Origin of the sequence: Streptomyces omiyaensis, from assembly GCF_014650895.1 — a bacterium.
Lineage (GTDB): Bacteria > Actinomycetota > Actinomycetes > Streptomycetales > Streptomycetaceae > Streptomyces > Streptomyces omiyaensis.
In genome coordinates, this window is the sequence record NZ_BMVV01000037.1 from 1 (window position 1) to 51,787 (window position 51,787).

Genomic DNA, 51,787 nt, shown 5'->3' on the forward strand with positions numbered 1-51,787 from the left:
GGCTCGTCGAGCGGCCGCCCGGCACAGAGCGCGGTCAGCTCCGGCAGGACCTCGGCGGCCCGGCCCAGCGCGAGCGCCGCCTCGAACCGGGCACGGCGGGCGTCCAGGCGGCGGGCGGCCCAGCGGGCGGCCTCGGCGTGCCGGTCGGGCAGGTCGGCGAGGGCCGGTCCGGCCCACAGGGCGAGGGCCTCGTCGAGGAGGGCGGCGGCCCGGCCGGGGTCCCCGGCGGCGAGCGCGGCGGAGCCGTCGGCGGCGAGCGCCTCGAAGCGGAACAGGTCGACGTCCTCGCGGGCGGCGCCGAGGCGGTAGCCGCCCTCTGCGGAGTGGACGCGGTCCCGCCCGAGCGCCTTCCGGAGCCGTCCGACCAGGGCCTGGAGGGCGGCGACGGCGTCGGCGGGCGGCTCGTCGCCGTGCCAGACCTCGTCGACCAGCGCGGGCACGGGCAGGGTCCGGCCGGGCCGCAGGGCGAGGGCGGTGAGCAGGGCGCGGACGCGGGGGCCGCCGACGGGCAGCTCGTGGCCGTCGGCGGTCAGCACGCGGGTCGGACCCAGGAGGCAGTAGCGCACGCCCCCCATTCTCCGTGAGGGGCACGTCGGCGCCGGGAAGCGGGGGGAACCCGGGGGCGGGGCGGTACGTTCTCCCGCACACAGTCCGTACGAGGCCCGGGGGTCCCTGATGAGTTCGGCCGCCGTCCGTCGCGGGGAGCGCCGGATCAGTCCCGTCTTCCTGGCGGTCCTCGCCGTCATGGCGGTCACCGGCTGGGCGGTGTGGACGGGCTTCGCGGCCCTGCCGGGCCTGGCGATCTTCCTGTTCGTCGTCTCGGCGTGGGTCGTCTCGCTCTGTCTGCACGAGTACGCGCACGCCCGCACCGCCCTGCACGCCGGGGACGTCACGGTGGGCGCGAAGGGCTATCTGACCCTGAACCCGTTCGCGTACACCCACGCCGTCCTGAGCGTGGTCCTGCCGGTGCTCTTCGTGATCATGGGCGGGATCGGCCTGCCGGGCGGTGCCGTCTTCATCGAGCAGGGCCGGATCAGGGGGCGGTGGCGGCACAGTCTGGTGTCGGCGGCGGGACCGCTGGCGAACGTGCTCTTCGCGGTGGTGTGCACGGCCCCGTTCTGGCTGGACGCGCTGGACGGGGTGCCGGCCGCCTTCCGGTACGCGCTGGCCTTCCTGGCGTTCCTCCAGGTGACGGCCGCGCTGCTGAACCTGCTGCCGGTGCCGGGTCTCGACGGCTACGGGATCGTCGAGCCCTGGCTGTCGTACGGGCTGAAGCGGAAGATCGCGCCGTACGCGCCGTACGGCTTCTTCGTCGTGATCGCCCTGCTCTTCGTGCCGGCCGTGAACACGGCCTTCTTCGACGCGGTCGACGCGCTGATGCGGTCCCTCGGCGTCGACGGCCTGACCCGCTACTGCGGCTCGGAGCTGTTCCGCTTCTGGCAGGGCGCGCCGGAGTTCTGCCCGGTCTAGCCCTGTGCGGCGGCGGCCTTCTCGACCTTCGCGCGGCGGACGTAGTACCAGGCCATGTTGGAGGAGAGGCCCGCGAGGAGGACCCAGACGACGCCGATGAAGCTGCCGTTGACGAAGGAGATCACGGCCGCGGCGACGGCCAGGGCGCAGACCGCGAGGGCGTAGAGGGCGAGACGGGGCATGGGGGTCGGCTCCTGTCGGATGCGGCGGGGCGGTGCCCGACCAGTGTCCCCCATGCCCCGAAGCGTCCGTTCTCCGGCTCCGCCCCGGGCGCGGCGCCGGCTCAGACGTCGGTGACGCGCAGGCCCGCGTGGGCCTTGTAGCGGCGGTTCACCGAGATCAGGTTGGCGACGAGCGACTCGACCTGGTGGGCGTTGCGCAGCCGGCCGGCGAAGACGCCGCGCATGCCGGGGATGCGGCCGGCGAGCGCCTGGACGATCTCGACGTCGGCGCGCTCCTCGCCGAGGACCATGACGTCGGTGTCGATCTCGGCGATCGAGGTGTCCTTGAGGAGGACGGCGGACAGGTGGTGGAAGGCGGCGGCGACCCGGGAGTCCGGGAGCAGCGCGGCGGCCTGCTCGGCGGCGGAGCCCTCCTCGGGCTTGAGGGCGTAGGCGCCCTTCTTGTCGAAGCCGAGCGGGTTGACGCAGTCGACGACGAGCTTGCCGGCGAGCTCCTCGCGCAGCGATTCCAGGGTCTTGGTGTGGCCGTCCCAGGGGACGGCCACGATGACGACGTCGCTGCGGCGGGCGCACTCGGCGTTGTCGGCGCCCTGGACGCCGTGGCCGATCTCGGCGGCGACGGCCTCGGCGCGGTCGGCGGCGCGGGAGCCGATGATCACCTGCTGGCCGGCGGCGGCGAGGCGGTAGGCGAGGCCGCGGCCCTGGTCGCCGGTGCCGCCGAGGACGCCGACGACGAGTCCGGAGACGTCGGGGAGGTCCCAGGGGTCCTTGGGGGGACGGGGAGGAGTCGAGGAAGTCATGGGGCGACCCTACCCACCGGTTCGGTCCCCGTTCGGGTGGATCGGGGACAAGGGCGCCCGCGCGGACGGCGGCTGGGGCAGGATGCGGCGCCATGGATGCCGTACGGGTCGCCTTGCTGCGGGAAGTGCTCGCCGGGACGGAGTGGCCGGCGGCCGCCCGCCGCTTCGCCGGGACGCTGCGGGCGTCGGTGGTGCCGCAGCGGGGCGGGCTGCTGCTGGTCGGCACCCGGGAGTACGAGCCCTGGCACCTGGCGGCGCACCTGGTGGACGAGGCGGCCTGGTCCGGGCTGCCCGAGCTGGCCCCCACGCTGGTGCGGCACGGGGCGCGGCCGGGCGACCCGGCGCACCTGGCGGTGGGGCTCGGCCGGCTGGAGGCGGCGGGCCGGGGCGCGACGCTGCTCGTCGTGGCGCCGGAGCGGCCGGAGGCGGGGCTGCTCCAGCGGGTCCACGACGCGCGCCGGGCGGGGGCGACGGTCCTCTCCCTGGACGGCGGCGACGCGGAGGTCCACGGGCTGGCGCACGAGGCGCTGGCGGTCGCCGAGGGGACGGGGGTGGACCTGGACACGCTCCAGCACCTGGTGAGCGCGGCGGCGGGCGAGAACGCGCTGCCGGCTCCGCGGGGCCGGCGCTTCCACGACCGCCTCGCCCGGCTGGCCGACCGGCTGACCGCCCCGCCTCCCGCACGCTGGTAGCGGAATCCGGTTGCCTCGGGCGATCATCGGACGGAACATGGCTCCTCGTGTCCTCCTCCGCTCCGCCCACGCTCCGCGCCCGGCTCGCCGCCGTGCTTCCCGACACCGCCCCCTGGCGGTCCTCACGGGACTTCCGGCTCCTGTGGGGACAGGGGCTCGTCACCTTCTTCGCCAGTGCCATGGCGATGGTCGCGCTGCCCCTGCAGATCAAGGAGCTGACGGACTCGCCGCTCGCGGTGGGCGCAATGGGCGCGGTGGAGCTGGTGCCGCTGGTGGTCTTCGGCCTGTACGGCGGGGCGCTGGCGGACGCGGTGGACCGGCGGCGGGTGATCGTGGGGACCGAGGCGGGGCTCGGCCTCCTCGCGCTGCTGCTGCTCCTGAACTCGCTGCTGGAGGAGCCGCTGCTGTGGCCGCTGTACGTGGTCGCCGCGGGCGTCTCCGCGCTGGCCGGGCTCCAGCGGCCCGCGCTGGACTCGCTGATGGCGCGGATCGTGCCGCACGCGCAGCAGACGGCGGCGGCGGCCCTGAACTCGCTGCGCTGGCAGCTGGGCGCGATCGCGGGTCCGTCGCTGGCGGGCCTGGTGGTGGCCTACGCGGGGCACGCGCCGGCGTACGCGGTGACGCTCGCCGGCTTCGCGGTGTCGGTGCTGATGTGCCGCCGCCTCTCCCCCGCGCCGCCCGCGCACGACGCGGAGAAGCCCTCGCTGCGGTCGATCGCGGAGGGCGCGCGGTACGCCTGGTCGCGGCCGGTGCTGCTGGGCACCTACGCGATCGACATGGCCGCGATGTTCTTCGCCTTCCCGAACGCGGTCTTCCCCTTCCTCGCGGACGATCTGGACGCGCCGTGGGCGCTGGGGCTGATGTACGCGGCGGGTTCGGTCGGCTCGCTGGTCCTCGGCCTGACCAGCGGCTGGACGTCGCGGGTCCGGCGGCACGGGCTGCTCGTGGCGGGCGGCGCGGCGGGCTGGGGCCTGGCGATCGCGGGCGCGGGCTGGTTCGGGAACGTGTGGCTGGTGCTGCTGTGCCTGGCCTTCGCGGGCATGGGCGACATGCTGAGCGGGCTCGGGCGCTCGACGATCTGGAACCAGACGATCCCGGAGGAGCTGCGCGGCCGCCTCGCGGGCATCGAGGTGCTCTCCTACAGCGTGGGCCCGCAGCTGGGCCAGGTGCGGGCGGGCGTGATGGCGGGCTGGACCGGCACCCGCAGCGCCGTGTGGGCGGGCGGGGTGGCCTGCGTGGCCTCGGTGGGGCTGCTGTGCCTGGCCCTGCCGAAGCTGATCCGCTACGACTCCGCCACGGACGAGGACGCCCTGCGCCGCAAGGCCCAGCAGGAGGCGGCGGCCGGGACCGCGTGACCCGGGTCCCGGCCGCCCGCCGTCAGTCCCGGCCCTCTTCCGGCCGGGGCCGGTCGTGCCAGCGCGGGTCGGTCTCCCACTCCAGGTTCCGCTCGCGGGCGGTGTCCATGGCGTGGGCGGCCTCCTCACGGGTGGCGTAGGGACCGAACCGGTTCTTCGCCGGGCATTCGGGCCCTTCCTCGACCTTCTTGTGCTCCAGGCAGTAGTACCACTCGCCCGGCTTTCCGGCCGTGCGCTTCTTGAACAGGGCCATGGTCGTCGGCTCCTTCCCTCGGGACCATGCTGCCCCAGACGCGGTCGTTAGACTCGCTGGTATGTCTGGCCAGTCGCTTCTCGTTCCGGGGGAGCTCTCCCCCACCCGCTCCGTCCCGGGCTCGATCCGCCGCCCCGAGTACGTGGGGAAGCCCGCTCCCACCCCGTACACGGGGCCCGAGGTGCAGGATTCCGACACGATCGAACGGATGCGGATCGCCGGCCGCATCGCCGCGCAGGCGATGGAGGAGGCCGCCAAGCACATCGCCCCGGGCGTCACCACCGACGAGCTCGACCGTGTCGCGCACGAGTTCATGTGCGACCACGGCGCCTATCCGTCGACCCTCGGCTACCGGGGCTTCCCCAAGTCGCTGTGCGCCTCGGTCAACGAGGTCATCTGCCACGGCATCCCGGACTCCACGGTGCTGCGCGACGGCGACATCGTGAACCTGGACGTGACGGCGTACATCGGCGGCGTCCACGGCGACAACAACGCCACCTACCTGTGCGGGGACGTCGACGAGGAGTCGCGCCTGCTGGTGGAGCGCACCCGGGAGTCGCTGAACCGCGCGATCAAGGCAGTGAAGCCGGGACGGCAGATCAACATCGTCGGCCGGGTCATCGAGTCGTACGCCAAGCGCTTCGGCTACGGCGTCGTGCGCGACTTCACGGGGCACGGCATCAACTCGTCCTTCCACTCCGGCCTGATCGTCCCGCACTACGACTCGCCCCACCACACCACCGTCATCCAGCCCGGCATGACCTTCACGATCGAGCCGATGCTGACGCTGGGCACCCACGAGTACGACATGTGGGAGGACGGCTGGACCGTGGTGACCAAGGACCGCAGGCGGACCGCCCAGTTCGAGCACACGCTCGTGGTGACGGCGACGGGAGCCGAGATTCTTACGTTGCCCTGACCCTCCACGGGGTACCTCTTTACCGACAGGTCGTCGGGAACCAGTTGACTTAGGTAAACCTAACCTTGCAGAATCGGGTCAGCTGGTTCCCGCCCCATCGGTCCCGGAGGCACGCCTTGGACACGCCCTTCTCCACCCTGATCCGCACCGCCTCGCACGAGCAGCACACCGAGGCGGAGACGTCGTCCTTCATGGGCGACCTGCTCGGCGGGCGGCTCGGCGTGGACGCCTACGCCCGCTACACCGAGCAGCTCTGGTTCGTGTACCGGGCGCTGGAGGAGGGCGCGGAGGCGCTGCGCGAGGACCCGGTCGCCGGGCCGTTCATACGGCCCGAGCTCTTCCGCACGGCCGCCCTGGAGGCGGACCTCGCCCACCTGCGCGGCCCGCAGTGGCGCGCCGGCGCCTCGGCGCTGCCCGCCACGGTGGCGTACGCGGAGCGGGTCGCCGAGTGCGCGCGCACCTGGCCCGCGGGCTACGTCGCCCACCACTACACGCGCTACCTCGGGGACCTGTCGGGCGGTCAGATCATCCGCGACAAGGCCGAGCGGACCTGGGGCTTCGACCGCAAGGGCGACGGCGTCCGCTTCTACGTCTTCGACGCGATCGGGAACCCGGCCGCCTTCAAGCGGACCTACCGGGAGCTCCTCGACGGGGTGAACGCGGACGACCTGGAGAAGCAGCGGATCGTCGACGAGTGCAAGCGGGCCTTCGCCTTCAACAGCGCCGTCTTCCGCGAGCTGGGCGTCGAGTTCCCGCTCAGCGCGTGACCGGGGCCCTCACCGGATGAGGGTCCCCTCCAGGCGGACGCGTCCGCCCAACTCCACGATGCCGTCAGGGCCGGGGGCAGTGAGCAGCTGCGAACCCCGGCCCTGCGTGATGTTCAGGGCCCGGCCCAGCTCGGCGGTGAGCAGCAGGGCCGCCGCGCCGGTGGCCTCGTCCTCGTCGATGCCGTCGCCGCGACCGGGGAAGGCGCGGGCCCGGATCCGCCCGGCGGCCTCCTCCTCCCACGCCCAGGCGTAGATCCACTCGCCCGGCGGCGGCACCTCCAGGGCCTCCACCTCGGCGGCGGAGCCGTACTGGCGCAGGGTGCGCGGCGGCGCCCACTCGGCGCGGGCCTCGATCCAGGTGAACTCGCCGTCGCCGCGCACCCAGACCTCGCCGGCGGGCGGGCGGATCACCTCCAGGTCGAGCAGCCAGGCGGAGCCGACCAGCGGGTGGCCGGCGAAGGGGAGCCGCAGTCCGGGGGTGTAGATGTCGACGACGCCGCGCTCGGGGTCGTCGACGAACACGGTCTCGCTGTAGCCGAGTTCCTTGGCCAGTGCCTGCCGGGACGCCTCGTCGGGGTGGGTGCGCCCGTCCCGTACGACGCCGAGGGCGTTGCCGTGGCGGCCGTCGCCCGCGCAGAAGACCCGCAGGACGTCGATCTCCGTGACGTCGGTGACAGTCGTGTTCATGGCGGAATTCAACCATCCAGGGGCATGCGGCAGGGCCGCACGTCCGTTTCCGGGGTGCGGCCCTGCCTGTCGGGGGGTGGCGGTCTTCGGGGGTGGCGGTCTTCGGGGGTGGCGGTCTTCGGGGGGCGGGCCGGTCAGCCCTCGGCGCCGCCGGTGCGGCGGCGGGCGGCGACGACGACGGCCCCGCCGGCGGCGACGACGAGCGCGGCGGCGCCGGCCAGCAGGCCGGTGGGGGTGGAGGAGCCCGTGGCGGCGAGCGCGCCGGAGCCGCCGACGGTCCCGGCGCCGCCGACCGTGCCGCCGCCGCCGACCGTGCCCGCTCCGGTGGTGCCGGCGCCGGTGGTGCCCGAGCCGCCGGTGCCGCCGGTGCCGGTGGAACCCGTGGAGCCCGTGGTGCCGGTGGGCGGCAGGGTGGCGTCCTTGTCCAGGGCGAGGGAGACGGTCACCGGCTCCAGGGCGAGCCCCGCGTCGTAGAAGGACGCGCCGCCGGGGGCGGCGAAGAGGGCGGCGCCGTCGGCGGTCAGCTTCGCCGGGAGGGCGGCGAGGGTGACGACCCCGTTCTTCGGGGTCCAGTCGGCCTTCGCCAGGTCGAGCTCGGCGAAGCGCACGCCCTTCTTGGTGCCGTCGGCGGTGGTGACGTCGGCGGTGATGCTGCCCCTGGTGCCGTCGGCGGCGAGGTTCACGCCACCGATCCGCCAGTCGATGCCGTGCGCGGCGCAGACGAAGTCGACGCGGCCGGTGAAGGAGGCGGCGAGGGTGCGGGCGTCCGCGTCGAGCTCGGCCTCGTCGACCTGGAAGGCGTACGCGGAGCCGGACCTCGCCGCCCCGGCGGCCGGGGTGACGGTGCCGCCGCAGCGCTCGGCGACGTACACCCGCCAGCGCTCCAGGACGCCCCAGGTGAGCCGGCCCGCGACGACGCCGGGCTCCTCGGCGGGCGCGGTCGTGGTGGAGGTCGGGCTCGGCGCGGTGGTCGTCGGCGCCGGGGTGGTGGGCGCGGTGGTGGTCGGGGCCGTCGTGGGGGTGGTCGGCGCGGTGGTGGGCGGGGTGGTCGGGGGCGTGGTCGGGGACGTGGTCGGCGGGGTGGTCGTCGGCGTGGCGGTGGGCGGGGTGGTGGGCGGCGTCGTCGTCGGGGTCGGGCGGGAGCCGGCCTTCACCGTGAGGGTGGCGGCGTCGAGGGCGTCGCCCTCCTTGTAGAACCCGGCGAACGCGGCGGCGCCCTTCTCGGTGAGCCTGGCCGGTATGTCCTTGAAGACCATCGCGCCGCCGGCGCCCTGGCCGGGGCGGATGCCGGTCATGTCGAGCGCGGCGAAGGAGACGTCGCCGCGGGTGGTGAAGGAGCCGTCCTTCTCCTTGGTGACGACGTCGGCGGTGATCTCGCCGGTCGGGGCGGCGGAGCCGGTGGTCTTGAGCCTGACGTCCGAGATGCGGATGTCGAGGGCGCCGTCGTGGGCCTCGAAGTGGACGCCGCCCTTGAAGGCGGTGGCGGTGGCGTGGCTCGTCGTGTCGTAGGTGCCGGTGCCGTCGGCGAAGGTGAAGACGCCGTTGCCCGCGGCCTGGGTCGCGCCGCCCTCCATCGTCGTCCTGCCCTTGCTGAAGGGCTGCGCGAGGTAGTTGCGGAAGGACTGCTTGATGCCCCAGTCCAGGGTGCCGTCCACGAGGGACACCGGCGGAGCCGGGGTGTCGGCGGCGGCAGCGGGGAGCGCGAGGGTCAGGGCCCCGGCGCTCAGGGCGGCGGCCGTGGTGACGGCGGCGGCCAGAGTGACGGGACGGCGCATACGGGTGGCCATGTCGGGGGTCTCCTAGGCGGGAACGGGGGGCGGGGGGGTGCGGGGGCGCACGAGGGCGTGGGGGACCGGCGCACGGGCGTCCTGCGCGGGCCCGTGCGGGGGGGCTTGGGGAAGGGGGGAGGTCAGTCGGTGGGCTTGGGCGCCTCGACCGGGCCGGCCGGGCCGGCCGGCCCGGTCGCGTCCGCCGGCTGCGGGGTGCGGCGCCGGCGGAGGAGGAGCACGTACGCGGCGGCGGCGACGGCCAGGAGGCCCGCGCCGATCCCGGCGTAGACGCCGACCGGCGTGCCGGAGTCCGAGGAGGCGGCGGCGGTCACCGGCGCGACGGAGGCGGAGGGGCTCGCGGCGGACGGGGTGGCCGTGGGCTCGCTGCCGAGGTCGGGCAGGGCCGGGAGGGCGGCCGCCGCGTCGACGGAGACGGCGAGGGAGACCGGGTCCATCACGGTGCCCGCCCTGTACATCCCGCCGAAGGCGCGGGCGCCGCCCTCGGTGAGGGTGGCGGGCGCCTCGGTCACGACGGCGAGGCCGTTCTTCGGCGCGAGTCCGCGGGCGGGGAAGGTGACGAGGGGGACCTTCTTCTCGGTCTTCCCGGCGCTCGTGACGTCGGCGGCGAGGGTGCCGGTGCCGCCGGCCACCTTCACGGTGACCCCGGCGAGGGTGAGATCGACGTGGGTGCCGGTGAAGCGGACGCTGCCGGCGAAGGCGGCGTCGAGGGTGCCCGCCCCGGGGTCGAAGCGGCCGGTGCCGGAGGGGAAGCGGAAGAGGGCTCCGCCGTCCTGGGCTCCGCCGGCGAGGGTCCACTGCCCCTGCGCGATGGCGCCGGTGACGTACTCGCGGAAGGTGCGGCGGACGCCCCAGTCGACGGCGGCGGTCTTCAGCGCGGCGCCGGCGGTCGCCGTGGGCCTCGGAGCGGCCGTGGCGGGAGCGGTCGTCGGCGGGGCGGTCGTGGGCGGCGCGCTGGACGGGGACTTCGCCGCCGGGGCGGCCCGCACGTCCACGGTGAGGCTGACCGGGTCGAGCGCGGTGCCGGCCGGGTAGTAGCCGGCGAAGGCGGTGGCGCCCTGGGCGGTGAGCGTGGCGGGGACGTTGGCGAGCGAGACGGAGCCGGTGCCGCCGCGCATGTCGATGCCGCCGAGGTTCAGGGTGGCGAGCGGGACCCGGGAGCTGACGGTCTTGCGGCCGCTGCCCTTGGCCTTGCTCGCCATGTCGGCGTAGAGGGTGCCGACGCCGCCCTGGATCCGGATCCGGGGCCTGCTGATGGTGAGGTCGAGCTCGTGCGTGCCGTCGGCCTTGCGGTGTCCGGTGAAGTGGACGCCGCCGCCGAAGGCGGCTTCGAAGGTGCCGGTGGCGGGGTCGTACGAGCCCTGCGCGGAGTGGAAGCGGTACTGGGCGCCGACCGTGGCGGCGCCGCCGGTGAGGCTCCAGCTTCCTTGCGCGACCGGTCCGGTGACGTAGCCCTGGAAGGAGGACTTGATGCCCCAGTCGAGCCGGCCGCCCTGCACCGTGCGGCTCTCCGCGTGCGCGGCGCCGGCCGGGACGAGGGCGGCGAGCAGGGCCGCGAACACGGTCGCGGCGAGCGCGCGGCCGGATCTGGACAGCAGCATGGAGCACCCCTCCGAGGGCTAGCGAGTGAGGTAAGGCTAACCTAAGCTACAGCCAGTCCCGGCCGGAACCCTTGCCACCGAAGCCGGGCGACGAAGCTCCGAAGCGGAACGACAGGACGGTGTCCGGTGCGCAGAACTCGCCTAGCGGGAGCGCTGACAGCAGTAATCGCCCTCGCCCTCACGGCGACCGGATGCGGAGGCGGGGACGGCCCCGAGCCCGCTCGCGGCGCGACGGCGGCCGCCGCACCCGACCGGGTCGAACCGCTCGCCTCCCCGCACTCCCCGCGGCTCCCCGTCACCGTCGCCTCCGCCGACGGCCGGCGGGTGACCGTCGGCTCGGCCGAGCGGATCGTGCCGCTCAGCGGCTCGCTCAGCGAGATCGTCTTCACCCTCGGCCTGGGTGACCGGGTCGTGGCCAAGGACGTCACCGCCACCTTCGAACAGGCCGCGGGGCTCCCGGTGGTGACCCGCGCCCACGACGTCTCCGCCGAGAGCGTCCTCTCCCTGAAGCCGACCCTCGTCCTCGCCGAGTCCACCACCGGCCCCGCCGAGGCGATCGCCCAGATCCGCGACGCGGGCGTCCCGCTCGTCGTCGTCCCGGCCGCCAAGGACCTCGACGACGTCGGCAGCCGCATCGACGGCGTGGCCGCCGCGCTCGGCGTGCCCGCCGCCGGCGAGGAGCTGCGCGAGCGGACCGCCGAACGGCTCGACGCCGTGCGGGAGAAGATCCCCGCCCACGCCGACAGGCCGCGCGTCGCCTTCCTCTACGTGCGCGGTTCGGCAGCCGTCTACCTCCTCGGCGGCGCCGAGTCCGGGGCGAGCTCGCTCCTGGAGGCGGCCGGCGCGGTCGACGCGGGCAAGGAGTCGGGGCTGAAGAAGGACTTCACCCCCATCACCACCGAGGCCCTCGCCCAGGCAGCCCCCGACGCGATCCTCGTCATGACCAAGGGCCTGCGGTCCGTCGGCGGGGTCGACGGACTGGTGAAGATCCCCGGCGTCGCCGAGACCCCGGCCGGAGCCGACCGCCGGGTCGTCTCCGTCGACGACGGCGTCCTCCTCAACTACGGGCCGCGCACCGACCAGGTGCTCGCCTCGCTGGTGGACCAGCTCTACGGGGAGGGGAAGTGACGGCGCTCCGGGAGCGCGCGGCCTCCCCCGAGGGCCCGACGGCCGCCGAGGACCCCGGGAAGGCTCCCGGCCCCGCGCCCCGGCGCGGCCGCACCGCCCTGCTCGCCGGCGGACTGCTCGCCGCCCTGCTGCTGCTCGCCCTGCTGTCCGCCGGCATCGGCGCGTACGGCATCCCGCTCGGCGACGTCCTCGCCTCGGTCCAGCACCGGACCGGCCTCGGCGGGCACGCCCTGGACCGGACCGCCGAGAGCGTGCTGTGGAACATCCGGCTGCCCCGGGTGGTGCTCGCCCTCCTCGTCGGCGCCTCCCTCGGCTGCGCCGGCGCCCTGATGCAGGGCGTCTTCGGCAACCCGCTCGCCGAACCCGGCGTCATCGGCATCTCCTCCGGCGCGGCCGTCGGCGCGGTCGGCGCGATCGTGCTCGGCGCGGGGTTCCTCGGCACCTGGACGGTGACCGTCTTCGCCTTCGCGGGCGGGCTCGTCACGGTGGTCCTCGTCTACGCGATGTCCCGCTCCGGCGGCCGGACGGAGGTCGTCACGCTGATCCTCACCGGCATCGCCGTGACCGCCTTCGCGGGCGCGCTGATCGGGCTCTTCCTCTTCTTCGCGGACAACGCGCAGATCAGCCAGATCACCTTCTGGCAGCTGGGTTCGCTGGCGCAGGCCACCTGGCCGAAGGTGCTCGCGGTGCTGCCGTGCGCGCTGCTCGGCCTGGCCGTCGCCCCGCTGTACGCCCGCCGGCTCGACCTGCTCGCGCTCGGCGAGCGGCCCGCCCGGCACCTGGGCGTGGAGGTGGAGCGGCTGCGGATCGCGCTGATCCTGGTGGTGGCGCTGCTGACGGCGGCGGCGGTCGCCGTCTCCGGCATCGTGACCTTCGTCGGCCTGGTCGTGCCGCACGTGCTGCGGATGGCGAACGGCCCGGGGCACCGCTTCCTGATCCCCGGCAGCGCGCTCGGCGGGGCGGTCGCGCTCACCGCCGGCGACCTGGCGGCCCGCACCCTCGCGGCCCCCGCCGAACTCCCCCTGGGCGTCCTCACCGCCCTCATCGGCAGCCCGTTCTTCTTCTGGCTGCTGCGCAGGACCCGTCGGAAGCAGGGTGGTTGGGCATGAGCGGCGTGAAGGAGCTGTTCCGGAGGCGTACGAGGGAGCTGCCGGCCCCCGTGGAGCCGGGCGGCCTCGCCGCCGAGGCGGACGGGGTGCGCGTGGTGCGGGGGCGGCGGGCCGTCCTCGACGGGGCCCGGATCGGGGTGCGCGCCGGCGAGGTGCTGGCCCTGGTGGGGCCCAACGGCGCCGGGAAGTCGACGCTGCTGTCGGTGCTCGCCGGGGACCTGGCGCCCGCGGCCGGGACGGTGCGGATCGGGGGCCGGGCCGCCGGGGAGTGGAGCGCGCCCGAACTGGCGCTGCGGCGGGCGGTGCTGCCGCAGACCGCCGAGCTCTCCTTCCCCTTCCCGGTCGCGGACGTGGTCCGGATGGGCCGGGCCCCGTGGGCGGGGACCGCGCGGGAGGCGGAGGACGGGGCGGCGGTGGCGGAGGCGATGGCCGCGACCGAGGTCACGGAGTTCGCCGCGCGCCCCTTCTCCGCGCTCTCCGGCGGGGAGCGGGCCCGGGTGGCGCTCGCCCGGGTGCTGGCCCAGCGGACCGGGCTGCTGCTGCTCGACGAGCCGACCGCCGCGCTCGACCTGCGCCACCAGGAACTGGTGCTGCGGGTCTGCCGGGAGCGGGCGGCGGCCGGGGACGCGGTGGTGGTCGTCCTGCACGACCTGGGGCTCGCGGCGGCGCACGCGGACCGGGTGGGGGTCGTGCACGGGGGCGGAGTGGCCGCCGACGGGCCGCCCGCCGAGGTGTTCGGCGAGGAGCTGCTGAGCCGGGTCTACCGGCAGCCGGTGGAGGTCTTCCCGCACCCGCGGACGGGCGTCCCGCAGGTCGTCCCGCACCGGGACCCGATCGCGGCGCACATCGGGTCACATCGCCCCGCTTGACCGGTGCTTGACCCCGGGATGGGGCGGTCGTGGCGGACCCGTGACCGCCCCGTGTCCGTTCCGCCGGACGTGAGAGGCACCTCACTGGACGGACCGTTTCGAGTGAGGTAAGCCTCGGTTGAGTTGGGTCCGCCCCAGCGGCATCCCCGTCCCGTCGCCCCGTCCTGGAGCCTTCATGCGAGCCGTCCGCACCACCGCCGTCACCGCCCTGGCGGGCGCCGCCGTCCTGGCCGCCGTCACCGGCTGCACCGCGAAGAGCGACGCCAAGGCCGGTGACGGGATCACCGTCACCGCCAAGGACGACTCCTGCGAGGTGTCGAGGAAGGAGTTCCCGGCCGGCCACGTCACCCTGGAGGTGGAGAACCGCGGCTCCAAGGTCACCGAGGTCTACGTCCTCCACCCGGACGACCGGATCGTCGCCGAGCGCGAGAACATCGGCCCCGGCACCAGGGCCACGCTCACCGCCGAGATCAAGGCCGGCGCGTACGCGATCGTCTGCAAGCCCGGCATGACCGGCGCCGGCATCCGCCAGGCCGTCACCCTCACCGGCGGGGCCGTCGCCCCGAAGCGCTCCGCCGAGATGGACGCCGCCGTCGCGGCGTACCGCCAGTACGTCCAGGCCCAGGCCGAGGAGACGCTGCCGCGGGCGAAGGCCTTCACCGACGCGGTCCGCGCCGGCGACCTGGAGGCCGCGAAGAAGGCCTACGCCCCCTCCCGCATCGGCTGGGAGCGCACCGAGCCGGTCGCCGAGTCCTTCGGCGACATCGACCCGAAGGTCGACGTCCGCGAGGACGGCCTGGAGGAGGGCCAGGACCCGGCGAAGGACTGGACCGGCTGGCACCGCCTGGAGAAGGCGCTCTGGCAGGACGAGAAGATCACCACCCGCGAGCGGCAGCTCGCCGACCGGCTCGACGCGGACCTCGCGGACTGGGTGAAGCGCGTCGGTACCGCCGAGATCACCCCCACCTCCATGGCCAACGGCGCCAAGGAGCTCCTCGACGAGGTCGCCACCGGCAAGGTCACCGGTGAGGAGGAGCGCTACTCCCACACCGACCTGGTCGACTTCAAGGCCAACGTCGAGGGCGCCCAGAAGTCCTTCGACCTGCTCAAGCCGATCGCCTCGAAGAACGACCCCGCCCTCGTCGGCGAGCTGGACCGGCAGTTCGCCGCGCTGAACGCGCTGCTCGACAAGTACCGCGCCGACAAGACCGGTTACGACTTCACCTCCTACGACAAGGTCGGCAAGGCCGAGCGCAAGGAGCTCTCGGACGGCGTCAACGCGCTGGCCGAGCCGCTCTCCAAGCTCGCCGCCGCGGTCGTCAAGTGACCACCGCCGGCGGCCCGGGCCGCCGCACCGTCCTCGCCGCCGGCGGCGGCCTCGCCCTCGGCGCCGCCGTCGCCGGCGGCGCCGCGGCACTGGCGCGCGGCGGCGACGCGACGGCGCCCGTCGCGGACGGCGGCGCCGCCGTCCCCTTCCACGGCCCGCACCAGGCCGGCATCGCCACCCCCGTCCAGGACCGGCTGCACTTCGCCTCCTTCGACGTCACCACCGGCGACCGCGAGAAGCTGGTGCGGCTCCTGACGGAGTGGACCCGGGCCGCCGAGCGGATGGCCGCGGGCCGCGAGGTCGGCGAGGGCGCCCACGGCGGACTGCCGGAGGCGCCGCCGGACGACACCGGCGAGGCGCTCGGCCTCAAGCCCTCCCGCCTCACCCTCACCCTCGGCTTCGGCCCCTCCCTCTTCGACGGGCGGTTCGGCCTGAAGGACCGCCGGCCCGGCGCCCTGGTGGAGCTGCCCCGCTTCCCGGGCGACAACCTCGACCCGGCGCGCAGCGGCGGCGACCTGTGCGTGCAGGCCTGCGCCGACGACCCGCAGGTCGCCGTGCACGCCGTCCGCAACCTCGCCCGCATCGGCTTCGGCACCGTCGCGGTCCGCTGGTCCCAGCTGGGCTTCGGCAAGACCTCCTCGACCACCCCGGACGCGCAGACCCCGCGCAACCTCTTCGGCTTCAAGGACGGCACCCGCAACGTCCCCGGCACCGACACCGCCGCCCTGGACCGGCACGTCTGGGTCGGCGCGAAGGACGCCGCCGGCGGCGGCTCCTGGATGGCCGGGGGCTCCTACCTGGTCGCCCGCCGGATCCGGATGAACGTCGAGACCTGGGACCGCACCCCGCTCGCCGAGCAGGAGGACATCTTCGGCCGGGACAAGAAGGAGGGCGCGCCCGTCGGGAAGGCGAAGGAGCACGACGAGCCCTTCCTCAAGGCGATGAAGCCGGACTCCCACGTCCGCCTCGCCCACCCGGACGCCAACGGCGGGGCGCGGCTGCTGCGCCGCGGCTACTCCTTCACCGACGGCACCGACGGCCTCGGCCGGCTCGACGCGGGCCTGTTCTTCCTCGCCTACCAGCGGGACGTGCGCTCCGGCTTCGTCCCGGTGCAGACCGCCCTGTCCCGGTCCGACGCCCTCAACGAGTACATCCAGCACGTCGGTTCGGCGGTCTTCGCCGTCCCGCCCGGCGTCCGCGACGCGGACGACTGGTGGGGCCGCGGCCTTTTCTCGTAACCCTGGGAGGTATCCGGCGTGTTCGGCAACTATCTGATCGGCCTGCGCGAAGGCCTGGAGGCCAGCCTCGTCGTCTGCGTCCTCATCGCCTACCTGGTCAAGACCGGCCGCCGGGACGCCCTGAGGCCGGTCTGGACGGGCATCGGCGTGGCCGTCGGCATCGCGCTCGCCTTCGGCGCCGGCCTGGAGTTCGGCTCGCAGGAGCTGACCTTCGAGGCGCAGGAGCTGCTCGGCGGCTCGCTGTCGATCCTCGCCGTGGTCCTGGTGACCTGGATGGTCTTCTGGATGCGCAGGACCGCCCGGAACCTGCGGGCGGAGCTGCACGGCAAGCTGGACGCGGCCCTGGCGACGGGGACCGGCGCGCTGGTCGCCACCGCCTTCCTGGCGGTGGGCCGGGAAGGGCTGGAGACCGCCCTGTTCGTGTGGGCGTCGGTACGGGCCTCCTCCGACGGCAGCCACGCGCCGCTGGCCGGCGTGGTGCTCGGCCTGGCGACGGCGGTGCTGCTGGGATGGCTCTTCTACCGGGGCGCGGTGCGGATCGACCTGGCGAGGTTCTTCACCTGGACCGGCGGGATGCTGGTCGTGGTGGCGGCGGGCGTCCTCGCGTACGGCGTGCACGACCTCCAGGAGGCGCGCTTCCTCGGCGGCCTCGCCGACAAGGCCTTCGACGTCTCGGCGGCCGTCCCGCCGGACAGCTGGTACGGCACGCTCCTCAAGGGCGTCCTCAACTTCCAGCCCGATCCGACGGTCCTTCAGGTCACGGTGTGGGCGCTGTATCTGGTCCCGACGCTCGCGCTCTTCCTCTCCCCGATAGGGTCGGGTCCGTCCGTGCGCGTGGAGAAGCAGAAGGCGACCGATGAGAAGGCTGAGGCTGGAGCGGCAGACCCGGCGGTCTGAGGAGCGGCCGGGACGGCGTCCCGCCCGGGCCCTGGCGTCCGTCGCCGCGGCGACCGCCGTGGCACTGACGGCGAGCGGCTGCGTGACCGTCCACGGCGGGACCGCGGTGGTGCCGGGCGCGACGGCGGAGGAGGCGGCGGCCGCGCTGACGGGGTTCGTCACCGCCTTCAACCGGGCCGACAAGGCCAACGACCCGGCGCTCGCCGCCCGTCAGGTGACGGGCCCGCTGGGGGCGATCAACCAGGCCGGCCTGAAGTCGAGGTCGGTGACCCAGCCGGGGGGCAACCCGGACCACCGGCCGCTGGAGCTGCGCGACGCCCGCTTCCTGGTCCCCCGCAAGGCGGGCTGGCCGCGCTGGTTCGTCGCGGACACCGACGCCAACCGGGACGACGGCACGGCCGGGAAGGACAACCGCTGGCTGGTGGCCTTCGTCCGCAACGGCCCGGACGACACCTGGAAGGCCGCCCACCTGGTGATCACCGGCCGGGACGGGCTGCCCCGGTTCGCCGAGGAGCAGGGCGACGCGGTGGCGGTCGCCGCCGGCACGGACGCGCTCGCCGTCGCCCCGGGCGCGCTGAGCGGGCGGTACACCGCCTATCTGAAGGACGGCGGGGCGAGCCCCTTCGCCGCCGGACCGCACACCAGCGAGTGGCGCGAGAAGCGGGCCCGCACCGCGCAGCGGCCCGGCCTGGCCACGCAGTTCATCGACCGGGCCGCCGACTCCGGCGACTTCGCGCCGCTGGCGCTGCGGACGGAGGACGGCGGGGCGCTCATCTTCTTCGCGAGCCGCCACTTCGAACGGCAGACGACCGCGAAGGGCTACCGGCCGAAGGTGGGCCCGGACCTGAAGGCCCTGATGAAGGGCGAGGTCGTGAACACGGTCACCAAGGAGTGGGTGTCGAGCCAGGCCGTCGTGGTGAAGCCGGCGGGCACGGAGCGCGACGCGGTCGCGTTCGCGGGCCGGCTCCAGGGCGTGGTGGCCGTCGAGGGCTCCTAGGCGGCCCGGGGCCCGCCGCCGTCGGACGGCTTTGGGGACGACCCGTTCCGTACGCCCTCCGGGGACGGCGGCCCGTGGCGCACGGCTCCGGGGCGGCGGACGGCGTCGGGGGCCGGGACCGGGGCGGCGCCCGGGGCCGGGTCAGCGGGTGAGGGGCCAGGCGACGCCGTGGGCGGCGTGCTCGTCGTCCCCGTCGGCCTCCCGCTCGGCGGCGTGCCGGGCGCAGGCGTCGGTGAGGGTCTCCAGGAGGTTCAGCGGGTCGGGCAGGGCGTGCTCGGGGCCGCGGACCCAGCCGACGACCGGGTGGTCGTCCTCGTCGCCGGGGAGCCGGGCGGGCGGGACGAGGACGTAGCTGCCGCGGCAGTGCCAGCGCAGGCCGGGATGCTCGTCCATGGTCTCGGGATGGCAGTCCAGCTCGCAGGGCCACCACTCGTCCTCGTCCTCGGGGGTGCCCCGGGTGGCGGTGAAGAAGAGCATCCGCCCGCCGTCGCCGGTGCTGTCCGGGGACTCGGCGACGGGTCCGACCTCGACGCCCTCGGCGAGGAGGCGGTCCAGCGCGGCGCGGCCGGCGGCCAGCGGCACGTCGAGCACGTCGTGGACCATGCCGGTGGCGGTGACGAAGTTCGCCCCGGGCTCGTTCCGCGCCCAGCGCTCGATCTGCGCGCGGTCGGTGGTCGACTGGGTCTGCCAGGCGAAGGAGACCGGGTGGCGGCCGGGGGTGGGACAGCCGATCCGCTCACAGGAACAGCTGTAGCCGACGGGGTGGGCGGCGGGGGCCAGGGGCAGTCCGGCGGCGGCGACGGCCAGGAGCAGCGTCTCGCGGGTGTTCCCGTCGTCGGCCGCGGTGCGTTTCGGGCGCCTGCGCAGCCACTGTGCGAGTTTGCCCTCCGTGCCGCGGTAGCGGCCGATGCCGTCGCCCATCTATCCCCTCACAGCTCATGCTCGCCCGTTCGGCTCTGCCCATGGTCCCACCATCCTGCTCCCCGGGTGACCGGAGTGGGGAACCGGGGCCGGTGACGACGCTCACGCCCGTCACGGACGGGGCGTGAGGCCGCGCAGGGCGTGCTCGACGAGGGCGTCGGCGTAGGCGTGGGTGAGCGGTCCGGTGCGGTGCAGCCAGCGGTGGTGGAGGGGGCCGACGAGGAGTTCGGTGGCGAGCCGGGGGTCGACGGCCGGGTCGGCCTGGCCGGCCGCCTGGGCGGCCTCGATGCGCCGGGCGAAGACCTGGAGCTGGGGTTCGAGCAGCGCGGCGGTCAAGCGGGCGCCGAGCTCGGGGTCGGTGGAGCCCTCGGCGGCGAGGGCCCGGGTGGGGGCGTCGTACCGGGGGTTGTTGAGCTCGTCGACGGTGGCGCGCAGGACGAGCCGGAGGTCGGCGGCGAGGTCCCCGGTGTCGGGCAGCTCGGTCTGCCCCTGTGCCGCGCCGGCCTCCTCGGCGGTGCGGGCGGCGAGGTCGAGGAAGGCGTCGAGGAGGACGGCCGCCTTCGACGGCCACCAGCGGTAGATGGTCTGCTTGCCGACGCCGGCGCGGGCGGCGATGCCCTCGACGGTGGTCTTCGCGTAGCCGGTCTCGGAGACGAGGGCGAGGGCGGCGTCGAAGATGGCGCGGCGGGAGCGCTCGCTGCGGCGGGAGGCGTCGGGGGCCTTGGTCTCGGGCATGGCGCCCAACCTACCACCGGACGAGACGCCACGTCTCGCCGGATGGCGTCCGGGCGTCGACCAGGTGTGCGGAGGACGAACCACCCGAACGGTCCACTGCGCTCGGGGCTCCGAGAGCGGACCATGGCTCCACCGATCCACGGCCCGCCCCGCGGGCCGCCGTCCGTGAGGAGGCCCGATTGCGCCCCACTCCGCGCGAGTCCTCGCCCCGCCGCTACCTGATGTGCCCACCCGCGCACTTCACGGTGACGTACTCCATCAACCCCTGGATGGACCCGACGAAGCCCGTCGACCTGCCGCTCGCCCTCGCCCAGTGGGAGGACCTGCGGGACCGCTACCTGTCCCTCGGGCACACCGTCGAACTCCTCGACCCCGACCCGGCGCTCCCGGACATGGTCTTCGCGGCCAACGGCGCGACCGTCGTCGGCGGGCGGGTGCTCGGCGCCCGGTTCGCCCACCCCGAGCGCACCGCCGAGGCGGACGCGCACCTCGCCTGGTTCCGCCGCAACGGCTGGGCGGAGGAGGACCTGTGGATCCCGGAGCACGTCAACGAGGGCGAGGGCGACTTCGCCGTGACCGCCTCCTGGATCCTGGCGGGCACCGGCTTCCGCTCCAGCCCGCTCTCCCACGGCGAGGCCCAGGAGTTCTTCGGCCGGCCGGTGATCGGCCTGGAGCTGGTGGATCCGCGCTACTACCACCTCGACACGGCGCTGTGCGTCCTCGACGAGGCGGGCGACGAGATCATGTACTACCCCGGCGCCTTCTCCCCCGGCAGCCGCGCCGTCCTCGCCCGGCTCTTCCCCGGCGCCCTCCTGGCCACCGAGGAGGACGCGGCGGCGCTCGGCCTCAACGCGGTCAGCGACGGCCGGCACGTCCTGCTCCCGCAGACGGCGACCGGCCTCCTCGACCCCCTGCGGGCCCGCGGCTTCGAGCCGGTCGGCATGGACCTCGGCGAACTGCTCAAGGGCGGCGGCAGCGTGAAGTGCTGCACCCAGGAGCTGCGGCCCTAGACGTCCGCCTCCGGCGGCCAGGAGTCGCCCCACTCGGCGTCACGGGCCTGCTTGTAGAGGGGCCCGTGGCGCTTGGTGACGGTCTCGCGGCCGAGGCCCTCCGGGGCGCAGAGGTCGAGCAGGACCAGGCCCTTGCGGAGCTGCGGCTTGCGGACGACGCGGGCGGGGGCCGGGGTCACCGGGAACCTGGTGGCGGCCACGTACGCGTACTTCTCGTCCTCGTACGGCAGCGAGCCGCCCTTCACCCGCCGGTGCAGCGAGGAGCGGCTGACCCGCGCCGCGAAGTGGCACCAGTCGGTGCCGGGCTCGATGGGGCAGGCGCCGCTGTGCGGGCAGGGCGCGGCGACGGTGAGGCCGGCGTCGACCAGCAGGGCGCGGGCGGCGATGATCCGCTCGTAGCCGTCCGGGGTGCCCGGCTCCACGATCACGACGGCCCCGCGCGCCGCGCGGGCCGCCTCGGTGACGAGCGCCGCCCGGTCGGCCCCGGTGAGCTCCTTGAGCACGTACGAGACGGTGACCAGGTCGGTGTCGGCGAGGCGCAGCGCGGTGCCGATGCGCTCGCGGTGCCACGCGGCGTCCAGCACGCCCCGGGCCAGCTCCCGTCCGAGCCCGAGCGCGGGCTCGGCCCAGTCGAGGACGGTGGTGCGCGGCGCGGCCCCGTCCCAGGCCTCGGCGACGGCCCAGCTCGCGGCGCCGGTCCCGCCGCCGACGTCGGTGTGGGTGCCCGGCACCCACTCCGGGGCGGCGGCCCGCAGCGCGTCCAGGGCGCCCCGGGCCGCCTCGAAGGTGGCGGGCATCCGGTAGGCGGCGTACGCGGCGACGTCGGACCGGTCGCGGAGGACGGGCGCGTCGGTGGGCGTCGTCCCCCGGTAGTGCGTGATCAGCCGCTCCACCGCCTTCGCGGCCTGCGTGGGCGGCAGTCCGTCCAGCAGCCCGGCCAGGGCGGCGCGCAGGGACTCGGCGGAGGGGGCGGAGGCGTTCACCGATCCAGTCTAGGCGGCGCCGTGCCCTGCCCGGGCAGGGCGAGGGCTCCGCGCGGGCGCGCAGGGGGGAGGGTCAGGGGGTGGCGGCGCGCCAGGGTCGGCACAGGAGGAGGAAGCAGGCCAGGGCGGCGGCCGCGCAGACGAGCTGGACGACGGCCATGGGGACGGCGGTCCGCTCGCCCGCGATGCCGACCAGCGGGGAGGCGACCGCCCCGATGAGGAAGGAGGAGGTGCCGAGGAGCGCGGAGGCCGAGCCGGCGGCGTGCGGGGTGCGCATCAGCGCCTGCGCGTTGGTGTTCGGCATCGCCAGGCCCATCGCGGACATGAGGACGAAGAGGCCGGCGGCGATCGGGACGAGGCCCACCTCGCCGAAGGCGCCGGAGGTCATCAGGAGCAGCGCCACCGAGGCGAGCAGGATGACCGAGAGGCCCCAGCCGAGCGCCTTGTCGAGGCTGACCCGGCCGACGAGCAGTTTGCCGTTGACCTGGCCGACGGCGACGAGGCCGATGGAGTTGAGCCCGAAGAGGAGGCTGAAGGTCTGCGGGGAGGCGCCGTAGATCTCCTGGACGACGAAGGGCGAGGCGGAGATGTAGGCGAAGAGGGCGGCGAAGGCGAGGCCGCCGGCGAGCATGTAGCCGGTGAAGACGCGGTCGGCGAGCAGTCCCCGCATGGTCCTCAGGGCCTGCCCGACACCGCCTTTCTGGCGCCGCTCCGGGGGCAGGGTCTCGTGCAGGAAGCGCCGGACGACGAGGGTGAGCAGGACTCCGATGACGGCGAGGACGTGGAAGACGCCCCGCCAGTCGGTGATCCGCAGGATCTGGCCGCCGATGAGCGGCGCGATGATCGGGGCGACGCCGGAGATCAGCATCAGGGTGGAGAAGAAGCGGGCCATCTCGACGCCCTCGTAGAGGTCGCGGACGACGGCGCGGGCGATGACGATGCCGGCGGCGCCCGCGAGGCCCTGGAGGAGACGGAAGGCGATGAGGAGCTCGGCACTGGGGGCGAAGGCGCAGACGGCGGTGGCGAGGACGTAGACGACCATGCCGGCGAGGAGCGGCCGGCGGCGCCCCCACTTGTCGCTCATGGGGCCGACGACGAGCTGGCCGAGCGCCATGCCGGCGAGGCAGGCGGTGAGGGTGAGCTGGACGGTGGCGGCGGGGGCGGTCAGCGAGCGGGTGACCTCCGGCAGCGCCGGCAGGTACATGTCCATGGACAGCGGCGGGAGGGCGGTGAGGCCGCCCAGCACGAGGGTGACGAGCAGCCCGGCCCGCTGCGCGGCGGAGGCGGGGGCCGCCGGAGAGGGCCCGGCTATGTGTCCTTGTGTTGTTTTCTGGCCGCTCTCCGGCATCGACTGCTCCATTTCGTTGAAACCTTGCCTATGCTCTCAGCTCGATCGGACTGGTCGATACCTGTGGGGTGGCACGGCATGAGCGACGACGTGGTGCGGTGGGGCGTTCTGGCGACCGGCGGCATAGCCGAACGGTTCGCGACGGACCTGGCGGGGCTGGACGGCGCCGAGGTGGTGGCCGTGGCGTCGCGCACGGAGGCGTCCGCGCGGTCCTTCGCGGACCGGCTCGGCATCGCCCGGGCGTACGGCGGCTGGGACGGGCTCCTCGCCGACCCCGAGGTCGACGTGGTGTACGTGGCGACGCCGCACCACGCCCACCGCCGGGCCGCCGGGCTCGCCCTGGAGGCGGGCAAGCCGGTCCTGTGCGAGAAGGCCTTCACGCTGAACGCCCGGGAGGCCGGGGAGCTGGTCGGCCTCGCCCGGGACCGCGGCCTCTTCCTCATGGAGGCCATGTGGATGTACTGCAACCCGCTGATCCGGACGCTGGCCGGGCTGGTCCGGGACGGGGCGGTCGGCGAGGTCCGGACCGTCCAGGCCGACTTCGGGATCCCCGGCCCCTTCGCCCCCGGCCACCGGCTGCGGGACCCCGCGGTCGGCGGCGGGGCCCTGCTCGACCTGGGCGTCTACCCGGTGGCGTTCGCCCAGCTGCTGCTCGGCGAGCCGGACTCGGTGCAGGCCCACGCGCGGATCTCCTCCGAGGGCGTCGACCTGAACACCGGCATGCTGCTGGGCTGGGAGTCCGGCGCGTCGGCGCTGCTCTCCTGCTCGCTGGAGGCGGACACCCCGCTGACCGCCTCGGTGACCGGCACGAAGGGCCGGATCGAGGTGCCGCGCGGCTTCTTCTCCCCGGAGCGGTTCACGCTGTACCGGGAGGGCGCCGAGCCCGAGGAGTTCGCCAACGCCGACGACCCGCACTCGCTGCGCCACGAGGCCGCCGAGGTCATGCGCTGCCTGCGGGCCGGGGAGACCGAGTCGCCGCTGGTCCCGCTGGACGGCACGCTCGCGGTGATGCGGACGCTCGACGCGGTGCGGGACCGCGTCGGCGTCCGCTACCCGCAGGAGGCGGAGCTCACGCGGGCGTGAGCCCCGGGGCGCCCGCCTCCGTCACGAAGGAGCCGGCGGTGGTGACCGGGGCGCCCGGCCTCGTCACGTACGGGACCGTGCGGAAGTCGGCGCGGGCGCTCTCCTCGCCGAGGGCCACGGTGACGTAGCCGCGCCGCCCGTTGAAGAACCTCAGGTGCGGGTTGGCCTGGAGGAGCTTGTCGTAGTTCGACGGGCGGTCGGCGCCGTCCTTGCCGCTGGCGATCGAGGTGGCGACGATCTCGGTGCCGACGGTCCGCGAGTCCGGGTCGCGGAAGTCGGCCTTGAGGTCGAAGCCGTAGCCGACGTGCACGTCGCCGGTGAGCACCATCAGGTTCTCCACCCCGGCGGACTCGGCGCCCGCGAGGATCCGCCGCCGCGAGGCCGGGTAACCGTCCCAGGAGTCCATGGAGAGCTTGAAGTCGGCGGTGGGGCGGTCGCGGCGCTCGGCGAACACGACCTGCTGGGGCAGGACGTTCCAGCGGGCTCCGGAGGTGCGCCAGCCGTCGAGGAGCCAGCGCTCCTGGGCGGCGCCGGTCATCGTGCGGGCCGGGTCCTCGGAGAGCGGGCCCGGGACCTGCCAGCCGTCGCCGTAGGCCTGGTCGGAGCGGTACTGGCGGGTGTCGAGGATGTCGAACTGGGCCAGCCGGCCGAACCGCAGCCGCCGGTACAGCCGCATGTCCGGACCTTCCGGCAGCTGGGGGCGGCGCAGCGGCTGGTGCTCCCAGTAGGCGCGGTAGGCGGCGGCGCGGCGGAGCAGGAACTCCTCCGGCGGGACGCCGTTCTCGGGGGTGCCGCCCGCGTAGTTGTTCTCGGTCTCGTGGTCGTCCCAGGTGACGACGAAGGGGTGCGCGGCGTGCGCGGCCCGCAGGTCGGGGTCCGACTTGTAGAGGCCGTACCGGAGCCGGTAGTCCTCCAGGGTGAGCGTCTCGCGGTCGAAGACGGCCGGGAGGGTGCGGTCGGTGTGGGCGCGGGCGCCGCCGGTGGCGTTGACGGCGTACTCGTAGAGGTAGTCGCCGAGGTGGAACACGACGTCGAGGTCCTCGTCGGCGAGGTGCCGGTAGGCCGTGAAGTACCCGTCGTGGTAGGCCTGGCAGGAGACGGCGCCGAGCCGCAGCCCCGCCGGCCGGGCCCAGGGCGCGGGCGCGGTGCGGGTCCGCCCGGTCGGGCTGGTCCACTCCCCCGCCCGGAACCGGTAGAAGAACTCCCGTCCCGACTCCAGGTGTTCCACCTCCACGTGCACGGCGTGGCCGAACTCCGGGTGCGCGGTGGCGCGTCCGCGCCGCACGGGCCGGGTGAAGCGCTCGTCGCGGGCGAGCTCCCAGTGGACGGACACCCGCTCGGCGGGCAGGCCGCCGCCGGGCTCGAAGGGGCGGGGGGCCAGCCGGGTCCACAGCAGGACGGAGCCGGGGTGCGGGTCGCCGGAGGCGACGCCGAGGGTGAAGGGGTCCTCGGTGATGCGGCGGCCGTCCAGCTCCGCGGCGGCGGCCGTGCCGGCGGCGGGCAGCTGGGTGGCGAAGGCCAGCGCGGCGGCGGCGCCGGTGACGGTGAGGAACCGGCGGCGGCCGAAGTGGCGTGCGGCGGCGCGGAGTTCCTCGCCGTACTGCGGTGCGGGTGTCATGTGCCCCTCCCCTGACGGTTGGTGTCCGTCGGTATTCGAGGGGGCCGGAGCGACATCGCATTGTCGGGGACAGGTCATCCACGTGTCGGACGGATGAGTTCATGGGGCACGCGTCTGGCGTACGCTGCCCGGCCGGGGGCGACACGAAGCTGGAAGGTGGGTTCGGCATGGGCGTCGCTGTGGTGACGGGAGCGGGTTCGGGCATCGGCCGGAGCGTGGCACGGGCCCTCGCGGAGGCGGGCTGGTCGGTGGCGCTCGCGGGGCGGCGGCTCGCGCCCCTGGAGGAGACGGCCGGGGGCCTGGCGGACGACCGCGTCCTCCGCGTCCCGACGGACGTGACGTCACCGGAGGCGGTGGCGGCCCTCTTCGACGCGGTGCGGGACCGCTTCGGCCGCGTCGACCTGCTCTTCAACAACGCGGGGACGTTCGCGGGCGGCGGCACCCCCGTCGAGGAGCTGTCCTACGACACCTGGCGCACGGTCGTCGACGTCAACCTGACGGGCGCCTTCCTCTGCGCGCAGGCCGCCTTCCGGGCCATGAAGGAGCAGTCCCCGCAGGGCGGCCGCATCATCAACAACGGCTCGATCTCCGCCCACGTGCCGCGCCCGCACTCGATCGCGTACACCGCCACCAAGCACGCCATGACCGGCCTGACCAGGTCGCTCTCGCTGGACGGCCGCCCCCACCGGATCGCCTGCGGCCAGATCGACATCGGCAACGCGGCGACCGAGATGACGGCCCGCATGCAGACCGGCATCCTCCAGGCCGACGGCCGGCTGGCGGCGGAGCCGGTCATGGACGCGGCGGACGTGGCCGCGACGGTGGTCCACATGGCGGCCCTCCCCCTGGAGGCGAACGTGCAGTTCGCCACGGTCATGGCCACGGCGATGCCCTACATCGGCCGGGGCTGACGGAGGAGGAGCTCGGGGCGGACCCCGGCGGCAGGGCCCCGGGGCTACGGGCCACGGCCACGGGCCACGGCCACGGGCCACGGCCACGGGCCACGGGCCACGGGCCACGGGCCACGGGCCACGGGCTACGAGGCGGGCGCCTGCCCGGTCTCGAAGCGGGCCACCTTCCCGCCCTCGACGGTGAACCGCCAGGCGGTCCGCATCGACCCCCAGGTGTCGTTCGTGTAGGTGGCGACGAGGGCGACCCCGCCCTCGTCCTCGCTCTCCACCGCCATCCGCCCCCGGGAGGAGAACACCTCCCTCTCGGTCCACTCCCGCAGGTCCCGCTCCGATCCGTCGTCGGACATGGTCGCGCCGGGCGCGAGCGCCCCGGCGAAGGCCTCCCGGTCGTTGGCGTTCAGGGCGGCGACGAAGGCGCGCACGGCGGGCTCGGTGAGCCGGTCCACAGGAATGGTCATGGACCAGCCGTACCCGCCGGGCGGCCCGGCGGCCCGCTCCGGCGCCCGGGATGGGCCAGTCGGGCGAGCCCCGCACCGGCCCCCGGCAGCCTCCGGCGCCCCGGCGGCCGCCCCGGGCAGTATCGGGGGACCAGGCCCCCGCCCCGCTGGAGGAACGATGTCGGAGCACGACCGGATCGTCAGGCTGTACGCGAAGGGGGCCCCGGTCGGGGTCCACGAGGGACGGCTCGCCGCCTTCCCGGACGACGGGCGGCACACCGCCGAGTGGGCGGTCGGCGCGGCGGACGGCGGCTTCCGCCTCACCGTCAAGGGCACCGAGGACTCCGTCACCGCTCCGGGCACCGACCGCGCCCCGGCCCTGGTCCGCCCCGACGCCTCCCCCGCCTCGGTCTGGCGCCTCCACCGCGTCACGCCCGACGGCGCCGAGCCCGTCCGCTCCCTCGCCGGCCTCACCACCGGCACGTACGTCCTCACCCACAACGGCCTCGCCCTCGGCCGCGACCTCTTCGAGGACCGCTCCCCGGACCCGAAGCCGGTCGTCGTCCGCACGGACGACCGCGAGCCGCACTGGACGGTGGAGGTGCTGGTCTGAGCGGCCCCGCCCCCGCGAGAACGGCCCGGCGAAGGAGCCCCGGGGGGCGGACGGGTCGTCGGGCCGCGCGGAGGGGCGGTCACCGCCCCGCCGCGACCTGCCCTCTTTCCTCGCCCGACTCGCCCGCGAAGCGGGCCACCCCTCTCCTGGCGGGGCATGGACCGACAGGAGAACATCGCCGCGTCGATCGCCGGCTTCCACGCGGACAACGACCTCTGGAGAAGATGCTGGACGGCCTGGTGGATCCCGCCTGACCGGCGTCCGCCGGTGGCCCGGCCGGGAGTCCGCGCCCCCCGACCGACAGGAAAGGGCCCCCGTGGGGGCCCTGAGGGGCAGACGAGTCGGGCTGTACGCCGGGTTCTGTACCCCGGGACCTCGCGGTCGTCGGGGTGACGGCCATCCATCTAGGGCCGGCGTCGCCGCCGGCCTCGTGCGGTCTACCCGCGAACTCGGGCGAGCAGCCCTCGATCATTCGCGCAGGGACACCGGGGTGTCCCCTCTTGACCTTGCTCCGGGTGGGGTTTACCTAGCCGCCTGAGTCACCTCAGGCGCTGGTGGTCTCTTACACCACCGTTTCACCCTTACCGTGGGCCGAGGCCCCCGGCGGTCTGTTCTCTGTGGCACTGTCCCGCGGGTCACCCCGGGTGGCCGTTAGCCACCACCCTGCTCTGTGGAGCCCGGACGTTCCTCGGGAGGATCCGAAGACCCCCACGCGGCCGCCCGCCCGGCTCGTCTGCCGTGCCGCCCATGCTACCTGCAGGGGAGGGCGGCCCTCGACCGCTTGACCTTGCCGCGACGTCAGGGTTTCTACTGAGGACATGCGTATCGGCGAGATCGCCGCGCTCGTCGGGGTCACCCCCCGCGCGGTGCGGCACTACCACCATCTGGGGCTGCTGCCCGAGCCCGCGCGGCTGGCCAACGGGTACCGGGAGTACGGCATCCGGGACGCCGTGCTGCTCGCCCGGGTGCGGCGGCTGACCGAGCTGGGGCTCGGGCTCGACGAGGTGCGGGACGTGCTCGCGGACGACGAGGGGCGGGAGCTGGTGGACGTGCTGGAGGAACTGGACGCGGACCTCGCCCGCCAGGAGGCGGTGATCCGCGGGCGGCGGGCGCGGCTGGCCGGGCTGCTCGGCGAGGCGCGCGCCGGACGGCTCACCGCCGAGGGGCCGGTCTCGCCGGAGCTGGCCGCGCTGCTCGCCGGGGTCGGCGAGCTGCCGGACTCGCCGATGGCGGTGAAGGACCGGGAGATCCTCGCGCTGCTCGACACCGTCGTGCCCGAGGAGGAGCGCGCCCGGCTGATGGGGCTGATGCACGAGGTCGCCGGGAGCGCGGGGGACGTGTACGGCCTCCTCGACGCGCTGGCCGACGCCCCGGCGGACGATCCGCGGGTCGAGGGGGCGGCGGCGGCGCTCGCCGGGGCGCTGCCGGACGGGATCGGCTCCTTCGAGCCGCCCGCGGAGGGGGCCGGCGGACTCGCCGACGTGTTCTTCGCGGAGCTCGCCCCCGCCCAGGCGGCCGCCGTCCGCCGGGCGCTGGCCCTGGTGTCGGAGCGGTCCGGGGAGGGTGGTCGTCGTGGCGGGGAGTGAGCGGGGGCCCGTGCTGCGGGTGCTGCGCGGGGTCGCCTACGCGGTGCTCCCGGCCGAGCTGGTGCTGTTCGCGCTGCTGCTCGGCGGGGTGCGGGTGCCGGGGTCCGTGCTGCTCGGCGCGGAGCTGGTGGTGGTCGCGCTGCTCGCCGCCGAGGCGGTCGTGTGGGTGCGGCTGCGGCGGCGGGGGCTCTCCCGGCGCCGGGCGCTGGCGGAGCTCGTGCCGGAGCCGGTGCTGCGGCTGATCGGGCACGAGCTGGCGCTGATGGCGAGCCTCGGGCGGTGGACGGCGCGGCGGCGGCACGGGACGGCGGGCGCCGAAGGTGTGTTCCCGCACGCGCGGGACCAGGCCGCCCTCATGTACGGCTTCGCCTTCGTCTGTCTGGTCGAGACGGCCGGCATGTCGTGGCTGCTGGCCGACTGGCCGGTGGTCCACGCGGTCGTCCTCGTCCTCGACGTCTACACCGTCCTCTTCGTCCTCGGGCTGCACGCGGCCTCCGCCACCCGCCCGCACGTGCTGTCCGGGGACCGGCTCCGGGTGCGGCAGGCCGCCCACGTCGACGTGGACGTGCCGCTGGAGCGGATCGCGTCCGTCCGGCGCGAGAACCGTTTCACCCACGAGAAGAAGGACGGCGAGCTGAACCTCGACGTCGGCTCGCAGACCTCCGTCACCCTGGAGCTGGACGCGCCGGTGGACGTCGTCGGGCTGCTCGGATCGGTCCGGCGGGTGACGACCGTCCGGCTCCACGCGGACGACCCGAAGGCGCTGTACGAGGCGGTGCGCGGGGCCGTCACGCGGGCGCGAACAGCACCTTCGCCCGACCGGGGTCCGCTTCCGACAGCCTGACCCGCAGCCACTCCCCCAGCGGCAGCGGGGCGGTGCCGCCCTCGACCCGGGCGACGACCGCCGGGTCGTCGAGGTGGACGGTGCCGACGGTCGGCTCCCGCTCCTTGACGTCGATCACGTACGCGTCGAAGAGCTCCCCGACCCGGCCGCCGAGCAGCGCCGCCTCCACGATGTCGACGCTCTCCCGCTCCACGGTGTTGGCGCGGCGCGAGCCGGCGGCCATCTCGTCGGGGAGCGCCGGCAGGGCGGCCCGCACCCACTCGGGCGGCTCGTTCCCGGCGACCGCCGCCACGCACAGCTCGGAGGCGTAGCGGTCGACGAGCCGGCGCAGCGGGGCGGTGCAGTGGGTGTACTCGTCGGCGACGGCCGCGTGCACAGCGGGGTCGGGGAGCCGGCCGTCGGTGAAGACGCTGTAGCCGGCGCCGCGCAGCAGGGTGGTGCACTCCTGGAGGAAGGCGGCCTGGCGCGGGTCGGTGGGGTCGGCGTCGCGGACCACCTGCGCGTAGGACACGTGGTGCGGCCAGGCGACGCCGAGCGCCTCGGCGGAGCGGCGCAGCCGGGCGACCGCCCCGTCGGGGGCGGTCGGCAGGGTGCGCAGGATGCCGGTGCCGGCGGCGGTCATGAGGTCGGCGGCGGCCATGCCGGTGAGGAGGGAGATCTGCGCGTTCCACCCCTCGGCGGGGACCGGGGCCCGGTAGGCGAGCGTGTAGGCGGGGCCGCCGGGGAGCTCGACGATCTCCTGTTCGGGCACGGCGAGGGAGATCCCCCCGCGCTCGGTCTCGCGCTCCTCGCGGAGCCGGCCGATGGTGCGGAGGAGGGCGAGGGGTTCCTCGGCGGTGCCGGAGTCGATGAGCCGCTGGACGCCCGCGTAGTCGAGCTTGGCGCGGCTGCGGACGAGGGCGCGGCGCAGGTCGGTGGCGACGCGGCGGCCCTCGGCGTCGAGGTCGATCCGCCAGAGGAGGGCGGGCCGGGGCTCGCCGGGGAGCAGGCTCGCGGCGCCCTCGGAGAGGACCGGCGGGTGGAGCGGGACCTTGCCGTCGGGGAAGTAGAGGGTGAGGACGCGCCGGTGGGCCTCGGCGTCGAGCGCCCCGCCGGGCGCGACGAAGGCGGCGACGTCGGCGATGGCGTAGTGGACGCGGTAGCCGCCGTCGGCCCGCCGGGCCAGGTGCAGGGCCTGGTCGAGGTCGGTGGAGGCGGGCGGGTCGACGGTGAGGAACGGCAGGTCGGTGGCGTCGTAGGAGGGGAGGCGCGGGTTCTTCGCGGCGGCCTCGGCCTCGGCGAGCACGGCGGGCGGGAAGCCCTCGGGCACCGCGAGTTCGGTCCGGAGTGCGCGCAGGGCGGCCCGCAGCGGAGCCTCGGCTGCGCCGGTCACGTGGAGGTGGCGGCGGGGCATGGAACCGAGCGTAGGGCGGGGGGCGGTGCCCGGCACCTCGTACGCTGGCATGCCGGGGCCGCATCCCCGGCCCCGTACGTACGAAGGAGAACCACCGTGCTCGTGCTGCTGCCGCCCTCCGAAGGCAAGGCGCCCTCCGGGTCCGGGACGCCGCTCAAGCCGGAGTCGCTGTCGCTGCCGGGGCTCGCGGAGGCGCGGGCGGCCGTCCTGGACGAGCTGGTCGAGCTGTGCGCCGCCGACGAGGAGAAGGCGCGCGAGGCGCTGGGCCTGAGCGAGGGGCTGCGCGGCGAGGTCGCGAAGAACGTCGGGCTGCGCACGGCCGGCGCCCGCCCGGCCGGGGAGATCTACACCGGTGTCCTCTACGACGCGCTGGGCCTGGCCACGCTGGACGCGGCCGCGGGGAAGCGGGCGGGTGCCTCGCTGCTCGTCTTCTCCGGGCTGTGGGGCGCGGTGCGGGTGACGGACCGGATCCCGTCGTACCGCTGCTCGATGGGGGTGAAGCTGCCGGGGCTCGGCGCGCTGGGGGCGCACTGGCGGGGCGCGATGGCCTCGGTGCTGCCGGAGGCGGCCGGGGACGGCCTCGTCCTGGACCTGCGCTCGTCGGCGTACGCGTCGGCGTGGAAGCCGAAGGGAGAGGTGGCGGCGCGGACCGCGACGGTCCGGGTGCTGCACGCGCCGACCCGGAAGGTGGTCAGCCACTTCAACAAGGCGACCAAGGGCCGGATCGTGCGGAGCCTGCTGGAGTCGGGCGCGGCCCCGGGCACGCCGGCCGAGCTGGTGGAGGTGCTGGGCGACCTCGGGTACGTGGTGGAGACGGGTGCGAGGGCGGGGGCGCTGGACGTGCTGGTGGACGAGATCCACTGACCCCGCGTTGCATCATGCGCAACGCGCGTTGCGTGGACTGGTGGCGCTGGGCAGGATGAGGTCATGCCCCGCACCCCCGGTCTCTTCGCGCTCGCCCCGCACGCCCCCGTCGTCCCGGTCGTGGTGATCGAGGACGCCGCCGACGCCGTGCCGCTGGCCCGGGCCCTGGTGGCCGGCGGGCTGCCGCTGATCGAGTTCACGCTGCGCACCCCGGCCGCGCTCGACGCGGTGCGGGCCGTCGCGGCCGAGGTGCCGGAGGCGGTGGTCGGCGCGGGGACGGTGGTCTCGGCGGCCGGCGCGGCGGACGCGGTACGGGCCGGGGCGCGGTTCCTGGTGAGCCCGGGGTGCTCGCGGCGGCTGCTGGGGGCGCTGCGGGAGTCGGGGGTGCCCTTCCTGCCGGGCGTCTCGACCGCCTCCGAGGTGCTCGCGCTGCTCGACGAGGGCGTGACGGAGCTGAAGTTCTTCCCCGCCGAGGCCGCCGGCGGCGTCCCGTACCTGAAGTCCCTGGCGGGCCCGCTGCCGCAGGCCCGCTTCTGCCCGACCGGCGGCGTCTCGGCCGCCTCCGCCCCCGCCTACCTGGCCCTCCCCAACGTCGCCTGCGTCGGCGGCACCTGGATGCTCCCGCCGGACGCCCTCGCCGCCCGCGACTGGGCCCGGGTGGAGGCGCTGGCGCGGGAAGCGGCGGGGCTGCGGACGGCGGGCGCCCCGGCGGCGGCCGGAGGGTCTACGTCCGGGGCGTGAGCCGGACGCCGAGGTGGTCGGTCACCGGGCGGTAGCCGAGGCGCCGGTAGAGGGCGTTGCTGGTGGGGTTGGCGAGGTCGGTGAAGAGGAGGACCTGCGGGGCCCCGGAGCCGAGGGCGGCCCGGCTGACGGCGGCGGTGACCCCGGCGGCGTATCCCCGGCCGCGCTCGGCGGGCGGGGTGTAGACGAGGTGGACGCGGGCCTGGCCCCCGATCGTGCGGGAGACGGCGGCCATCGACACCGGGGCTCCGCCGGGCGCCTCCCAGAGGTGGAGCCGGCCCCCGGCGACGCGCTCGGAGAGGAAGCCGGTGTAGTCGGCGGCGGGTTCCTCCCCGATGGCGCGGACGAAGGCCGTGGTCCAGGCGCCGAGCAGCGGCAGGTCCGCCTCGGTCGCGGGCCGGGAGCGGCCCGCCGGGGCCGGGTCGGGCGGGACGAGCTCGCCGAGCCGGAAGAGCCGCATCCGTGCGAGCGGGGTCGCGGTGCGGCCGGTGGCGTCGAGGTGGGCCTCCACCGCCGCGGTCTCGCCGCGCACCTCCAGCGGCTCGTCCCCGTCGGGCAGGACCAGCGCCCGGGCCGCCTCGCGGGGCATCGCGCCCAGGGACACCAGGCCGGCCGGGGACTCGGCGAGGACCCCGGTGACGGTCCCGTCCGGTGCGGTCCACCAGCCGAGCCGCTCCGCCTCGTCCATCAGCGTCAGGACGGCGGTGTTGCGGGCCGGTTCGGCGGCGAGGTGCGCGCCGGCGGCGGCGCGGAAGGCCTCCGGGTCGGAGGTGAAGTGCCAGCTCATACCGGGATGGTGGTCCAGGCGCGGCGGTGTCCGCCACCGGGTTCCCGGAGTCAGCGCCGCAGGTGCGAGGTGTCGTTGAGGAGGCGCACGGAGGCGTTGCCGTCGGCGTAGTAGGCGACGGCGGAGAGCGAGGCGGCGGACAGCTCCATCTTGAACAGGGACTCCGGCGGGGCGCCGAGCGCCAGCCGGACCAGGGTCTTGATGGGCGTGACGTGGCTGACCAGGAGGACCGTGCGGCCCGCGTGGGCGGCGGCCAGCCGGTCCCGGGCGGCGGCGACCCGGCGGGCCACGGCGGCGAAGCTCTCGCCGCCGCCGGTGGGGGCCGCCTTCGCCGACGCGAGCCAGGCGTCGAGGTCCTCGGGGTGGCGCTCGCGGACCTCGCCGAAGGTGAGGCCCTCCCAGGCGCCGAAGTCGGTCTCGCGCAGGGCCGGTTCGACGACGACGTCGAGCCCGAGGCGGGCGGCGACGGTCTCGGCGGTCCGGCGGCAGCGGACGAGCGGCGAGCTGACGACGTGCTGGATCGTGCCGCGCGCGGCGAGCGCCTCGGCGACGGCGGCCGCCTGCCGGCGTCCGGCCTCGGACAGCTCGGGGTCGCTGCCCCCGCTCCCGGAGAACCGCTTCTCCGGGGTGAGCGCCGTCTCCCCGTGCCGCAGCAGCACGAAGGTGGCGGGCGCGGCCATGTCCGGCGGGGCGGCGGACACGGGTGCGGAGGCCCGGGGGGCGGCCGGAACGGCTGCCTGCGCGGCGGCCGGGGCGGGCTCGGCGGCGGACGGGTCCCGGGGAGCGGTGTCCGGCACCGGGGGCTGCGCCCGCCCGTGCCGCCCCGCGGGACGCCCGTCCACGGCCGGGACGGCGACGGCCGCGGCCGCGTCGGCACGGCCCGCGGCGGACGGGGTCGCGGCGGCGGCGGCCGCCGACAGGGCCGCGCGGGCACGGGCGGCGCCCGCCGCCGCGTCGCCGGGCGGGCCCGACGGGGGCGGGGTCGCCGCGGCGCGGGCCGCGTCCCTGTCCCGGGGGCTCCACTGCTCGCCGCGCCGGCCCGCGTCCATCGCCTCGTTGGCCAGCCGGTCGGCGTGCTTGTTGCGCTCGCGGGGGATCCACTCGTAGGTGACCCGGTCGCGCGGGAAGGCGCGGGCCGCCTCCGCCGCCAGCGGCTTCATGTCGGGGTGCTTGATCTTCCAGCGGCCCGACATCTGCTCGACGACGAGCTTGGAGTCCATCCTGACCCGGACCGCGGCGTCGGGCGCCAGGTCCAGGGCGGCGCGGAGGCCCGCGATGAGGCCCTTGTACTCGGCGACGTTGTTGGTGGCGACGCCGATGTACTCGGCGGCCTCCGCGAGCGTCTCGCCCGTGGCCGGGTCGAGGACGACGGCCCCGTAGCCGGCGGGCCCGGGGTTGCCCCGGGAACCGCCGTCCGCCTCGACCACGAGCTCGCGCATTACAGGCCGGACTCCGCCGTGCGGACGAGGATGCGGCGGCAGTTCTCGCAGCGCACGACCGTGTCCTTGGCGGCGGCGCGCACCTCGTTGAGCTCGGTGATGTTGAGCTCGATGTGGCAGCCCTCGCACTTGCGCTGGTAGAGGCGGGCCGCGCCGACGCCGCCCTGCTGCTCGCGGAGCTTGTCGTACAGCTTGAGGAGGTCGGCCGGGACGGTGCCGGCGACGACCTCGCGCTCCTTGACGACGGTGGCGGACTCCTCGTCGAGACCGGCCTGGGCCGTGTCGCGGCGGCCGGTGGCGTCGTCGACCTTGGCCTGGACGGCGGCGGTGCGCTCGGTCAGCTCGGAGACGCGCTCCTGGGCGGACTCGCGGCGCTCCATCACCTCCAGGACGATCTCCTCCAGGTCGCCCTGGCGCTTGGCGAGCGAGGTGATCTCGCGCTGGAGGTTCTCCAGGTCCTTCGGGGAGGAGACGGCGCCGGAGTCGAGCCGCTGCTGGTCGCGGGCGGCCCGCTGGCGGACCTGGTCGACGTCCTGCTCGGCCTTGGTCTGCTCGCGTGCGCAGTCGCTCTCCTCGGTCTGCGCGGCGACGAGCAGGTCGCGCAGCTGGGTGAGGTCCTTGGTCAGCGCCTCGATCTCCGCGTGCTCGGGCAGCGCCTTGCGCTTGTGGGCGAGCTGCTGGAGGCGGACGTCCAGGGCCTGGACGTCGAGGAGGCGGATCTGGTCGGCGGGCGCGGCGTTCAGTTGGGGGCTCCAGGAGAGGTGTGGTGGGAGGACCAGGGGTCGGTGACCGTCTTCGAGACGTGGACCCGGAGGTCCCAGCCGTGACGGTCGGAGATCTCGTCGAGCTGGGCGGCGGCCAGCTCGCACCAGGGCCATTCGGTGGCCCAGTGGGCGGCGTCGACGAGGCCGAGCGGGGAGCGCTGGGTGGCCTCGGAGACGGGGTGGTGGCGCAGGTCCGCGGTGAGGAAGGCGTCCACCCCGGCGGCGCGCACGGCGTCGAAGAGGCTGTCGCCGGAGCCGCCGCTGACGGCGACGCGGCGGACGGTCGTGTCCGGGTCGCCGGCGACCCGGATGCCCTGCGCGGTCGCGGGCAGGCGCTTCGCGGCGCGGGCGGCGAACTCGGCGAGGGTCTCCGGGTGGTCGAGCTCGCAGACGCGGCCGAGATTGTTCTCGGGGACGAGCGGGCCGGTGACGCGCAGGCCGAGGGCGCCGGCGAGGGCGTCGGAGACGCCGGGGTCGGCGGTGTCGGCGTTGGTGTGCGCGACGTGCAGGGCGATGTCCTGCTTGATCAGGGTGTGCACGACGCGGCCCTTGAAGTGGCCGGCCGCGACCGTCGTCGTCCCGCGCAGGTAGAGCGGGTGGTGGGTGACGATCAGGTCGGCGCCGAGGGAGACGGCCTCGTCGGCGATCTCCTGGACGGGGTCGACGGCGAAGAGGACGCGGCGGACCTCCGCGTCGGGGTCGCCGCAGACGGTGCCGACGGCGTCCCACGCCTCGGCCCGCTCGGGGGGCCAGAGGGCGTCGAGCTCGGCGATGACTTCAGACAGGCGGGGCACGGAGGAAAGGCTACCTGCCCTGCGTGCCCCGCCGCCCTGGGCCGGGGCGGCCCCGGTCCCGGGCCCTCCTTCCCCACCGGGCCGGCGCGCGGGCCGTCGAGGCGGGGAGGCCCTGCGGGCGGCGGGGGGGGCGGCTCGGGGCGGGGTCGCGGGATCCGCCCCGGCCGGCCTTCCCCCGGGCCCTCCGGCCCCGCCAGCACAATCGGCCCCGCCGCTCCGTCGAACCGACCGACCGCCATCCATATGTGTGAAGTGCGGGTGCTCGTGTTGTTCGGCTGGAAGTGCGAAAACTAGCTTCGTGGCCGGAGGTGACGAGTCGATGACAGCGTGTGCCATCGAGACCGCGGCCGAGGACGGCGACCACGAAGGGACGGCCGTCCACCCCCCGGCGGGTTTCGCGATCACGGTGAACGGCGCGTACGGAGCCAGGCTCGCGGGCGCCGGGGACGCCCTGTACGCCGAGCGGTGGACCCTCGACGGCCCGGAGCCGTACGCCGTCCCGCTCCCGCTGGACCAGCCCGAGGAGTCCGGCACCCGGCTGCTGCCGCTCGCCGACGGGCGGGTCCTGGTGTGCCGCCGGGTGGACGGACGGCGCCACACCTTCTCGCTGCTCTACCCGACCGGGCCCGGCACCGGCGAGCTGCGGCTCGGCTCGGTGGAGGCCCCGGGCCCCGGCTGCGTGGAGCTGCTGCCGCCGTCCCCGGACGGCATCTGCGCGTACGCGCTGCACTCCGGGCCGGAGACCACCACGCTCTGGCTGGTGGCGGGCGGGGCCTTCGGTCCCGAGCGGGTGGCGGAGGTGCCCGGCCGCTGCGCGGGCGGGGTCTGGCTGGACCGCACGGGGCGGATGCTGGCCCTGGACCGGCGGATCGGCGACGGGCCGGTGAAGACGGTGGCGGTGGACCTGGAACGGGGCGGCGAGGTGACGCCGCTGCTCCAGATCACCGAGGCGAGCCAGGACCGGCTGCTGCTCGCGGACCCGGACAGCGGGCTGCTCCTGATCCGCTCGGACGCGCCCTCGCCGGGGCACGAGCGGCTGGGCTGGGGGGTGCTGGGCAGTCTGCTGCCGGTGCGCTTCCCGGAGTGCCTGCGGCTCGACGACGCGGCGGTGACGCCCTTCGCGATCCAGCCGGGGCAGGTGCTGATGCCGGAGAGCTGCGGGGTGGCGCTGCGGATCGACGCGGCGAGCGGCAGCTGGGTCGGGCTGTGGCGGCCGTCGGGGCGGCGGATGCACCAGGTCGCGGCGCCGCCCGGGTGGGTGGCCGGGGCCGGGTTCTGGTCCCGGGAGGGGATACTGCGGCTGCCGTGCTCGACCCCCGAGCTGCCGTGCGCGCTGGCCGGCCTCTCGGTGCCGGAGGAGCCGGAGCCGTGCGGGGAGGCGGGCCCTCCGGCCGGTGCCGGGCCGCAGGAGGAGCAGCCGCGCGCGTGCCGGCCGGTGCCCCTCCAGCAGGCGCCGCTGACGGACCGTAAACCCGCTGGTTAGACTCACCGCCGCAGCAAAAAGCACGAGCGCGTTCCAACGGGGTGAGCACGAACCATGGCGGAGAACAGCACGGAGGCGGCGCAGGAGTCGCCGGACACGGGGGCCGGACGGCACCGCGGGGCGGCCGCGGCGGAGGAGTCCTCCTCCTCGCCGCACGGCCGGCACCGGCGCGAGGCGGACGAGCGGTAGACGCTCCCGCGCGTGCGGCGAAGGGCCCCGGGGATCCGCTCCCCGGGGCCCTTCGCCGTCCCCGCCGTTCCCGTGGCCGCCCCCCGCGGCCCGGTTTCAGCCCTTCTTCAGCCCCAGCACCTCGGAGGCCGCGAAGGTCTCGCCGGGCGGGCGCCCCTCGAAGTACGGGGTGAGCAGCCCGTCCAGCTCCTCGAAGCCGAAGGCCTCCTTGGCCGTGTCGAACTTGGCGGCCACCCGGGGCCGCTCGACGACCGCGACCATCCCGCCGTGCACGACGAGGAGCTGTCCGTTGACCTTGGCGGCGGCCGGCGAGGCGAGGTACCCGACGAGCGGGGCCACGTGTTCCGGCGACAGCGGGTCGAGCTCGTCCTGGCCCGCGGGCTCGGCGAAGCCGGCGAAGACGTCCTCCGTCATGCGGGTGCGGGCGCGCGGGCAGATGGCGTTGGCGGTGACCCCGTACCGGGCGAGGGCGAGCGCCGTCGAGGTGGTGAGGCCCACGATGCCGCCCTTGGCCGCCGCGTAGTTGGGCTGTCCGGCCGAGCCGGCGAGGAAGGCCTCGGAGGAGGTGTTGACGATCCGGCCGTAGACGCCGGTCTCCCCCGCCTTGGACCGCCCGCGCCAGTGCGCGGCGGCGAAGTGGGTGGTGTTGAAGTGGCCCTTGAGGTGGACGCGGATCACCGAGTCCCACTCGTCCTCGCTCATCGAGAAGACCATCCGGTCGCGCAGGATGCCCGCGTTGTTGACCAGGACGTCGAGCTTGCCGAACTCGGCCACGGCCAGGTCGACCAGGCCGCGCGCGGTCTCCAGGTCGGAGACGTCGCCGAGGTGGGCGACGGCCCGGCCGCCGGCCGCGGTGATCTCGGCGGCCACCTCCTCGGCGGGGGCGGCCGACGCCTCCCCGGAGCCGTCCCGGCCGGCCTGCCCGTAGTCGTTGACGACGACGGCGGCGCCGAGCCGGGCCAGTTCGAGCGCCTCGGCGCGGCCGAGTCCGCGCCCGGCGCCGGTGACGATCGCGCTGAGCCCCTCAAGAGGCAGTGACATGGCGGGGTCCTCTCAGATCTCGATGCAGGTGCGGAGGGACGTGCCGGTCCGCATCTGCTCCAGGGCCTCGTTGACGTTCGCCAGCGGGACCCGGTGGGTGATCAGCGACTCCAGGTCGATGCGGCCGGCCCGCCAGAGGGCGATGGCCCGCTCGTACGACCGCAGGACGTCCCCGCCGCCGTACATGGAGGGCAGGATCCGCTTCTCGTCGAAGAACAGCTCGAACATGTTGAGCTGGAGGTTGTCGTCCATGGCGCCGGCGCCGACCACGCAGAGGGTGCCGCCGCGCCGGGTGGTCTCGTAGGCGGTCCGCGCGGTGGCGGACTTGCCGACGACCTCGAAGACGTAGTCGAAGCCCTCGCCGGCGGTGATCCGCTGCTTGGCGTCGCCCAGGGCCTCGGGGGCGACGGCCTCGGTGGCGCCGAAGCGGAGCGCGGCCTCGCGGCGGGACGCGACGGGGTCGACGGCGACGATCTGGGCGGCGCCCTGGAGCCGGGCGCCCTGGACGGCGGAGATGCCGACGCCGCCGCAGCCGATCACGGCGACCGACGAACCGGCCTCGACCTTGGCGGTGTTGATGGCGGCGCCGAGGCCGGTGGTGACGCCGCAGCCGATGAGGGCGGCGATGTCGAAGGGCACGTCGTCGGGGATCGGGACGGCGCAGCCGGCGTCGACGACGACCTCCTCGGTGAAGGTGCCGGTCCCGGCGAAGCCGAAGACGTCCCCGCCGGGGCGCCTGAAGTTGGGGGTGCCCGCGTTCATGAAGCCGGCGAGACAGAGCTGGGTCTGACCGCGCTTGCAGGCGGCGCAGGCGCCGCAGGCGGGCAGCCAGCACAGCAGGACGCGCCGGCCCGCGGAGAGCCCGGTGACGCCGTCGCCGACGTCGAGGATCTCGCCGGCGCCCTCGTGGCCGGGGATGAAGGGCGCGGGCTGGGGCAGGACGCCGCTCATGGCGGAGACGTCGGAGTGGCACAGGCCGGTGGCCCGGACCCGGATCCTCACCTTGCCGGGGCCGAAGCCCACCGCCTCGACGTCGTCGAGGACTTCGAGTTTGTCCTGGCCGATCTCGTGCAGTACGGCTGCGCGCATGGTGCGGCTCCCTCCGGGACGGGTCTACGAGTGGGTGACGAGGGTGTCGGCGAGCACGGGCGCGTCCTCGCGCTCCACCGCCGTCACGGTCACCTGGACGCGGCCCTCGTCGGCCCACATCCGGATGCGCAGGGTCTCGCCGGGGAAGACGACCCCGGCGAATCGGGTGCGGTACGAGCGGACCCGGGTGACGTCCCCGCCGAGCACGGTGTCGACCACGGCCTTGAGGGTCACGCCGTACGAGCAGAGTCCGTGCAGGATCGGCCGGTCGAAGCCGGCGAGGCGGGCGAACTCGGGGTCGGCGTGGAGCGGGTTCCAGTCGCCGGAGAGCCGGTAGAGGAGGGCCTGCTCCTCGCGGATCGGGCGCTCGACGGTCTTGTCCGGCTCGCGGCCGGGGAGGCCGAGGCGCTCGGAGGGGCCGCGGTCGCCGCCCCAGCCGCCCTCGCCCCGGACGAAGATCTGGGCGTCGGAGGTCCACAGGGGGCCCTCGTCGTCCGCGGCCTCGGAGCGCAGCACGAGGATGGCGGCCTTGCCCTTGTCGTACACGGCGGCGACGCGGGAGGTGGAGACGGCCCGGCCGCCGGTGGGCAGCGGGCGGTGGAGGGTGATCGACTGGCCGCCGTGGAGGACGGCCGCGAGGTCGATGTCGATTCCGGGGGCGGAGAGCCCGCCGACGACGCCCATGCCGGCGCCGGCGACGGTGGCGAAGCTGGGCAGCACGTGGAGCCGGGATTCGAGGGTGTAGCGCAGCTCGGCCGGGTCGGTGGCGGGGCTGCCGGCGCCGAGCCCGAGGTGGTAGAGCTGGACGTCCTTGTGGTCCCAGGCGATCTCGGCGCTGCGGGGTTCGGCGGCGAGGGCCTCGGCGGGGTCAATGGGCATCGACTTGCTGCTCCTTGGAGATCCCTGGAGTGGAAGACCTCGGCGCGACCGTCCGCACCGTCGGTCACGCCGAGGCCGTGCGGGAACCGTCCCGTACGCGTCGATGTAGAACGCGTTCCAGTTCGGTGCCCCCCATGTATAGCGGAGCGTCCGGATGTTGGGAACCCTTGCGCGCGAAGACTCCTGACGGTACGTCAGACACGCCGGGACGGGGACCGCCCGGGACGTCCGACACCGCCGGACCGGTGCCCGCACGCCCGCCGCGCCCCTCCGGCAGCGGCCCGCGCGGCCCGGCCGAACGCCCGGCGGCGACGGGCGGCACCCCGACGGCGGCCGCGCCCCGGGCGGCGGCTTCCGCCCGACGGCGGAGCTCCCGGCGGGGGACGGCGCCGTCTCCCCGGCCCGGTCCGGGAGACGGCCTAGGCTGTGGACGTGGACGAGATGCCTCGGGATCACCGGCCGGTGAAGTCGATTCGGGTCCTCCTCGCCGAGGACCAGGGGATGATGCGCGGGGCTCTCGCGCTGCTGCTCGGGATGGAGGCGGACATCGAGGTCGTCGCCCAGGTCGGACGGGGGGACGAGATCGTGGACCGGGCGCTGGTCACCCGGCCCGACGTGGCGCTCCTCGACATCGAACTGCCGGGGCGGTCCGGACTCGACGCGGCGGCGGAGCTGCGGGACGAGGTGCCGGACTGCCGGGTGCTGATCCTGACGACCTCCGGGCGGCCGGGGTACCTGCGGCGGGCGAGGGAGGCCGGGGCGGCCGGGTTCCTGGTGAAGGACGGGCCGGTGGAGGAGCTGGCGGAGGCGATCCGGACGGTGCTGCGCGGCGAGACCGTCATCGACCCGGCGCTCGCCGCCGCCGCGCCCGCCGCGGGGCCGAACCCGCTGACGGCCCGTGAGCGGGAGGCCCTGTCGGCGGCGGTGGACGGGGCGACGATCGCGGACATCGCGGGCCGGCTGCACCTGCCGGAGTCGGCCGTGCGGGACTGCCTGTCGTCCGCGATCGGGAAGACCGGCACCCGCAACCGGACGGAGGCGGCCCGGTCCGCCCGGCAGCAGGGCTGGCTGTAGGGACCCGCCCCGCCGGTCAGGCCGGGGCGCCGCCGGGGCGGACCAGGCCCGTCTCGTAGGCGAGGATCACCAGCTGGGCGCGGTCGCGGGCGCCGAGCTTGGCGAGGGCCCGGGTGACGTGGGTCTTCGCGGTGAGGGGGCTGATGACGAGCCGTTCGGCGATCTGGTCGTTGGAGAGGCCGGTGGCGATCAGGCGGGTGATCTCGCGTTCGCGGGGGGTGAGGACGTCCAGGCGTCCGGGGTCCGGGGCGGCGGCCGCCGGGCGGTGGGCGAACTGCTCGATCACCCGGCGGGTCGCGCCCGGGGAGAGCAGGCCGTCGCCCGCGGCGACCGCGCGGACGGCCTGGCGCAGGTCGTCCGGCTCGGTCTCCTTGGTGAGGAAGCCGCTGGCGCCGGCGCGCAGGGCCGCGAAGACGTACTCGTCGGTCTCGAAGGTGGTGAGGACGATGACCCGGCACCCCGTCAGGCCGGGGTCCGCGACGAGGGTCCGGGTGGCGGTGAGACCGTCGGTGCCGGGCATCCGGATGTCCATCAGGACGACGTCGGGGCGGACGGCGCGGGCGGTGCGGACGGCCTCGTCGCCGGTGCCGGCCTCGCCGACGACCTCGATGTCCCTGGCGCGGCCCAGCAGGCTGCGGAAGCCGGCCCGCACCAGGGCCTGGTCGTCGGCGAGGAGCACCTTGATCGTCATGAGGGGAAGCCTGGCACGGGGACGACGGCCCGGACCAGCCATCCGGAGCCGGTACCGGTGCCGTCCCCGGTCCCGGAGCCGGTCCCGGCCGCGCCGCCCTTCGCGTCCGCCGTCCCGTTCCCGGTTCTTCCGGCGGTGAGTTCGCCGCCCAGCGCGTGGACCCGTTCGGCCATGCCCCGGAGCCCGTGACCGGGGGTGGGGCCGGCGGGCCGCTCCCCGGAGGGCCGGCCGTCGTCGGCGACCGTGACCTCGACGCGGCCGCCGCCGATCCGGACGGTGACCTCGGCCCGCGAGGCACCGGAGTGGCGGGCGGTGTTGGTGAGGGCCTCCTGGACGACGCGGTGGACCGCGAGGGAGGCCGGGGCGGGAACGGCGGCGGGGTCGCCGGTGGTCTCCAGCCGGATGTCGAGTCCGGGCGTGCGCATCCGGTCGACGAGGGCGGCGAGCTCCGGGAGCCCGGCGGCGGGCTCCTCCGGGGCGGCGGACGGCCGCTCCCCCGGCGCGCGCAGGACGTGGACGAGGGAGCGGAGGTCGCGTACGGCGGCGGTGCGGACCTCCTGGGCGGTGGCGAGGGCGGCCCGGGCCTCCGCCGGGGAGTCGTCCAGGGACTCCGCGGCGACGCGGAGCTGGAGGCCGACGACGGTGAGGGTGTGGCCGACGACGTCGTGAAGTTCGCGGGCGATCTCCAGGCGGGCCTCGGCGATCCGCCGGCCGGTCTCCAGGTCGCGCTCGCGGGCCTCCCGGAGCAGGCGGGCGTCGCGTTCGGCGCGCCAGCGGAGCCGGTCGCGGTGGGCGGTGGCGGCGGCGAGCAGCAGCGCCAGCCACAGCGTCTCGGCACCCAGCGAGGCGAGGGCCTCGCGGGGCCCGGTGCCGAGTGCCGTCACCTCCCAGCCCGCGGCGAAGGCGAGTTCGGCCAGGCCGACCCCGGCGGCCCACGGCAGGCCGGGGCGGCCGGGGCGGTCGTCGGCGGCGAGGCAGGCGTACGCGGCGGAGACCGGCCAGATCCAGCCGAGGTCGGTGAGGCCCGAGGTGCGGAAGACGATGACGGCCTGCACGGAGAGGAGCAGGACGGCGAGCGGCCACCGGCGCCGGCCCAGGAGCAGCAGGCCGAGCCAGAGGGCGAGCGGCAGGGCGCCCGCCGCGTCCAGCCGGCCGCCGAGGCGGGCGGTGCCCGCCAGGACGGCGACGACGGTGCCGGCGGCGAGGAGCGCGTCGGCGGGGGCCACCCCGCGCAGGGCGGCGACGGTGCGCGTGAGCGGTCGGTCCATCCGCCGATCATGCACGACGGCCCCGCTCCCCGGCCGTGGTCGCGACGAGCGCGACGGCGACCCAGCCGAGGTCGGCGGCGAGCACGATCCGCTCGACGAGGCCGAGGAGGGTGGGGGCGCCGCCCAGGCCGAGGGAGGGGCCGCCGTCCATGACGTCGGCCAGGAAGACGGCGAGGGCGGCCGTGCCCAGCAGGGAGGCCGCCGTGAGGGCGGTGAGGGCGGTCCGCAGGCGGGGCCGGGCCGCCGTGAGCGTCCGGCGGAGCAGGAGGGCGGCCACCGGGAGGGCGGCGAAGGCGAGGAAGGCGGCGTTGCCGTGGACGAGTTCGGAGGCCGAGGGGCGGTGGTGCCGGCCGGACGGGTCTGCGGGGAAGACCCCCGCGACCAGGATCCCCAGGGCCCACACCGCCACCGCGATCCGCCCGGCCCCGCCCCGGAGGCGTACCGCGAGGACGGCGGAGGCCGCGGCGACGGCCAGCAGGGCCGCCGGGAGGAGCGCGCCCGCGGTGCCGTGCACGTACCGGCTGAGGACCTCGCTCACCGGGTCCTGGCCGGGGTTCAGCAGCTCCACCGCCGTCATGGCCAGGGCGCCGCCGGCGATCAGCGCGAGGGGCGCCCGCACCCCCGTGGTCGCCGCCGTGCCCGCCGTGCCCGTCGCGTCCGTCGTGCCCGTCGTGCCCGTCGCGTCCATCGTCTTCATCGTGCCGTCCTCGCTCGTGGTCGCTTCCGGTGGTTCCGGAGCCGTGGTCACGAAGCTAGGGAGCGGGACGGGCCGGCCGCGTCCTCCCGGCGCGGTCACCCCGGGGTACACCGGACGGTGACGGCGGCTAGGGCTTCTGCACCGTCCGGTGTACGGAGCGGGGCAGCCAGACGGCCGTCAGGACGGCCGCGGCGAGGAGGACCCCGGTCGAGACCCGGAAGGCCATGGCGTAGCCGGGGACCAGGTGGGCGCCGTCCGGGGCGCCGACGGCGGAGAAGTCGGGGCCGGTGGGGACGGCGGCGGCCACCGTCGTCAGGACGGCGAGGCCGAGGGCGCCGCCCATCGTCCGGGAGGTGTTGACCAGACCGGAGACGAGGCCGGCGTCGCCGGGGGCGGCGCCGGAGGTGGCGAGGGTCGCGAGCGGCGTGGTGGCGAGGCCGATGCCGCCCATCATGAGGACGCCGGGGCCGAGGATGGTGGTGAGGAAGGTGCCGTCGGCGGTCAGCGTGGACTGCCAGGCGAAACCGGCGGCGGCGACGAGGATGCCGGCGACGGCGAGGGGCTTGGCGCCGGTCGCGGTCATCAGACGGGGCGCGGCCTTGGACCCGACGAGGACGGCGAGCGAGCTGGGGACGAGGGCGAGGCCGGCCTGGAGCGGGGTGTAGCCGAGGACGTTCTGGGCGTACACGGTCATGAAGAACCACATGCCGAAGGAGCTGGAACCGCACAGCAGGATGCCGGCGTTGGCGGCGGACACGGCCCGGTTGCGGAAGATGCCGAGCGGGACGAGGGGCTCCTCGGTCCGCCGCTGGACGGCGACGAAGCAGACGAGCAGGGCGAGGCCGGCGAGGAGCGGCAGGAGGGTCGCGGCGGAGGTCCAGCCGGCCGTCTCGGTCTGCACGATGCCGTAGGCGAGGGTGGCCAGTCCGGCGGTGACGAGGACCGCTCCGGGCAGGTCGAGGCGGCGGCCCGCGGCGGCGCGGCCCTCGCGGAGCCAGAGCGCGGCGGCGGCGAGGATCAGGACGCCGACGGGGACGTTGACGAGGAGGACCCAGCGCCAGTTCAGCAGGTCGACGAGGAGGCCGCCGACGAAGCCGCCCGCGGCGCCGCCGGCCGCGCCGACCGCGGTCCAGGTGCCGATGGCCCGGCTGCGGGCGGCGCCGGCGGGGACGGCGGAGGTGACGAGGGTGAGGGTGGCCGGCGAGAGGGCCGCCGCGCCGAGGCCCTGCGCGGCGCGCGCGCCGATGAGCCAGGAGCCCTCGGGAGCGATGCCGCCGACGGCCGAGGCGGCGGTGAAGAGGCCGAGTCCCGCCAGGAACATGGTCTTGCGTCCGTACAGGTCGGCCGCCCGGCCGCCGAGCAGCATGAAGCCGGCGAAGGCGATCGAGTAGGCGTTGAGCACCCACTGGAGGCCGAGGGTGCCCAGGCCGAGGTCGGCCTTGAGGGAGGGCAGGGCCACGTTCATGACCGACACGTCGAGGACGACGAGGAACTGTCCGGCGCAGGCGACGAGGACGACGAGCCAGGGTCGGGTGCGGGAGGACGGGGCGGTGGAGGTGGATCCGGTGGCGGAGTCGGTCTGCGGCATGGCTGTCATGGTCGCAGACCGGCTCCGCCCCGTACATGCGCGAAAAGGCCTACGACCTGCGGAGCAGGGTCACCACCGCCGCGCCGCCGAGGCCGATGTTGTGGGCGAGGCCGACGCGGGCGCCGGCGACCTGCCGGCCGGCGGCCTCGCCGCGGAGCTGCCGGACGAGTTCGGCGGCCTGGGCGAGGCCGGTGGCACCGAGGGGGTGGCCCTTGGAGATGAGGCCGCCGGAGGGGTTGACCACCCAGCGGCCCCCGTAGGTGGTGGCACCGGACTCGACGAGCTTGCCGGAGGCGCCCTCCTCGCACATGCCGAGGGCCTCGTAGGTGAGGAGCTCGTTGATGGAGAAGCAGTCGTGGAGCTCGATGACGTCGACGTCCTCGATGCCGAGTCCCGACGCCTCGTACGCCCTGCGGGCGGCCTCCCGCGCCATGGGGCGGCCGACGGCGTCGATGCAGGAGCCGGAGGCGAAGGACTCGCCGGTGTCGGTGGTCATGGCCTGGCCGGCGATCTCCACGGCCCGGTCCTCCAGGCCGTGGGCGGCGACGAAGCGGGCGGAGACGACGAGGGCGGCGGCGGCCCCGTCGGAGGTGGGCGAGCACTGGAGCCTGGTGAGGGGGCGGTGGACGGTCTTCGCCGCGAGGATCTCGTCGACGGTGTGGACGTCCTGGAACTGGGCCTGGGGGTTGCGCGAGGAGTGCAGGTGGTTCTTGGCGGCGACGGCCGCGAGCTGCGCCTCGGTGGTGCCGTGCCGCTCCATGTGCTCGCGGGCGGCGTTGCCGAAGATCTGCGCGGTGGGCGGGGAGGCCTCGAAGCCGTGGGCGGCGGCCATGATGCCGTAGTGGCGGGCGACCGGGGAGGTCGCGAAGTCCCCGGCGCCGCCCGCCCCGCCGCCGAGGGAGCCCCTGCTCATCTTCTCGAAGCCGAGGGCGAGGACGCAGTCGGCGATGCCGCCCTCGACGAACTGGCGGGCGGTCATCAGGGCGGTGGAGCCGGTGGCGCAGTTGTTGTTGAGGTTGTAGACGGGCAGACCGGTGAGGCCGAGTTCGTAGACGGCCCGCTGACCGGCGGTGGAGGCCTGGAAGCAGTAGCCGACGGCGGCCTGTTCGACCTTCCCGTACGGGATCCCGGCGTCGGCGAGGGCGGCGGTGCCGGCCTCGCGGGCCATGTCCCAGTACTGCCAGTCGCGGGTCTCGGGCTTCTCGAACTTCGTCATGCCGACCCCGACGATGTACGACTTCATGGCGTGCCCTCTCAGTCCCTGGGGAGGCCGAGCAGGCGCTCGGCGACGACGTTGAGCTGGACCTGGGTGGTGCCCCCGGCGATGGTGAGGCAGCGGGACATGAGGACCCCGTGGACGGCCGCCGCGCCGGGTCCCTCGCACACGGCGCCGTCGGGGCCGAGGAGTTCGAGGGCGAGTTCGGCGGTCTTCTGCTGGTGGAGGGTCTGGACGAGTTTGCGGACGCTGGCGCCGGCACCGGGTTCGAGGCCGGAGACCTGGAGGAGGGTGGTGCGCAGGCCGATGCAGGCGAGGGCGTGGGCCTCGGCGAGGAGGGCGCCGGTGCGGGCGCGGACGGAGCCGTCGGCCTCGGCGGAGGCCTTGATGAGCGCTTCGAGGCCGGTGTCGAAGACGACCTGGTCGGCCATGTGGACGCGTTCGTTGCCGAGGGTGTTGCGGGCGACGCGCCAGCCGTCGTTCACCTCGCCGACGACGGCGTCGGCGGGGAGGACGGCGTCGTCGAACCAGACCTCGTTGAAGAGGGAGTCCCCGGTGATCTCCTTGAGGGGGCGGATGTCGATGCCGGGGGTGTTCCTCATGTCGACGAGGAAGTAGGTGAGCCCCCGGTGCTTGGGGGCGTCGGGGTCGGTGCGGGCGAGCAGGATGCCGTGGTCGGCCCCCTGGGCGGCGCTCGTCCACACCTTCTGTCCGGTGATCCGCCAGCTGCCGTCCCCGGCGCGTTCGGCGCGGGTGCGCAGCGAGGCGAGGTCGGAGCCGGCGCCGGGCTCGGAGAAGAGCTGGCACCAGCGCTGTTCGCCGCGGAGGGTGGGCCCGAGGTGGCGTTCCTGCTGGGCGGGGCTGCCGTGCGCGAGGAGGGAGGGCACGACCCAGGTGGCGATGCCGAGTCCGGCGACGACGATGCCCGCCTCGTCGAGTTCGCGCTGGACGGCGAGCTGCTGGAGCGGGCCGGCACCGAGGCCGTACGGCTCCGGGAGGTGCGGGGCGGCGTAGCCGGTGGGGGCGAGGGCCCGGCGGGCGGCGGCGGGGTCGAGTCCCCGGGCGGCGCCGAGGGCCTCGCGGGCGGCGGCGCGGTACGGCTCGGCGGCGGCCGGCAGGTCGAGGCGGAGGCCGCGGCGCAGCCCTCCGGCGGCGTGCCGGAGGGCGTCGAGCCGGAAGCGGTCGCCGGTGCCGAGGAGTTGCCGGGCGACCAGGGCGCGGCGGAGCAGGAGGTGGGCGTCGTGCTCCCAGCTGAAGCCGATGCCGCCGAGGATCTGGATGCAGTCCTTGGCGCAGCCGTGGGCGGCGTCGAGGGCGGTGGCGGCGGCGAGGGCGGCGACGAGGGGCCGGGCGGGGTCGTGGGCGGCGCGGGCGGCGTCCCAGGTGAGGGCGCGGGCCTGTTCGAGCCGGACGAGCATGTCGGCGCAGAGGTGTTTGACGCCCTGGAACTGCCCGATGGGGCGGCCGAACTGTTCGCGGGTGCGGGCGTGTTCGGCGGCGGTCTCGACGGCGCGGGCGGCGGTGCCGCAGGCGTCGGCGGCGAAGAGCACGGCGGCGAGGTCGTGGGCGAGGCCGGTGTCGAGGGCGAGGGCCCGGCCGGCGGGGACGCGGAGGGCGGCGGCGGTGACCTCGGCGGTGGGCCGGGTGGGGTCGGCGGAGGCGTGGGCACGGACGGCGGGTCCGGTCCCGGCGGGCGCCCCGGGTGCGCCGGGCGTGTCCACGGCGAGCCAGACGGTCCCGTCGGCGGTGGCGGCCTGGAGGAGGAGCAGGTCGGCCTGGCCGGCGCCGAGGACGGGCGGCGCGGTGCCGTCGAGGAGGTATCCGGTGCCGGTGCGCACGGCGGTGAGGGTGCCGGTGCCGCCGAGGGCGACGGCGCCGGTCCGCCGTCCTTCGGCGAGGTCGGCGAGGAGCGTGCCGGGGCCCGCGGGCCCGGGTTCCGGCCGGTCGGCGGGGTGGAGGGGTGCGGCGTGGTGGAGGAGTGCGGCGGCGAGGACGGTGGGGAGGTAGGGGCCGGGGAGGAGGGCCCGGGCGGTCTCCTCCACGACGACGGCGAGGTCGTCGAGGCCGCCGCCCCCGCCTCCGTGCTCCTCGGGTACGTGGATCCCGAGGAGGCCCTGCGCGGCGGCGGCGTCCCAGTGTCCGGGCCGGCCGCGCGGCGGCTCGGGCGCGTCGAGCCACCGGCGGAGCTCCTCGGGGGGTGCGGCGCGGGTGAGCCAGGCGCGGACGGACCGGGCGAGGTCCCGCTGTTCGTGCGTGATGGCGATGCCCATGGCGCGCAGATTAGAACACGTTCCATTCTGACGGAAGGTCAGATACGGAGTGGATCCCGCGCCCCGCGGGCGGTCAGCCCTCCCCCTCCGCCGCTTCCGCCTCCGCGTCCCGCGGGGGCGCGGGCTTCGACAGCAGGATCTCCCGGGCCTGCTCGGCCGCCCGCACTATCCCCTCGCTCACGAAGTCCATGAAGCGGGCCACGTTCTCCAGGCGGGCGGCGGCCGGGGTGCCGGCGCCGAGGACGGCGACGCCCTGCCGGGCGATCTCGACCATCTGTTCGTTGGCCTTGGCGGCGGCGATCATCGACTGGTACCAGAGCTCGTCGTCGACGATGTACCGCTCGCGGCGGCGGTCGTCGCGCTCGCGCCGGATGAGGCTCTGGCTCTCCAGGAAGGTGACGGCCTTGGAGATGGACCCGGCGCTGACCTGGAGCCGTTCGCCGAGCTCGCCGGCGGTGAGGCTGCCCGCGTCGGTGGCGTAGAGGGCGGCGAGGACGCGGGCCGTCATGCGGGGCAGTCCGCCCTGCATGAAGACGGTGGCGAAGGCCTCCTCGTAGTCGCGCACGGCCGCCGCGTCCCGCCCGTCGGCCCGCACGGCCGGCTGGGCGGCACCGCCGGACCGGCGCCGCCGGGCGCGGCTCTCGGTGGCGCGGTGGGCGAGGTCGGGGCGGTAGGCGGCGGGGCCGCCGTTGCGCATCACCTCGCGCGTGACGGTGGAGGTGGGACGTTCGAGCCGCCGCGCGATCTCCGCGTAGGCGAGCCCGTCACCGAGCCCCAGCGCGATCTGCTGACGCTCCTGCTGGGTGAGCCTGCCTCCCGGCATCGCCGTCTCCCTTCCTCCGCGCGTCCGCGCGTCCGTGTGGTCCGCGCCCCTCACGGGCCCGATACGGCGCCAGCATAGCGTTCACCCTCCCATCATTGCAACGCCTGGGCATATGCCGTTGCATCAATCCAGCTTTCATTGCAATGAATTCTCCATTCTGACCTGCGTATATGCGATTCCAGCGCAACGAAGCAGTTGCCACGCCCTGGAAAGCAACGTAACTTTTCCCTTGTCGGAAACACCGGCCGAGAGAAACTCACACAGGAGCAGTCACCATGCAGACCTTCGCCACCGCCGCCCCCGTCACCGCCGTCGTCACCGCCCCCGCCGGCCACCTCCGCTTCATCGCCGCCGACCGCACCGACACCACCGTCGACATCCGCCCCGCCGTCCCCGGCCGCAGCCGCGACGTCAAGGCCGCGAAAAAGACCACCGTCTCCTTCACCGACGGCGTCCTGCGGATCACCGCCCCCGAGACGAACAACCAGCTCCTCGGCGCCTCCGGCTCCGTCGAGATCACCGTCCAGCTC

51 protein-coding genes, 1 other RNA gene and 1 pseudogene are annotated in these 51,787 nt (G+C 75.5%); 24 read left to right on the forward strand and 29 right to left on the reverse strand.

Features of this window, described 5'->3' with window-relative positions; translation table 11 throughout:
- Positions 1-575: AfsR/SARP family transcriptional regulator (locus tag IE287_RS34770; RefSeq protein ID WP_229883939.1), on the reverse strand; the 575-nt coding region annotated here is incomplete at its 3' end.
- Between the two features lie 100 nt (positions 576-675).
- Here IE287_RS34770 and IE287_RS34775 point away from each other — a divergent pair.
- Positions 676-1,470: a site-2 protease family protein gene (locus IE287_RS34775; RefSeq protein ID WP_189853357.1), complete on the forward strand. Its 795-nt coding sequence runs from the start codon at positions 676-678 to the stop codon at positions 1,468-1,470.
- Here the strand turns inward: IE287_RS34775 and IE287_RS34780 are convergent.
- Both IE287_RS34780 and npdG read right to left on the reverse strand, forming a co-directional pair.
- Positions 1,467-1,706, reverse strand: coding sequence for a hypothetical protein (locus tag IE287_RS34780; RefSeq protein WP_189853359.1), 240 nt, complete (start codon positions 1,704-1,706; stop codon positions 1,467-1,469). The genes IE287_RS34775 and IE287_RS34780 overlap by 4 nt on opposite strands.
- Positions 1,707-1,753: 47 nt before the next feature.
- Complete coding sequence (gene npdG, locus IE287_RS34785; protein ID WP_189853361.1) at positions 1,754-2,452, reverse strand: NADPH-dependent F420 reductase; 699 nt, start codon at positions 2,450-2,452, stop codon at positions 1,754-1,756.
- Between the two features lie 92 nt (positions 2,453-2,544).
- Between npdG and IE287_RS34790 the strand changes: the two genes are divergently transcribed.
- Both IE287_RS34790 and IE287_RS34795 read left to right on the forward strand, forming a co-directional pair.
- Complete coding sequence (locus IE287_RS34790; protein WP_189853363.1) at positions 2,545-3,144, forward strand: hypothetical protein; 600 nt, start codon at positions 2,545-2,547, stop codon at positions 3,142-3,144.
- Positions 3,145-3,191: 47 nt separating this feature from the next.
- Positions 3,192-4,499, forward strand: a complete 1,308-nt coding sequence (locus IE287_RS34795) for an MFS transporter (RefSeq protein WP_189853365.1) — start codon at positions 3,192-3,194, stop codon at positions 4,497-4,499.
- 22 nt (positions 4,500-4,521) lie between these two features.
- Here IE287_RS34795 and IE287_RS34800 read toward each other — a convergent pair whose 3' ends face one another.
- On the reverse strand, positions 4,522-4,752 hold the full coding sequence (locus IE287_RS34800; RefSeq protein WP_189853367.1) for a hypothetical protein: 231 nt from the start codon (positions 4,750-4,752) through the stop codon (positions 4,522-4,524).
- Between the two features lie 61 nt (positions 4,753-4,813).
- Between IE287_RS34800 and map the strand changes: the two genes are divergently transcribed.
- Positions 4,814-5,671, forward strand: a complete 858-nt coding sequence (gene map / locus IE287_RS34805) for a type I methionyl aminopeptidase (protein ID WP_189853369.1) — start codon at positions 4,814-4,816, stop codon at positions 5,669-5,671.
- A 116-nt stretch (positions 5,672-5,787) separates the two neighbouring features.
- Positions 5,788-6,438, forward strand: coding sequence for a biliverdin-producing heme oxygenase (locus IE287_RS34810; protein ID WP_189853371.1), 651 nt, complete (start codon positions 5,788-5,790; stop codon positions 6,436-6,438).
- Positions 6,439-6,447: 9 nt separating this feature from the next.
- On the opposite strand, the gene IE287_RS34815 is transcribed toward IE287_RS34810, so the two are convergent.
- From IE287_RS34815 to IE287_RS34825, 3 genes are all read right to left on the reverse strand, one after another.
- Positions 6,448-7,125 (reverse strand): PhzF family phenazine biosynthesis protein, encoded by a 678-nt coding sequence (locus tag IE287_RS34815; RefSeq protein WP_189853373.1) that lies wholly within the window; start codon positions 7,123-7,125, stop codon positions 6,448-6,450.
- Between the two features lie 134 nt (positions 7,126-7,259).
- A complete protein-coding gene (locus IE287_RS34820) occupies positions 7,260-8,912 on the reverse strand; it encodes an HtaA domain-containing protein (protein ID WP_189853375.1) in 1,653 nt (550 codons plus the stop codon).
- Between the two features lie 122 nt (positions 8,913-9,034).
- Complete coding sequence (locus IE287_RS34825; protein ID WP_189853377.1) at positions 9,035-10,513, reverse strand: HtaA domain-containing protein; 1,479 nt, start codon at positions 10,511-10,513, stop codon at positions 9,035-9,037.
- A gap of 126 nt (positions 10,514-10,639) precedes the next feature.
- On the opposite strand from IE287_RS34825, the gene IE287_RS34830 reads away from it, so the two are divergent.
- The 7 genes from IE287_RS34830 (at position 10,640) to IE287_RS34860 (ending at position 18,078) form a co-directional block, all read left to right on the forward strand.
- Positions 10,640-11,641 carry a heme/hemin ABC transporter substrate-binding protein gene (locus IE287_RS34830; RefSeq protein WP_189853379.1) on the forward strand — a complete coding sequence of 334 codons (1,002 nt, stop codon included), beginning with the start codon at positions 10,640-10,642 and terminating at the stop codon, positions 11,639-11,641.
- Positions 11,638-12,750 (forward strand): FecCD family ABC transporter permease, encoded by a 1,113-nt coding sequence (locus tag IE287_RS34835; protein ID WP_189853381.1) that lies wholly within the window; start codon positions 11,638-11,640, stop codon positions 12,748-12,750. The genes IE287_RS34830 and IE287_RS34835 overlap by 4 nt, the downstream gene beginning before the upstream one ends.
- Positions 12,747-13,619 carry a heme ABC transporter ATP-binding protein gene (locus IE287_RS34840; RefSeq protein ID WP_189853383.1) on the forward strand — a complete coding sequence of 291 codons (873 nt, stop codon included), beginning with the start codon at positions 12,747-12,749 and terminating at the stop codon, positions 13,617-13,619. The genes IE287_RS34835 and IE287_RS34840 overlap by 4 nt, the downstream gene beginning before the upstream one ends.
- 175 nt (positions 13,620-13,794) lie before the next feature.
- Positions 13,795-14,946, forward strand: a complete 1,152-nt coding sequence (gene efeO, locus IE287_RS34845) for an iron uptake system protein EfeO (protein ID WP_189853385.1) — start codon at positions 13,795-13,797, stop codon at positions 14,944-14,946.
- Positions 14,943-16,184, forward strand: a complete 1,242-nt coding sequence (efeB, locus tag IE287_RS34850) for an iron uptake transporter deferrochelatase/peroxidase subunit (RefSeq protein ID WP_189853387.1) — start codon at positions 14,943-14,945, stop codon at positions 16,182-16,184. Before efeO ends, efeB begins: the two co-directional genes overlap by 4 nt.
- Before the next feature lie 18 nt (positions 16,185-16,202).
- Positions 16,203-17,081: an iron uptake transporter permease EfeU gene (gene efeU, locus IE287_RS34855; protein WP_189853389.1), complete on the forward strand. Its 879-nt coding sequence runs from the start codon at positions 16,203-16,205 to the stop codon at positions 17,079-17,081.
- A complete protein-coding gene (locus tag IE287_RS34860; protein ID WP_189853391.1) occupies positions 17,041-18,078 on the forward strand; it encodes an SCO2278 family lipoprotein in 1,038 nt (345 codons plus the stop codon). The genes efeU and IE287_RS34860 overlap by 41 nt, the downstream gene beginning before the upstream one ends.
- Positions 18,079-18,219: 141 nt before the next feature.
- Here IE287_RS34860 and IE287_RS34865 read toward each other — a convergent pair whose 3' ends face one another.
- Positions 18,220-18,999, reverse strand: a complete 780-nt coding sequence (locus IE287_RS34865; RefSeq protein ID WP_189853393.1) for a bifunctional DNA primase/polymerase — start codon at positions 18,997-18,999, stop codon at positions 18,220-18,222.
- Positions 19,000-19,110: 111 nt separating this feature from the next.
- Positions 19,111-19,734 (reverse strand): TetR/AcrR family transcriptional regulator, encoded by a 624-nt coding sequence (locus IE287_RS34870; protein WP_189853394.1) that lies wholly within the window; start codon positions 19,732-19,734, stop codon positions 19,111-19,113.
- 179 nt (positions 19,735-19,913) lie between these two features.
- On the opposite strand from IE287_RS34870, the gene ddaH reads away from it, so the two are divergent.
- A complete protein-coding gene (gene ddaH, locus IE287_RS34875; RefSeq protein WP_373307968.1) occupies positions 19,914-20,744 on the forward strand; it encodes a dimethylargininase in 831 nt (276 codons plus the stop codon).
- On the opposite strand, the gene IE287_RS34880 is transcribed toward ddaH, so the two are convergent.
- Positions 20,741-21,727, reverse strand: a complete 987-nt coding sequence (locus tag IE287_RS34880; protein WP_189853396.1) for a small ribosomal subunit Rsm22 family protein — start codon at positions 21,725-21,727, stop codon at positions 20,741-20,743. The genes ddaH and IE287_RS34880 overlap by 4 nt on opposite strands.
- 73 nt (positions 21,728-21,800) lie before the next feature.
- Positions 21,801-23,075, reverse strand: a complete 1,275-nt coding sequence (locus tag IE287_RS34885) for a Bcr/CflA family multidrug efflux MFS transporter (protein WP_189853442.1) — start codon at positions 23,073-23,075, stop codon at positions 21,801-21,803.
- A gap of 78 nt (positions 23,076-23,153) precedes the next feature.
- On the opposite strand from IE287_RS34885, the gene IE287_RS34890 reads away from it, so the two are divergent.
- Positions 23,154-24,158, forward strand: a complete 1,005-nt coding sequence (locus IE287_RS34890) for a Gfo/Idh/MocA family protein (protein WP_229883940.1) — start codon at positions 23,154-23,156, stop codon at positions 24,156-24,158.
- Here the strand turns inward: IE287_RS34890 and IE287_RS34895 are convergent.
- Positions 24,145-25,776 carry an alkaline phosphatase D family protein gene (locus IE287_RS34895; RefSeq protein WP_189853400.1) on the reverse strand — a complete coding sequence of 544 codons (1,632 nt, stop codon included), beginning with the start codon at positions 25,774-25,776 and terminating at the stop codon, positions 24,145-24,147. The genes IE287_RS34890 and IE287_RS34895 overlap by 14 nt on opposite strands.
- Positions 25,777-25,943: 167 nt before the next feature.
- Between IE287_RS34895 and IE287_RS34900 the strand changes: the two genes are divergently transcribed.
- Positions 25,944-26,687, forward strand: coding sequence for an SDR family oxidoreductase (locus IE287_RS34900; RefSeq protein ID WP_229883941.1), 744 nt, complete (start codon positions 25,944-25,946; stop codon positions 26,685-26,687).
- Between the two features lie 125 nt (positions 26,688-26,812).
- On the opposite strand, the gene IE287_RS34905 is transcribed toward IE287_RS34900, so the two are convergent.
- Positions 26,813-27,145, reverse strand: a complete 333-nt coding sequence (locus IE287_RS34905; protein ID WP_189853403.1) for a nuclear transport factor 2-like protein — start codon at positions 27,143-27,145, stop codon at positions 26,813-26,815.
- A 157-nt stretch (positions 27,146-27,302) separates the two neighbouring features.
- On the opposite strand from IE287_RS34905, the gene IE287_RS34910 reads away from it, so the two are divergent.
- Complete coding sequence (locus IE287_RS34910; RefSeq protein ID WP_189853405.1) at positions 27,303-27,737, forward strand: ricin-type beta-trefoil lectin domain protein; 435 nt, start codon at positions 27,303-27,305, stop codon at positions 27,735-27,737.
- Between the two features lie 333 nt (positions 27,738-28,070).
- On the opposite strand, the gene rnpB is transcribed toward IE287_RS34910, so the two are convergent.
- Positions 28,071-28,469: RNase P RNA component class A (gene rnpB, locus IE287_RS34915), an RNA gene on the reverse strand.
- An 86-nt stretch (positions 28,470-28,555) separates the two neighbouring features.
- On the opposite strand from rnpB, the gene IE287_RS34920 reads away from it, so the two are divergent.
- Both IE287_RS34920 and IE287_RS34925 read left to right on the forward strand, forming a co-directional pair.
- Entirely contained in the window at positions 28,556-29,323 is a 768-nt protein-coding gene (locus tag IE287_RS34920) for a MerR family transcriptional regulator (protein WP_189853407.1), read from the forward strand.
- Positions 29,310-30,167 (forward strand): hypothetical protein, encoded by an 858-nt coding sequence (locus IE287_RS34925; RefSeq protein ID WP_229883942.1) that lies wholly within the window; start codon positions 29,310-29,312, stop codon positions 30,165-30,167. Before IE287_RS34920 ends, IE287_RS34925 begins: the two co-directional genes overlap by 14 nt.
- Here IE287_RS34925 and IE287_RS34930 read toward each other — a convergent pair.
- Entirely contained in the window at positions 30,112-31,560 is a 1,449-nt protein-coding gene (locus tag IE287_RS34930) for an RNB domain-containing ribonuclease (RefSeq protein WP_189853411.1), read from the reverse strand. The two genes, IE287_RS34925 and IE287_RS34930, sit on opposite strands and share 56 nt — an antisense overlap.
- 96 nt (positions 31,561-31,656) lie before the next feature.
- Here IE287_RS34930 and yaaA point away from each other — a divergent pair, with 96 nt between their 5' ends.
- Positions 31,657-32,424 (forward strand): peroxide stress protein YaaA, encoded by a 768-nt coding sequence (gene yaaA / locus IE287_RS34935; protein ID WP_189853413.1) that lies wholly within the window; start codon positions 31,657-31,659, stop codon positions 32,422-32,424.
- Positions 32,425-32,487: 63 nt separating this feature from the next.
- On the forward strand, positions 32,488-33,165 hold the full coding sequence (gene eda, locus IE287_RS34940) for a bifunctional 4-hydroxy-2-oxoglutarate aldolase/2-dehydro-3-deoxy-phosphogluconate aldolase (RefSeq protein WP_189853414.1): 678 nt from the start codon (positions 32,488-32,490) through the stop codon (positions 33,163-33,165).
- Here eda and IE287_RS34945 read toward each other — a convergent pair.
- From IE287_RS34945 to IE287_RS34960, 4 genes are read right to left on the reverse strand one after another with little or no spacing between them, the layout of a single operon-like run.
- On the reverse strand, positions 33,149-33,952 hold the full coding sequence (locus IE287_RS34945; RefSeq protein WP_189853416.1) for a GNAT family N-acetyltransferase: 804 nt from the start codon (positions 33,950-33,952) through the stop codon (positions 33,149-33,151). The two genes, eda and IE287_RS34945, sit on opposite strands and share 17 nt — an antisense overlap.
- A gap of 50 nt (positions 33,953-34,002) precedes the next feature.
- The gene (locus tag IE287_RS34950; protein WP_189853418.1) at positions 34,003-35,391 is read right to left on the reverse strand and encodes a bifunctional RNase H/acid phosphatase; all 1,389 of its coding nucleotides are present in this window, start codon (positions 35,389-35,391) and stop codon (positions 34,003-34,005) included.
- Positions 35,391-36,134 (reverse strand): zinc ribbon domain-containing protein, encoded by a 744-nt coding sequence (locus IE287_RS34955; protein WP_189853443.1) that lies wholly within the window; start codon positions 36,132-36,134, stop codon positions 35,391-35,393. Before IE287_RS34955 ends, IE287_RS34950 begins: the two co-directional genes overlap by 1 nt.
- Positions 36,131-36,949: a Nif3-like dinuclear metal center hexameric protein gene (locus tag IE287_RS34960; protein WP_189853426.1), complete on the reverse strand. Its 819-nt coding sequence runs from the start codon at positions 36,947-36,949 to the stop codon at positions 36,131-36,133. The genes IE287_RS34955 and IE287_RS34960 overlap by 4 nt, the downstream gene beginning before the upstream one ends.
- Positions 36,950-37,268: 319 nt before the next feature.
- Here IE287_RS34960 and IE287_RS34965 point away from each other — a divergent pair, with 319 nt between their 5' ends.
- Positions 37,269-38,432 (forward strand): hypothetical protein, encoded by a 1,164-nt coding sequence (locus tag IE287_RS34965; protein WP_189853428.1) that lies wholly within the window; start codon positions 37,269-37,271, stop codon positions 38,430-38,432.
- A gap of 54 nt (positions 38,433-38,486) precedes the next feature.
- Positions 38,487-38,621 (forward strand): hypothetical protein, encoded by a 135-nt coding sequence (locus IE287_RS39225; RefSeq protein ID WP_268255011.1) that lies wholly within the window; start codon positions 38,487-38,489, stop codon positions 38,619-38,621.
- A 96-nt stretch (positions 38,622-38,717) separates the two neighbouring features.
- On the opposite strand, the gene IE287_RS34970 is transcribed toward IE287_RS39225, so the two are convergent.
- The 3 genes from IE287_RS34970 to chsH3 are packed head-to-tail and all read right to left on the reverse strand — an operon-like array spanning position 38,718 to position 41,630.
- The gene (locus IE287_RS34970; protein WP_189853430.1) at positions 38,718-39,662 is read right to left on the reverse strand and encodes a 3-oxoacyl-ACP reductase; all 945 of its coding nucleotides are present in this window, start codon (positions 39,660-39,662) and stop codon (positions 38,718-38,720) included.
- A 12-nt stretch (positions 39,663-39,674) separates the two neighbouring features.
- Positions 39,675-40,751: a Zn-dependent alcohol dehydrogenase gene (locus IE287_RS34975; RefSeq protein WP_189853432.1), complete on the reverse strand. Its 1,077-nt coding sequence runs from the start codon at positions 40,749-40,751 to the stop codon at positions 39,675-39,677.
- A gap of 24 nt (positions 40,752-40,775) precedes the next feature.
- Complete coding sequence (gene chsH3, locus IE287_RS34980) at positions 40,776-41,630, reverse strand: enoyl-CoA hydratase ChsH3 (protein WP_189853433.1); 855 nt, start codon at positions 41,628-41,630, stop codon at positions 40,776-40,778.
- 441 nt (positions 41,631-42,071) lie between these two features.
- On the opposite strand from chsH3, the gene IE287_RS34985 reads away from it, so the two are divergent.
- Complete coding sequence (locus IE287_RS34985; protein WP_189853444.1) at positions 42,072-42,704, forward strand: response regulator transcription factor; 633 nt, start codon at positions 42,072-42,074, stop codon at positions 42,702-42,704.
- A gap of 16 nt (positions 42,705-42,720) precedes the next feature.
- On the opposite strand, the gene IE287_RS34990 is transcribed toward IE287_RS34985, so the two are convergent.
- The 7 genes from IE287_RS34990 to IE287_RS35020 form a co-directional block, all read right to left on the reverse strand.
- Positions 42,721-43,395: a response regulator gene (locus IE287_RS34990; RefSeq protein WP_189853434.1), complete on the reverse strand. Its 675-nt coding sequence runs from the start codon at positions 43,393-43,395 to the stop codon at positions 42,721-42,723.
- Positions 43,392-44,663: a sensor histidine kinase gene (locus tag IE287_RS34995; protein WP_189853435.1), complete on the reverse strand. Its 1,272-nt coding sequence runs from the start codon at positions 44,661-44,663 to the stop codon at positions 43,392-43,394. The genes IE287_RS34990 and IE287_RS34995 overlap by 4 nt, the downstream gene beginning before the upstream one ends.
- Before the next feature lie 7 nt (positions 44,664-44,670).
- Complete coding sequence (locus IE287_RS35000) at positions 44,671-45,360, reverse strand: DUF998 domain-containing protein (RefSeq protein ID WP_189853436.1); 690 nt, start codon at positions 45,358-45,360, stop codon at positions 44,671-44,673.
- A 127-nt stretch (positions 45,361-45,487) separates the two neighbouring features.
- A complete protein-coding gene (locus tag IE287_RS35005; protein ID WP_189853437.1) occupies positions 45,488-46,957 on the reverse strand; it encodes an MFS transporter in 1,470 nt (489 codons plus the stop codon).
- Between the two features lie 40 nt (positions 46,958-46,997).
- The gene (locus IE287_RS35010; RefSeq protein ID WP_189853438.1) at positions 46,998-48,191 is read right to left on the reverse strand and encodes a lipid-transfer protein; all 1,194 of its coding nucleotides are present in this window, start codon (positions 48,189-48,191) and stop codon (positions 46,998-47,000) included.
- A gap of 11 nt (positions 48,192-48,202) precedes the next feature.
- Complete coding sequence (locus tag IE287_RS35015; RefSeq protein WP_189853439.1) at positions 48,203-50,434, reverse strand: acyl-CoA dehydrogenase family protein; 2,232 nt, start codon at positions 50,432-50,434, stop codon at positions 48,203-48,205.
- Between the two features lie 73 nt (positions 50,435-50,507).
- On the reverse strand, positions 50,508-51,257 hold the full coding sequence (locus IE287_RS35020) for a GbsR/MarR family transcriptional regulator (RefSeq protein WP_189853440.1): 750 nt from the start codon (positions 51,255-51,257) through the stop codon (positions 50,508-50,510).
- A 275-nt stretch (positions 51,258-51,532) separates the two neighbouring features.
- Here IE287_RS35020 and IE287_RS35025 point away from each other — a divergent pair.
- Positions 51,533-51,787: pseudogene (locus IE287_RS35025) on the forward strand (DUF4097 family beta strand repeat-containing protein); the annotation flags it as partial.

What these genes read in the sequence shown, in the direction of transcription:
- IE287_RS34975 (WP_189853432.1), bottom strand. Translation starts at nt 40,751, where the DNA reads ATGCGCGCAGCCGTACTGCACGAGATCGGCCAGGACAAACTCGAAGTC.
- IE287_RS35010 (WP_189853438.1), bottom strand. Translation starts at nt 48,191, where the DNA reads ATGAAGTCGTACATCGTCGGGGTCGGCATGACGAAGTTCGAGAAGCCC.
- IE287_RS34995 (WP_189853435.1), bottom strand. Translation starts at nt 44,663, where the DNA reads ATGGACCGACCGCTCACGCGCACCGTCGCCGCCCTGCGCGGGGTGGCC.
- IE287_RS34815 (WP_189853373.1), bottom strand. Translation starts at nt 7,125, where the DNA reads ATGAACACGACTGTCACCGACGTCACGGAGATCGACGTCCTGCGGGTC.
- IE287_RS34930 (WP_189853411.1), bottom strand. Translation starts at nt 31,560, where the DNA reads ATGCCCCGCCGCCACCTCCACGTGACCGGCGCAGCCGAGGCTCCGCTG.
- map (WP_189853369.1), top strand. Translation starts at nt 4,814, where the DNA reads ATGTCTGGCCAGTCGCTTCTCGTTCCGGGGGAGCTCTCCCCCACCCGC.
- IE287_RS34840 (WP_189853383.1), top strand. Translation starts at nt 12,747, where the DNA reads ATGAGCGGCGTGAAGGAGCTGTTCCGGAGGCGTACGAGGGAGCTGCCG.
- IE287_RS34865 (WP_189853393.1), bottom strand. Translation starts at nt 18,999, where the DNA reads ATGGGCGACGGCATCGGCCGCTACCGCGGCACGGAGGGCAAACTCGCA.
- chsH3 (WP_189853433.1), bottom strand. Translation starts at nt 41,630, where the DNA reads ATGCCCATTGACCCCGCCGAGGCCCTCGCCGCCGAACCCCGCAGCGCC.
- IE287_RS39225 (WP_268255011.1), top strand. Translation starts at nt 38,487, where the DNA reads ATGGCGGAGAACAGCACGGAGGCGGCGCAGGAGTCGCCGGACACGGGG.
- IE287_RS34950 (WP_189853418.1), bottom strand. Translation starts at nt 35,391, where the DNA reads ATGCGCGAGCTCGTGGTCGAGGCGGACGGCGGTTCCCGGGGCAACCCC.
- IE287_RS35015 (WP_189853439.1), bottom strand. Translation starts at nt 50,434, where the DNA reads ATGGGCATCGCCATCACGCACGAACAGCGGGACCTCGCCCGGTCCGTC.
- IE287_RS34905 (WP_189853403.1), bottom strand. Translation starts at nt 27,145, where the DNA reads ATGACCATTCCTGTGGACCGGCTCACCGAGCCCGCCGTGCGCGCCTTC.
- IE287_RS34900 (WP_229883941.1), top strand. Translation starts at nt 25,944, where the DNA reads ATGGGCGTCGCTGTGGTGACGGGAGCGGGTTCGGGCATCGGCCGGAGC.
- IE287_RS34885 (WP_189853442.1), bottom strand. Translation starts at nt 23,075, where the DNA reads ATGCCGGAGAGCGGCCAGAAAACAACACAAGGACACATAGCCGGGCCC.
- IE287_RS34895 (WP_189853400.1), bottom strand. Translation starts at nt 25,776, where the DNA reads ATGACACCCGCACCGCAGTACGGCGAGGAACTCCGCGCCGCCGCACGC.
- IE287_RS34775 (WP_189853357.1), top strand. Translation starts at nt 676, where the DNA reads ATGAGTTCGGCCGCCGTCCGTCGCGGGGAGCGCCGGATCAGTCCCGTC.
- IE287_RS34790 (WP_189853363.1), top strand. Translation starts at nt 2,545, where the DNA reads ATGGATGCCGTACGGGTCGCCTTGCTGCGGGAAGTGCTCGCCGGGACG.
- IE287_RS34985 (WP_189853444.1), top strand. Translation starts at nt 42,072, where the DNA reads ATGCCTCGGGATCACCGGCCGGTGAAGTCGATTCGGGTCCTCCTCGCC.
- IE287_RS34860 (WP_189853391.1), top strand. Translation starts at nt 17,041, where the DNA reads ATGAGAAGGCTGAGGCTGGAGCGGCAGACCCGGCGGTCTGAGGAGCGG.
- IE287_RS34825 (WP_189853377.1), bottom strand. Translation starts at nt 10,513, where the DNA reads ATGCTGCTGTCCAGATCCGGCCGCGCGCTCGCCGCGACCGTGTTCGCG.
- IE287_RS34965 (WP_189853428.1), top strand. Translation starts at nt 37,269, where the DNA reads ATGACAGCGTGTGCCATCGAGACCGCGGCCGAGGACGGCGACCACGAA.
- IE287_RS34945 (WP_189853416.1), bottom strand. Translation starts at nt 33,952, where the DNA reads ATGAGCTGGCACTTCACCTCCGACCCGGAGGCCTTCCGCGCCGCCGCC.
- IE287_RS35005 (WP_189853437.1), bottom strand. Translation starts at nt 46,957, where the DNA reads ATGACAGCCATGCCGCAGACCGACTCCGCCACCGGATCCACCTCCACC.
- efeO (WP_189853385.1), top strand. Translation starts at nt 13,795, where the DNA reads ATGCGAGCCGTCCGCACCACCGCCGTCACCGCCCTGGCGGGCGCCGCC.
- npdG (WP_189853361.1), bottom strand. Translation starts at nt 2,452, where the DNA reads ATGACTTCCTCGACTCCTCCCCGTCCCCCCAAGGACCCCTGGGACCTC.
- IE287_RS34970 (WP_189853430.1), bottom strand. Translation starts at nt 39,662, where the DNA reads ATGTCACTGCCTCTTGAGGGGCTCAGCGCGATCGTCACCGGCGCCGGG.
- IE287_RS35000 (WP_189853436.1), bottom strand. Translation starts at nt 45,360, where the DNA reads ATGAAGACGATGGACGCGACGGGCACGACGGGCACGACGGACGCGACG.
- IE287_RS34910 (WP_189853405.1), top strand. Translation starts at nt 27,303, where the DNA reads ATGTCGGAGCACGACCGGATCGTCAGGCTGTACGCGAAGGGGGCCCCG.
- IE287_RS34920 (WP_189853407.1), top strand. Translation starts at nt 28,556, where the DNA reads ATGCGTATCGGCGAGATCGCCGCGCTCGTCGGGGTCACCCCCCGCGCG.
- eda (WP_189853414.1), top strand. Translation starts at nt 32,488, where the DNA reads ATGCCCCGCACCCCCGGTCTCTTCGCGCTCGCCCCGCACGCCCCCGTC.
- IE287_RS34800 (WP_189853367.1), bottom strand. Translation starts at nt 4,752, where the DNA reads ATGGCCCTGTTCAAGAAGCGCACGGCCGGAAAGCCGGGCGAGTGGTAC.
- IE287_RS35020 (WP_189853440.1), bottom strand. Translation starts at nt 51,257, where the DNA reads ATGCCGGGAGGCAGGCTCACCCAGCAGGAGCGTCAGCAGATCGCGCTG.
- IE287_RS34990 (WP_189853434.1), bottom strand. Translation starts at nt 43,395, where the DNA reads ATGACGATCAAGGTGCTCCTCGCCGACGACCAGGCCCTGGTGCGGGCC.
- IE287_RS34870 (WP_189853394.1), bottom strand. Translation starts at nt 19,734, where the DNA reads ATGCCCGAGACCAAGGCCCCCGACGCCTCCCGCCGCAGCGAGCGCTCC.
- IE287_RS34780 (WP_189853359.1), bottom strand. Translation starts at nt 1,706, where the DNA reads ATGGGGGACACTGGTCGGGCACCGCCCCGCCGCATCCGACAGGAGCCG.
- IE287_RS34890 (WP_229883940.1), top strand. Translation starts at nt 23,154, where the DNA reads ATGAGCGACGACGTGGTGCGGTGGGGCGTTCTGGCGACCGGCGGCATA.
- IE287_RS34820 (WP_189853375.1), bottom strand. Translation starts at nt 8,912, where the DNA reads ATGGCCACCCGTATGCGCCGTCCCGTCACTCTGGCCGCCGCCGTCACC.